General features: G+C 69.8%; 52 protein-coding genes, 3 tRNA genes and 1 pseudogene. 31 read left to right on the forward strand and 25 right to left on the reverse strand.

Annotated elements, in window-relative coordinates:
* Window positions 1-232: 232 nt before the first annotated feature.
* Window positions 233-631: a RidA family protein gene (locus tag ACTJI8_RS18680; protein WP_440734943.1), complete on the reverse strand. Its 399-nt coding sequence runs from the start codon at window positions 629-631 to the stop codon at window positions 233-235.
* A 111-nt stretch (window positions 632-742) separates the two neighbouring features.
* Here ACTJI8_RS18680 and ACTJI8_RS18685 point away from each other — a divergent pair, with 111 nt between their 5' ends.
* From ACTJI8_RS18685 to ACTJI8_RS18730, 10 genes are all read left to right on the forward strand, one after another.
* Entirely contained in the window at window positions 743-934 is a 192-nt protein-coding gene (locus tag ACTJI8_RS18685) for a hypothetical protein (RefSeq protein ID WP_440734944.1), read from the forward strand.
* A gap of 102 nt (window positions 935-1,036) precedes the next feature.
* Window positions 1,037-2,248, forward strand: a complete 1,212-nt coding sequence (locus ACTJI8_RS18690; RefSeq protein ID WP_440734945.1) for a sensor histidine kinase — start codon at window positions 1,037-1,039, stop codon at window positions 2,246-2,248.
* On the forward strand, window positions 2,245-2,907 hold the full coding sequence (locus tag ACTJI8_RS18695; RefSeq protein ID WP_440734946.1) for a response regulator transcription factor: 663 nt from the start codon (window positions 2,245-2,247) through the stop codon (window positions 2,905-2,907). Before ACTJI8_RS18690 ends, ACTJI8_RS18695 begins: the two co-directional genes overlap by 4 nt.
* 286 nt (window positions 2,908-3,193) lie before the next feature.
* Window positions 3,194-3,526: a hypothetical protein gene (locus tag ACTJI8_RS18700; RefSeq protein ID WP_440734947.1), complete on the forward strand. Its 333-nt coding sequence runs from the start codon at window positions 3,194-3,196 to the stop codon at window positions 3,524-3,526.
* A 130-nt stretch (window positions 3,527-3,656) separates the two neighbouring features.
* The gene (locus ACTJI8_RS18705) at window positions 3,657-4,397 is read left to right on the forward strand and encodes a GntR family transcriptional regulator (protein WP_440734948.1); all 741 of its coding nucleotides are present in this window, start codon (window positions 3,657-3,659) and stop codon (window positions 4,395-4,397) included.
* Between the two features lie 292 nt (window positions 4,398-4,689).
* Window positions 4,690-6,876 carry an alkaline phosphatase family protein gene (locus ACTJI8_RS18710; protein WP_440734949.1) on the forward strand — a complete coding sequence of 729 codons (2,187 nt, stop codon included), beginning with the start codon at window positions 4,690-4,692 and terminating at the stop codon, window positions 6,874-6,876.
* A gap of 70 nt (window positions 6,877-6,946) precedes the next feature.
* Window positions 6,947-10,828 carry a LamG-like jellyroll fold domain-containing protein gene (locus tag ACTJI8_RS18715; protein ID WP_440734950.1) on the forward strand — a complete coding sequence of 1,294 codons (3,882 nt, stop codon included), beginning with the start codon at window positions 6,947-6,949 and terminating at the stop codon, window positions 10,826-10,828.
* 68 nt (window positions 10,829-10,896) lie between these two features.
* Window positions 10,897-11,367, forward strand: a complete 471-nt coding sequence (locus ACTJI8_RS18720; RefSeq protein WP_440734951.1) for a hypothetical protein — start codon at window positions 10,897-10,899, stop codon at window positions 11,365-11,367.
* A complete protein-coding gene (locus ACTJI8_RS18725) occupies window positions 11,364-11,807 on the forward strand; it encodes a hypothetical protein (RefSeq protein WP_440734952.1) in 444 nt (147 codons plus the stop codon). Before ACTJI8_RS18720 ends, ACTJI8_RS18725 begins: the two co-directional genes overlap by 4 nt.
* A gap of 168 nt (window positions 11,808-11,975) precedes the next feature.
* Entirely contained in the window at window positions 11,976-13,895 is a 1,920-nt protein-coding gene (locus ACTJI8_RS18730; RefSeq protein WP_440734953.1) for a S53 family peptidase, read from the forward strand.
* Between the two features lie 57 nt (window positions 13,896-13,952).
* Here the strand turns inward: ACTJI8_RS18730 and ACTJI8_RS18735 are convergent, their stop codons facing one another.
* The 16 genes from ACTJI8_RS18735 to ACTJI8_RS18810 all read right to left on the reverse strand — a co-directional run bounded on the left by ACTJI8_RS18735 (window position 13,953) and on the right by ACTJI8_RS18810 (window position 33,190).
* Window positions 13,953-15,740, reverse strand: coding sequence for a DUF5605 domain-containing protein (locus ACTJI8_RS18735; protein WP_440734954.1), 1,788 nt, complete (start codon window positions 15,738-15,740; stop codon window positions 13,953-13,955).
* Between the two features lie 34 nt (window positions 15,741-15,774).
* Window positions 15,775-16,953, reverse strand: coding sequence for a serine hydrolase domain-containing protein (locus tag ACTJI8_RS18740; RefSeq protein WP_440734955.1), 1,179 nt, complete (start codon window positions 16,951-16,953; stop codon window positions 15,775-15,777).
* A 75-nt stretch (window positions 16,954-17,028) separates the two neighbouring features.
* Entirely contained in the window at window positions 17,029-17,874 is an 846-nt protein-coding gene (locus tag ACTJI8_RS18745; RefSeq protein ID WP_440734956.1) for an ATP-binding cassette domain-containing protein, read from the reverse strand.
* The gene (locus ACTJI8_RS18750; RefSeq protein WP_440734957.1) at window positions 17,871-19,757 is read right to left on the reverse strand and encodes a dipeptide/oligopeptide/nickel ABC transporter permease/ATP-binding protein; all 1,887 of its coding nucleotides are present in this window, start codon (window positions 19,755-19,757) and stop codon (window positions 17,871-17,873) included. Before ACTJI8_RS18750 ends, ACTJI8_RS18745 begins: the two co-directional genes overlap by 4 nt.
* Window positions 19,754-20,695, reverse strand: coding sequence for an ABC transporter permease (locus ACTJI8_RS18755; protein ID WP_440734958.1), 942 nt, complete (start codon window positions 20,693-20,695; stop codon window positions 19,754-19,756). The genes ACTJI8_RS18750 and ACTJI8_RS18755 overlap by 4 nt, the downstream gene beginning before the upstream one ends.
* Window positions 20,696-20,765: 70 nt before the next feature.
* On the reverse strand, window positions 20,766-22,280 hold the full coding sequence (locus tag ACTJI8_RS18760; RefSeq protein ID WP_440734959.1) for an ABC transporter substrate-binding protein: 1,515 nt from the start codon (window positions 22,278-22,280) through the stop codon (window positions 20,766-20,768).
* Between the two features lie 176 nt (window positions 22,281-22,456).
* Window positions 22,457-24,175 (reverse strand): hypothetical protein, encoded by a 1,719-nt coding sequence (locus ACTJI8_RS18765; protein WP_440734960.1) that lies wholly within the window; start codon window positions 24,173-24,175, stop codon window positions 22,457-22,459.
* Window positions 24,176-24,190: 15 nt separating this feature from the next.
* The gene (locus tag ACTJI8_RS18770) at window positions 24,191-24,946 is read right to left on the reverse strand and encodes an SDR family NAD(P)-dependent oxidoreductase (RefSeq protein ID WP_440734961.1); all 756 of its coding nucleotides are present in this window, start codon (window positions 24,944-24,946) and stop codon (window positions 24,191-24,193) included.
* Window positions 24,947-24,954: 8 nt separating this feature from the next.
* Window positions 24,955-25,818: a phosphogluconate dehydrogenase C-terminal domain-containing protein gene (locus ACTJI8_RS18775; protein WP_440734962.1), complete on the reverse strand. Its 864-nt coding sequence runs from the start codon at window positions 25,816-25,818 to the stop codon at window positions 24,955-24,957.
* On the reverse strand, window positions 25,815-26,609 hold the full coding sequence (locus ACTJI8_RS18780; protein ID WP_440734963.1) for a sugar phosphate isomerase/epimerase family protein: 795 nt from the start codon (window positions 26,607-26,609) through the stop codon (window positions 25,815-25,817). The genes ACTJI8_RS18775 and ACTJI8_RS18780 overlap by 4 nt, the downstream gene beginning before the upstream one ends.
* A complete protein-coding gene (locus ACTJI8_RS18785) occupies window positions 26,606-27,388 on the reverse strand; it encodes a triose-phosphate isomerase family protein (RefSeq protein WP_440734964.1) in 783 nt (260 codons plus the stop codon). The genes ACTJI8_RS18780 and ACTJI8_RS18785 overlap by 4 nt, the downstream gene beginning before the upstream one ends.
* Before the next feature lie 26 nt (window positions 27,389-27,414).
* Entirely contained in the window at window positions 27,415-27,885 is a 471-nt protein-coding gene (locus tag ACTJI8_RS18790) for a ribose-5-phosphate isomerase (protein WP_440734965.1), read from the reverse strand.
* 25 nt (window positions 27,886-27,910) lie between these two features.
* Window positions 27,911-29,656, reverse strand: coding sequence for a dihydroxyacetone kinase family protein (locus ACTJI8_RS18795; protein ID WP_440734966.1), 1,746 nt, complete (start codon window positions 29,654-29,656; stop codon window positions 27,911-27,913).
* A gap of 285 nt (window positions 29,657-29,941) precedes the next feature.
* Window positions 29,942-30,676: a FadR/GntR family transcriptional regulator gene (locus ACTJI8_RS18800; protein ID WP_440734967.1), complete on the reverse strand. Its 735-nt coding sequence runs from the start codon at window positions 30,674-30,676 to the stop codon at window positions 29,942-29,944.
* Window positions 30,677-30,725: 49 nt separating this feature from the next.
* Window positions 30,726-31,454 carry a response regulator gene (locus ACTJI8_RS18805; RefSeq protein ID WP_440734968.1) on the reverse strand — a complete coding sequence of 243 codons (729 nt, stop codon included), beginning with the start codon at window positions 31,452-31,454 and terminating at the stop codon, window positions 30,726-30,728.
* Complete coding sequence (locus ACTJI8_RS18810) at window positions 31,451-33,190, reverse strand: ATP-binding protein (protein WP_440734969.1); 1,740 nt, start codon at window positions 33,188-33,190, stop codon at window positions 31,451-31,453. Before ACTJI8_RS18810 ends, ACTJI8_RS18805 begins: the two co-directional genes overlap by 4 nt.
* A 187-nt stretch (window positions 33,191-33,377) precedes the next feature.
* Here ACTJI8_RS18810 and ACTJI8_RS18815 point away from each other — a divergent pair, with 187 nt between their 5' ends.
* The 12 genes and pseudogenes from ACTJI8_RS18815 to ACTJI8_RS18870 all read left to right on the forward strand — a co-directional run bounded on the left by ACTJI8_RS18815 (window position 33,378) and on the right by ACTJI8_RS18870 (window position 42,362).
* A complete protein-coding gene (locus ACTJI8_RS18815; protein ID WP_440734970.1) occupies window positions 33,378-34,235 on the forward strand; it encodes an ABC transporter ATP-binding protein in 858 nt (285 codons plus the stop codon).
* Window positions 34,232-35,146, forward strand: coding sequence for an ABC transporter permease (locus ACTJI8_RS18820; RefSeq protein WP_440734971.1), 915 nt, complete (start codon window positions 34,232-34,234; stop codon window positions 35,144-35,146). The genes ACTJI8_RS18815 and ACTJI8_RS18820 overlap by 4 nt, the downstream gene beginning before the upstream one ends.
* 68 nt (window positions 35,147-35,214) lie before the next feature.
* Window positions 35,215-36,315 carry an ABC transporter substrate-binding protein gene (locus tag ACTJI8_RS18825; RefSeq protein ID WP_440734972.1) on the forward strand — a complete coding sequence of 367 codons (1,101 nt, stop codon included), beginning with the start codon at window positions 35,215-35,217 and terminating at the stop codon, window positions 36,313-36,315.
* A 239-nt stretch (window positions 36,316-36,554) separates the two neighbouring features.
* Entirely contained in the window at window positions 36,555-37,646 is a 1,092-nt protein-coding gene (locus tag ACTJI8_RS18830) for a metallophosphoesterase family protein (RefSeq protein ID WP_440734973.1), read from the forward strand.
* 129 nt (window positions 37,647-37,775) lie between these two features.
* A complete protein-coding gene (locus tag ACTJI8_RS18835; protein WP_440734974.1) occupies window positions 37,776-38,402 on the forward strand; it encodes a dihydrofolate reductase family protein in 627 nt (208 codons plus the stop codon).
* Complete coding sequence (locus ACTJI8_RS18840; RefSeq protein ID WP_440734975.1) at window positions 38,399-39,313, forward strand: NAD-dependent epimerase/dehydratase family protein; 915 nt, start codon at window positions 38,399-38,401, stop codon at window positions 39,311-39,313. Before ACTJI8_RS18835 ends, ACTJI8_RS18840 begins: the two co-directional genes overlap by 4 nt.
* Before the next feature lie 53 nt (window positions 39,314-39,366).
* On the forward strand, window positions 39,367-39,963 hold the full coding sequence (locus tag ACTJI8_RS18845) for a TetR/AcrR family transcriptional regulator (RefSeq protein ID WP_440734976.1): 597 nt from the start codon (window positions 39,367-39,369) through the stop codon (window positions 39,961-39,963).
* Between the two features lie 2 nt (window positions 39,964-39,965).
* Window positions 39,966-40,388 carry a hypothetical protein gene (locus ACTJI8_RS18850; RefSeq protein ID WP_440734977.1) on the forward strand — a complete coding sequence of 141 codons (423 nt, stop codon included), beginning with the start codon at window positions 39,966-39,968 and terminating at the stop codon, window positions 40,386-40,388.
* Window positions 40,389-40,394: 6 nt separating this feature from the next.
* Window positions 40,395-41,237, forward strand: coding sequence for a DUF6597 domain-containing transcriptional factor (locus ACTJI8_RS18855; RefSeq protein ID WP_440734978.1), 843 nt, complete (start codon window positions 40,395-40,397; stop codon window positions 41,235-41,237).
* 44 nt (window positions 41,238-41,281) lie between these two features.
* Entirely contained in the window at window positions 41,282-41,638 is a 357-nt protein-coding gene (locus tag ACTJI8_RS18860) for a metalloregulator ArsR/SmtB family transcription factor (protein WP_440734979.1), read from the forward strand.
* Window positions 41,639-41,652: 14 nt separating this feature from the next.
* Window positions 41,653-42,063 (forward strand): annotated as a pseudogene (locus tag ACTJI8_RS18865) (DUF2071 domain-containing protein); the annotation flags it as partial.
* Between the two features lie 35 nt (window positions 42,064-42,098).
* The gene (locus tag ACTJI8_RS18870; RefSeq protein WP_440735083.1) at window positions 42,099-42,362 is read left to right on the forward strand and encodes a hypothetical protein; all 264 of its coding nucleotides are present in this window, start codon (window positions 42,099-42,101) and stop codon (window positions 42,360-42,362) included.
* A gap of 86 nt (window positions 42,363-42,448) precedes the next feature.
* Here ACTJI8_RS18870 and ACTJI8_RS18875 read toward each other — a convergent pair whose 3' ends face one another.
* Window positions 42,449-43,819, reverse strand: coding sequence for an MFS transporter (locus ACTJI8_RS18875; RefSeq protein WP_440734980.1), 1,371 nt, complete (start codon window positions 43,817-43,819; stop codon window positions 42,449-42,451).
* A gap of 413 nt (window positions 43,820-44,232) precedes the next feature.
* On the opposite strand from ACTJI8_RS18875, the gene ACTJI8_RS18880 reads away from it, so the two are divergent.
* Window positions 44,233-45,051, forward strand: a complete 819-nt coding sequence (locus tag ACTJI8_RS18880; protein WP_440734981.1) for a hypothetical protein — start codon at window positions 44,233-44,235, stop codon at window positions 45,049-45,051.
* Between the two features lie 84 nt (window positions 45,052-45,135).
* Here the strand turns inward: ACTJI8_RS18880 and ACTJI8_RS18885 are convergent, their stop codons facing one another.
* Window positions 45,136-46,062: a DMT family transporter gene (locus tag ACTJI8_RS18885; protein ID WP_440734982.1), complete on the reverse strand. Its 927-nt coding sequence runs from the start codon at window positions 46,060-46,062 to the stop codon at window positions 45,136-45,138.
* 39 nt (window positions 46,063-46,101) lie between these two features.
* On the opposite strand from ACTJI8_RS18885, the gene ACTJI8_RS18890 reads away from it, so the two are divergent.
* Window positions 46,102-46,605, forward strand: a complete 504-nt coding sequence (locus ACTJI8_RS18890) for a MarR family winged helix-turn-helix transcriptional regulator (RefSeq protein WP_440734983.1) — start codon at window positions 46,102-46,104, stop codon at window positions 46,603-46,605.
* Between the two features lie 382 nt (window positions 46,606-46,987).
* Here the strand turns inward: ACTJI8_RS18890 and ACTJI8_RS18895 are convergent, their stop codons facing one another.
* The gene (locus tag ACTJI8_RS18895; protein ID WP_440734984.1) at window positions 46,988-48,121 is read right to left on the reverse strand and encodes a sensor histidine kinase; all 1,134 of its coding nucleotides are present in this window, start codon (window positions 48,119-48,121) and stop codon (window positions 46,988-46,990) included.
* A 358-nt stretch (window positions 48,122-48,479) separates the two neighbouring features.
* On the opposite strand from ACTJI8_RS18895, the gene ACTJI8_RS18900 reads away from it, so the two are divergent.
* From ACTJI8_RS18900 to ACTJI8_RS18915, 4 genes are all read left to right on the forward strand, one after another.
* Complete coding sequence (locus tag ACTJI8_RS18900; RefSeq protein ID WP_375905465.1) at window positions 48,480-49,136, forward strand: response regulator; 657 nt, start codon at window positions 48,480-48,482, stop codon at window positions 49,134-49,136.
* Between the two features lie 194 nt (window positions 49,137-49,330).
* On the forward strand, window positions 49,331-49,570 hold the full coding sequence (locus ACTJI8_RS18905; RefSeq protein WP_440734985.1) for a hypothetical protein: 240 nt from the start codon (window positions 49,331-49,333) through the stop codon (window positions 49,568-49,570).
* Complete coding sequence (locus tag ACTJI8_RS18910) at window positions 49,567-49,851, forward strand: hypothetical protein (protein WP_440734986.1); 285 nt, start codon at window positions 49,567-49,569, stop codon at window positions 49,849-49,851. The genes ACTJI8_RS18905 and ACTJI8_RS18910 overlap by 4 nt, the downstream gene beginning before the upstream one ends.
* Before the next feature lie 246 nt (window positions 49,852-50,097).
* A complete protein-coding gene (locus ACTJI8_RS18915; protein WP_440734987.1) occupies window positions 50,098-51,267 on the forward strand; it encodes a Cmx/CmrA family chloramphenicol efflux MFS transporter in 1,170 nt (389 codons plus the stop codon).
* Between the two features lie 184 nt (window positions 51,268-51,451).
* Here the strand turns inward: ACTJI8_RS18915 and ACTJI8_RS18920 are convergent.
* The 3 genes from ACTJI8_RS18920 to ACTJI8_RS18930 all read right to left on the reverse strand — a co-directional run bounded on the left by ACTJI8_RS18920 (window position 51,452) and on the right by ACTJI8_RS18930 (window position 51,776).
* Window positions 51,452-51,524 (reverse strand) — tRNA-Phe (locus ACTJI8_RS18920).
* A 78-nt stretch (window positions 51,525-51,602) separates the two neighbouring features.
* Window positions 51,603-51,676 (reverse strand) — tRNA-Asp (locus tag ACTJI8_RS18925).
* 27 nt (window positions 51,677-51,703) lie between these two features.
* Window positions 51,704-51,776 (reverse strand) — tRNA-Glu (locus ACTJI8_RS18930).
* Window positions 51,777-52,032: 256 nt separating this feature from the next.
* On the opposite strand from ACTJI8_RS18930, the gene ACTJI8_RS18935 reads away from it, so the two are divergent.
* On the forward strand, window positions 52,033-53,403 hold the full coding sequence (locus ACTJI8_RS18935; RefSeq protein WP_440734988.1) for a M23 family metallopeptidase: 1,371 nt from the start codon (window positions 52,033-52,035) through the stop codon (window positions 53,401-53,403).
* A 101-nt stretch (window positions 53,404-53,504) separates the two neighbouring features.
* Here the strand turns inward: ACTJI8_RS18935 and ppa are convergent, their stop codons facing one another.
* Entirely contained in the window at window positions 53,505-53,996 is a 492-nt protein-coding gene (gene ppa / locus ACTJI8_RS18940; RefSeq protein WP_440734989.1) for an inorganic diphosphatase, read from the reverse strand.
* Between the two features lie 161 nt (window positions 53,997-54,157).
* Between ppa and tilS the strand changes: the two genes are divergently transcribed.
* Window positions 54,158-55,147, forward strand: a complete 990-nt coding sequence (gene tilS / locus ACTJI8_RS18945; RefSeq protein ID WP_440734990.1) for a tRNA lysidine(34) synthetase TilS — start codon at window positions 54,158-54,160, stop codon at window positions 55,145-55,147.
* Between the two features lie 66 nt (window positions 55,148-55,213).
* On the opposite strand, the gene ACTJI8_RS18950 is transcribed toward tilS, so the two are convergent.
* Window positions 55,214-55,819 (reverse strand): DUF937 domain-containing protein, encoded by a 606-nt coding sequence (locus ACTJI8_RS18950; protein ID WP_440734991.1) that lies wholly within the window; start codon window positions 55,817-55,819, stop codon window positions 55,214-55,216.
* Between the two features lie 120 nt (window positions 55,820-55,939).
* Here ACTJI8_RS18950 and hpt point away from each other — a divergent pair, with 120 nt between their 5' ends.
* Window positions 55,940-56,491, forward strand: a complete 552-nt coding sequence (hpt, locus tag ACTJI8_RS18955) for a hypoxanthine phosphoribosyltransferase (RefSeq protein ID WP_440734992.1) — start codon at window positions 55,940-55,942, stop codon at window positions 56,489-56,491.
* Window positions 56,492-56,551 lie beyond the last annotated feature (60 nt).

Raw genomic sequence — 56,551 nt, forward strand, 5'->3', positions numbered from 1 at the left:
GAACCGTGCTGGTCGAGCTCGTCATACCCCCATTCAACCCGGGGCCACCGACATTCCAGGCTCGAAAAGAGCCAGATCAGATCCCGAAAAGATCACAAACAGGTCACAAGATCCCAGTCGCCGCTGGCCTCTGTCGCAGAGCCCCTCGAAGCGCCCGACCCGCGGGCCTTTCGTCTCGCCTTCGACTCGTCCCCGGCCCGGGCAGCCACCAGAGTTCGCCGGATCCAGCGGCTCAGGGCGCGAGTGCCGCGACGGCGCCGATCTCGACAAGTGCTCCGGGCACGCCGAGTCCTGCCACGCGGGCCGCGGTGACGAGCGGCGGTGCTCCTTCGCGCGCGAGCTTCGGGCCCACCGCGCCGTAGGCCGCGCGCAGATCCGCGTCCTGGTGGATCAGCACGGTCCAGCTCACGACATCGGCGAGGGTGGCTCCGGCGGCGGCCAGCGCGGCGGCGGCATTGTCGAGGGCGCGCGCGGACTGCACGGCGACGTCGTCCGAGACGACTGCGCCGGTCTCGTCGACGCCGTTCTGGCCGCCGACGTGGATCGTCGTGGATCCCGGCGGGATCACGGCGACGTGGCTGAACGCGGGGCTGTTCACGAGCCCCGGGACGTGCGGGTAGGAGATGCTCATGCCCGCGAGCGTAGTCACGGCATCCGACATCGCGTCAGGCTCATCCGGAGACGGGTCGAGGCCGCCTGGCGCGGCGCGATAGACTCGAGAGGCTCAACAGGAGGTTGCCCGGTGATCCTTCACTACATCGTGTTCGGAATTCTGTTCCTCGGCGGATTCGCGCTGCTGGGCATCGCCCCCGGCCTGCCCGCCTGGCAGGGCCCGGTCTTCGTCGCGGGCATCCTTGCGATCAGCCTCGCCCTTGCGTACATGATGCGCGAGCCGGGCGGCGCCACCAAGCGCTCGCGCTCCTGGGAGAGCTGAGCTCCGCTCCCGCTCGGCTTCGCGGCACTACTCCCTCGGGAGTACTCCGGAAGCACACCGCCGACGGATCCGCCGCGCGAGAGGCGCGATTAGCATCGGAGGATGCCGGATCAGCCGCTCGATGACACCTCGACGGCGTCGGCGGCGTGGTTCGGACCCGACACCGGACGGATCCCGGCCGGACCGCCGCCGCGGGTCCGCCTGATCGCGCCGGTCGCGCTGTGCCTGCTCGTGCAGGTGCCGGCCTCGCTCTGGGTCGCCGCGCACGCCGACCACGGCCTGCATTGGCGGATCCTGCTGCATCTCGCGCTCGCGGTGGCAGGGCCGCTCGCCCTTCTCGCCGCGCGGCGATTCCCCGGCCCGACCGTCGCCGTCGTCTCCGGGCTCGCCCTGCTCGACGTGCTCACGACGCCCGTCTACGGACCGCCCTACCTCGCCCTGGCGTTCGCGATCGCGCTCGCCGTGGCCCGCGGAGCCGCCGTCTGGGCGGCCGCCTCGGTCGCGACGGCGTGGGTCGCCGCGATCCTCGTCGGAGTCATGATCGGCCGGATCTGGCATCCGGGGCTCATCGTCGCGGCCACGCTCGCGCTCGCCGCCAGCTTCGCCGTCGGCGCCTTCGTGCGCACCCGCGGCGCCAGGATGGCCGCGTTGCACGCCGACGCGCAGCGCCATCGCCGCAGCGCAGAGGAGCGCGAGCGGGTGCGCATCGCGCGTGAGCTGCACGACGTGCTCGGGCATGCGCTGTCGCAGATGAACGTGCAGGCGAGCGTCGGACTGCACCTGTTCGAGCGCGATCCGGAGCAGGCGCGCACCGCGCTGCAGAACGTGAAGGACACCTCCAAGCTGGCACTGGAAGAGGTGCGTGGTGTGCTGGGCGTGCTCCGCGACGGTGAAGTGCCGCTCGTCCCGCAGGCCGAGCTCGCCGAGCTCCCCCGGCTCATCGCGGGCCTCACCGCGCCCGGTCTGGACATCGCGCTCGACGACCGCCTCGGCGACCACGCGCCCAGTCGAGCCGTGCAGTTCGCGGCGTACCGCATCGTGCAGGAAGCACTCACCAACGCCGTGCGGCACGCGCACGCCGCGCACGTGCGGGTGGTGCTCGAGCGGCGAGAGGATCCGGATCCCCGCCTCGTCGTCGCGATCGAGGACGACGGCCGCGGCTTCGGAGACGCCGACCCGACCGCAACGGGGCGCGGCGGCGTGCTGGGCATGCAGGAGCGGGCGGCGCTGCTCGGCGGCCGCATCGAGCTCGGCTCCGCGGACGGCGGAGGGGCGCGCATCGTCGCGACCCTGCCCTGGGGGCGGGCGTCATGATCCGGGTCGCGCTCGCGGACGACCAGTTGCTCGTGCGTGCGGGATTCCGCGCTCTGCTCGATGCCGAGGACGACATCGAGGTGCTCGTCGAGGCCGCGGGTGGCGAGGAGCTGCTGCGTCGGATCCGCGAGACGCCGGTCGACGTCGTGCTGATGGACATCCGGATGCCGGAGGGCGACGGGCTGTGGGCGACCGAGGAGATCGCCGCGGATCCGCGTCTTGCCGGAGTGCACGTCGTGATCGTGACCACGTTCGAGCTCGACGACTACGTGGCGCGCGCGGTGCGGGCCGGCGCTGCCGGATTCCTGGTGAAGGACACCGAGCCGGCGGATCTCGTGCGGGCCGTGCGGGTGGTCGCGGCGGGGGATGCGCTGCTCTCGCCCGGCGTGACCCGGCGACTGCTCGAGCGGCTCGCGGTGGGCCTGCGCGAGGCGCCGACGACCGCGGCGCTCGACGGGATCACCGAGCGCGAGCGGGAGGTGCTGCGCCTCGTCGGATTGGGGCTGACCAACGACGAGATCGCCGAGCGTCTGTTCCTCAGCCCGCTCACCGCGAAGACCCACGTCTCCCGGATCATGGCGAAGCTGCACGCCCGCGACCGGGTGCACCTCGTCGTGATCGCCTACGAGACCGGCCTCGTGGCTCCCGGCTGGCAGTAGCGGTCCCGGATCCGCACGGTCCCGGGTGACGCGGACCCCGCAGCCCTCTTCCGCTCGGGTCGCACTTCTTCGGCTCGGGTCGCACTTTCGGCTGTTGCGGCCAGGGAGTTGCAGCAGTTTCTGCGACCTGAGTTCGGGCAGCGGCCGGTTTCCGGTGTGGATCCGGATCCCTACTCCCTGGGGAGCAGGCGGAATCACTCCCCGGGCCGGATTCGCCGGAGGGTGCGGATCGCGAGGCTGGATGCATCGGTCGAGATGCGGCCGATCCGATCGAAGGAAGGGCATCATGCTCGCAACCGTCGCGGCCGTCGCCGCGCATCCCGGCCACATGGGGTTCCACCCGTTCTGGCCCGTCTTCATCATCGGCCCGCTGATGTTCCTGATCATCGTGGGCCTGCTCGTCGCCCTCCTCGTGCGCCGGCGCCGCTGGGGCGGACCGGGTCCGTGGGGCTGGCAGGGTGCTCAGGGAGCAGCCGGCGGGCAGGCCCCGTGGGCGGCCAAGCCGCAGAGCAGCGGCGCGGAGCAGGTGCTCGCGAGCCGCTTCGCGAACGGCGACATCGATGAGACCGAGTACCGCGCGCGGCTCGAGGTGCTGCGCGCGAACCGCCCGGAGGCCTGAGTCGACGACCGGGACGTGAGTCCGATCGGTGGCCCGCCGTGCCTGCGCATGGCGGGCCACCGGCGTGCGTGAGCGAGAATGGGGGCATGCTCCGGCCGCCGATCCCTTCTCCTGCATGCGGGGGCGGGAAGTGACGGAGGCCGCTCGCGAGAACTCGCGCACGGCGCAGATCTCGGCAGATCTGCGCCGGCGGATCTCTGAGGGAGGGTTCGCCGCCGGCACCCGCCTGCCCAGCGAGGCGGCGCTGAGCGCCGAATACGGCACGACGCGCAGCGTGATCCGCGGGGCGCTCGCCCGCCTGGCCCGGCTGTCGCTCGTCGTCTCCCGGCCGCGCGGCGGATGGATCGTCCAGGCCGCGCATCAGACCCAGGGCTTCGCGCGGATGCAGTCGTTCACGGAATGGGCGAGCGAGGGCGGGCGCGTCCCCGGCGGCACGATCACCTCCCGCACGGTGGGGCCGGCGGATGCACGGGAGGCGCAGCAGTTCCGCATCAGGCTCGGTGAGCCCCTGCACCGGTTCGTGCGGCTGCGCACGCTGGACGGGCTGCCCGTCATGATCGAGCGCTCGGTCTGGGCGCCGTGGGTGGCGGAGGTCATCACACGGGTGCCGGACGACGTGCGCTCGACCACGGTCGCGCTGGCCGAGGCCGGGATCCGCGTCGCATCGACGAACCACCGGATCGAGGCGGCTGCCGCGACCACCGAGGATGCGGCACTGCTCGGCGTGCGCCGCTCCAGCCCGCTGCTGCAGGTCGGGCGCACGACGACGACCCGCGAGGGGCGGCTCGTGGAGCTCGGGGTGGACCGTTACCGTGCCGGTGCGATCGCGTTCGAGATCGAAGCGGGGCAGACGGTCCGCACCGCGCTCTGAGCGGCGGATGAGCGGGGTCGTTGAGCGAGCCCCGAGCGCAGCGAGGAGCGAGACGAAACGCGGTTCCGACGGGCGGCGGCGTTTCGTCTCGGTCGGCTTCGCCGTCCTCGCTCAACGACCCTGGGGTGGGAACGGCGGAAACGGCCCAGTGTGCACGCTCGGCGGCCGGATCCACGGGTGACGGGGCCGATGCCACCGGCTCGTCCTCCGGCGTTCACCCGCTGTTCCCCTCGGCTTGCTCTCCTCGAGGTCGGCGCCCGCTCCGGGGTGCCCCGTCGTCCCGAGGAGCGTCATGTCCAGCGAGCCCGTCCCGTTCAGCCCGGATCCGTACGAGCGCCCGCGAACCGTCCCCGACGAGGTGCTGCACAGCGGCATGACCCGTCGCGGCATGCTACGCGCTCTCGGCCTGCTGGGCGGTGCCGCCGCCGTGGGCGCCGGATTCGGCGCAGGGGCGGCCGCCCCGTCGGCATCGGCCGCCGAGGGCGCGGGTGCCGTTGCCGCGGGCGCCTCGCGCGTCTACGCGCTGCCGGAGGGGTTCTCCGGCGACATCACCGACATCAAGCACGTGGTGATCCTCATGCAGGAGAACCGCTCTTTCGACCACTACTACGGCGCGCTGCCCGGTGTGCGCGGCTTCGACGACAAGCAGGCCCTGCGCTTCCAGAACGGCACCGACGTCTTCTCCCAGCCGCAGGGCTCGTCCTTCGTCAAGCCCAGCCGGGTGACCACGGTCGCCGGCACCACCACGGGTCTGGACCACTCGTACTCGGGCGGCACGTCGGCGTGGGCCGGCGGACGCTACAACAACTGGATCGGGGCCAAGGGCGCCAACACGATGCACTACGTCTCCGGCGAGGAGATCCCCTGGCAGTACTCGCTCGCGAGCGCGTACACGATCTGCGACAACTGGCACTGCTCGGTCATGGGCCCGACCACGCCGAACCGGCTCTATGCCTGGACCGGCACCTCGGGCGGCGTGGTCGACAACGGCGGCGAGTCCAACGGCAACCGCACCTGGCAGACCTACCCCGAGGCGCTGCAGGCCGCGGGTGTCTCCTGGCGGATCTACGTCGACAATTCGAACAACGGATCCAGCTGGGTCGGCGACTACACCGACAACCCGATCCGCGGCTTCAACGCCTTCACGACGTCGGGCTCGTCCGCGCAGGACATCGCGAACCGCAACGACGCCGCCAAGAACGCCCCCGGCACGGGCCTGGTCTGGCGGGCCGGGTCCGCGCCCTACGCCTCCACCGGCGTGACCAACAACGACAGCGACGCCAACCTCAACGGCGTGCTGAAGGACTTCATCGCGGCCTGCAAGCCGGGGGCGCAGTATCCGCTGCCGCAGGTCTCCTGGATCGTCGCCCCGTACAGCTGGTCCGAGCACCCCTCGGCCAACCCCGAGCACGGCGCGCACTTCTCGAACCGGGTGATCCAGACGCTGCAGAGCAACCCCGACATCTGGAAGAGCACGCTGCTCATCATGACGTTCGACGAGAACGACGGATACTTCGACCACGTCCTGCCGCCGTTCGCCGAGCCGGGCACCCCGGGCGAGTACAACGGATCCACCCCGATCGGATACGGCGCCCGCATCCCCACGATCCTCGTCTCGCCGTGGACGCGCGGCGGCTGGGTCGGCACCGAGACCTTCGACCACACCTCGCTGATCCGCTTCCTCGAGACGTGGACCACCGCGATCGGCACCCCGGCGCTGTCGACCACGATCACCGCCTGGCGCCGCGGGATCAGCGGAGACCTCACGAGCGCGATGGATTTCGCCCACCCCGTGATCGACGTCCCGTCGCTGCCCGACACGGACGCCCTGGTGCAGATCGCCCGCGCGGGCGGCACGATCGGCACCCAGGTGCCGCCGGCCGACAAGTGGTCGAGCACGCCGCTCAAGCACCGGCCACTGTCGTACCACCCGCACGGCGTCTTCGTGGAGGACCGCAAGACGGGCACCGTCAGCGTGCAGCTCAGCCTGGTCGGAGGCCCGCAAGGCAAGGCGCTGAGCCTGCAGGCCTTCCCGGACAAGTACCTGCTGTTCGCGAACACCCCCTACACGGTCACCGGCGCGAAGCCGGCGGCGCACGTCTGGGACGCGACCGCGCAGGACGGCCGTTACGCGTTCTCGGTGTACGGACCTGACGGGTTCGTCCGCGCGCACGCCGGCACGGTCCTGCCGGCGGGCCAGAACGGCAGCGCCGTGCCCCGCATCGATGTCGACCTCGTCGCCGGCGAGACGCCGACCGTCGAGATCGCGCTGCACAACGACGGCCGCCAGAGCGTGCACTACGCCCTCACGCCCAACGACCACGCCGGCACCGCGCAGCGCATCTGGGTCAAGCCCGGTGCGACCCAGAAGGTGACCTGGCCCACCTCCGAGGGCTACTACGACGTCGTCGTCACCGCCGACACGAACAGCGGCTGGCGGCACCGCTACGCCGGGCGCGTGGCCCAGCTGCCGGCCTGACCCCCGAGCGCCCGACGCCGCCGCACCCGATCCGATGACGCAGCCCGCACCCGATCCGATGGAGCCCCGCATGCACCTCCCGTACCGGCGTCTGCGCCGCCTCGCCCTCGCCACCCTCGTGGGCGCCGCCGTCGTCGTCTCGACGTTCGCGGCGACGCCCGCGGCGGTCGCGGATCCGACCCCCGCGCCCTCGTCGACGGCAGCCCCGACCCCGGCGCCCACCCCGCCGCCGTCGTCGTCACCGACCGCCGATCCGGCGCCGACCACGACGCCGGCACCCGGCCCGACTCCGACTCCGGCCGAGCCCGCGCCGACGACGCCGGCCCTGCGCGCCGCCGTGCCGGGGGCGATCTCGCCGGTGGCGGCGTACACCTTCGACGCCGACGGCGGTTCGACCGTGAAGGACGTGTCGGGCAACGGGAACGACGCCACCTGGGTCGGATCCCCGGGCTACCGCCCCGGCGTCTCGGGATCCGCGGCGACGATCGGCCTCGGCACGAACTACGTGAAGCTGCCGCTGATCGCCGGGAAGACCGACGGATCGGCAAGCTTCTCCTACGAGTTCTGGATGTCGGAGCAGAACCGCACGTCGTACGGCACGCTGATGAGCAACCAGGACTTCGCGTCGTGCAACAACGCGGGTCTGACGCTCTACAACCAGACCACGCAGGGCGTGCTGCAAGCGTGCTGGGGCACCACGGCAGGCGGGACGAAGCGCTACCTCAACGGCGCTTCTCCGAACATCGCCGGATCCTGGCATCATGTCGCCGTCACGGTCGACCGCACCGCGAACGTCATCATCGTCTACACCGACGGAGTCGAGACCAAGCGCTCCGCGGCCGGCGAGGTGACGGCGTCCACCAACCTGAAGAGCGGATTCGCGTTCAACATCGGCGGCTTCAGCGGCAGCGAGAAGGACGTGAGTGACGGCTACGTGAACGCCGCGATCGACGACCTGCGCTTCTACAACGCCGTGCTGCCCTCGGCACAGGTCGCCGACGACTACGCCGCACTCAAGCCGGACAGCGGCAGCTACACGGTCGCCTTCGACGGAAACGGCGCGAGCTCGGGCGCCATGACGGCGCAGACGTTCACGATCGGCACGGCCTCGACGCTCGCGGCCAACGCCTTCGTCCGTCCCGGCTACCAGTTCCAGGGCTGGGCGCTGAGCGCGAAGGGTCAGGTCGTCTACGCCGACGGGCAGTCGGTCGCCGACCTCACGGTTCGCGCGAACACCGCGGTCACCCTCTCCGCGATCTGGAGCCGGCTGCGCGCGCCGGGCGACGCGGTCGCCCCGTTCGCCTCCTACGACTTCGAGACCGGAGACGGCACAGCGATCCCGGACTCCTCGGGACGCGGCAACGACGCGATCTGGTCGGGATCCCCCTCATACGTCGCGGGCACCGCAGGCAAGGCGGCCTCCGTCAACGCGCCGGAGGGCAGCACCCGCGGCGTGAACTTCTTCTCCCTGCCCCTCGTGCCGGGCCACACCGACGGCTCCGGCAGCTTCTCGTACACGTTCTGGCTCAAGGAGGCCTCGTCGAGCTCCGACTCGCCGATCGTCTCGAACCAGGACTTCCGGCACTGCTACAACCGCGGCGCGACGCTCTACAACACCGCGGGCAGCCCCGGCATCCTGCGCGGCTGCTTCGGTCAGAACGGCACCTCGACGACGCAGAACTACGTCGCGGATGCGAGCCGCACGTCCGTGATCGGATCCTGGCACCACGTCGCCGTGGTGGTCGACCGCTCCGCGAGCACGATGACCACGTTCGTCGACGGCGAGCAGACCGCGCAGAGCACCAGCCTCGGCTCCGGCTTCTCCCTGGTCAGCGGCTATCCGTTCCGCGTCGGGGCGGAGGGATCGCTGCTCGACGACGGCGACGGCTTCGTGAACGCGACGATCGACACGTTCGACTTCTACGACCGGGCGATCTCGGCCGCGCAGATCCAGAACGACTACATGGCGACGCACTCCGGTGACGTCGTGACGGACGGATCCACACTCGCGCGCGGTTTCGTGTCCGGCGTGCTGCGCGCGCCCTCGGTGCGCACGGGCGGCGCGGTCTCGCAGCCCGTCGCCGGGCTGTGGAACGGCGGATCCGTGACGTCGTACACGAAGGTCGAGGGCGACGCCTGGCTGAACGTCGACACGCAGGGCGTCGTGACCGGGACCGCTCCCGCGAGTGCGCCCGCGGATCCCGGCTACCTCACGGTCGAGGCGACGGACGGCACGACCACGGCCCGTATCGAGGTCGAGGTCCCCGTGCTCGCGGCCGATGCCGCCGCGCCCTTCGACGCGGTGACCTGGAATCTCTGGGATGCCGGCGGGCACGTCAACGACGCCGCGCTGAAGAACCTCGCCGTGATCGCCGAGAACGGCTTCGACGTGATCGGCGTGCAGCAGGACGGCGGCACCGCCGCGACCGCCCTCGCGAAGGCCCTCGGCTGGAACGCGCTCGAGGGACCAGGCGGGGTCGGACTGATCTCGCCGCACCCGCTCAGCGCGCGCACTGTCGTCGGCGAGCAGCCCGGCCTGGGCGCGACTGTGGACGTGCTCGGGCGCAAGCTGCGGGTGTGGACCATGGGCCTGGACCGCACCGGCTACGGCCCGGAGTCCGCGTGCCTGGCCGGCATGACGGATCCGGCGGCGCTCGTCGCGGCGGAGCACGGCAGCACCCGCTACGCCCAGGTCGATGCGCTCGCCACGGCGATCGCGACGGAGACGGCCGCGGCGACCCCCGTCGTGGTCCTCTCCGACCTGGAGTCGCCCTCGGGTGCGGACTGGACGGCGGCCACCGCCGACGCGCACTGCGGCGTGGGCGCGGTGGACTGGCCCGTGCCCGCCCGCCTGCAGCAGGCCGGGCTCGCCGACGCCTATCGCACCGCGAACCCCGACGCGGCCGCCGACCCCGGCGACACCTGGTCGCCGCTCGTGGTGAAGACGCCGTCGGGCGCCGATGAGCCGCAGGACCGCATCGACGCCGTGCACTACGCCGGCTCGGCGCTGCGCGTGCTCGGCGCGAACACGGTGGTCGCAGGCTGGCCCTCGCCGACCGCGGTGCTGCGCAACGCCTGGGCGAGCAACCACCGTGCCGTGGTGGCCTCGTTCGCGCTCGGCAAGGCCGCTCCGGATCCGTCGTCGCTGCCCGCGGTGGTCGTGAGCGCGGCGGGGCGCACGGTCACGCTGCACACGGTCCCGGCGGCGTCGGCCGGCGGCATCGAGTACCGCGTCGACGGCGGCGCCTGGCAGGCGTATTCCACGCCGTTCGCCGTGCCGGGCACGGCCGCCGCGCTCGTCGAGTACCGGGCGACCGATCAGGGCGTGAACGGGCCGATCTCGGGTCTCACGCTCGCGGCGACCGGCGCCGACGCCGGGCAGGACGTGCAGCCCCTGGGCGCCGCGAAGACCGTCCTGCGTGGCGAGGCCATCACCGGTTTCGGTGCGAAGGTGGTCGACGCGTCCGGCAACGGCGTCTCCGGCGCCGACGTGGTGTTCACGATCTCGGGCGCCGCGTTCGCCGGGGGAGCGAGCACGGCGACCGTCTCGAGCAACGCCGCCGGCATCGCCGTCGCACCGGGTGCGACCGCCGCGACGGCCGGAACCGTGACGATCACCGCCGCGTTCCGCGACCGCACGACGACGCTGCCTCAGATCACGGTGGTGGATCCGGTCGCGACGCTGACGGCCGATGTGAAGGTCACGCCGGCCGTGGTCTCGGGCAAGGTCGTGCTCACGGTCGCGGTGACGAACACCGGGTCCACGGCGACCGACGTCAAGATCGCCACGAAGTACGGCACCAGGACCTACCCGGCGGTCGCGCCCGGCGCGACGGTGTCGTACGGGTTCAGCACGATGCTGGCCTCGATCCCCGCGGGTACCGCGACGGTCACCCTGACGAGCGGATCCGGCATGGCCACGATCCCGACGCCCTACCCGGCCGCGCGATGAGCACCGGCACCGGATCCCGCCCGCGGCGCACCCGACACCGCGGAGACACCCACGCAGGAGGCAGCACCATGACGACGCAGATCACGACGACGCCCGGAGGCGAGGGCATGGGGGGCGACCGCGGCTGGACCCGGCGACGCACCCTCGTCGCCGGCGCCTGGTCGGTGCCGGTCATCGCGGCGGCGGTCGCGCTGCCGCAGGCCTCGGCCTCGGCCGCGATCACGATCGACCTCCTCGGCGCCGTGGACGACGCGCAGACCTACCCGTTCTCGGCCGCGGGCGACACCGCGCCGCTGATCTTCCAGGTCGCGGGCTCCGGCCCGATCCCGGCGGACGGCACGGCGGAGCTCGTGAACGCCGGCGGGATCGCGTCGTGGGACGAGTCCGTCCTCCTGCAGGGCGCTCTGGCCTCCGCCCCGATCGACACCGACGGCACCCTGATCCTGCCGATCGTGGCGCTCGCCGCGGGCACCTTCCCAGTGCTGGTGCACGTGGGGTCGGTGAGCCGCACTTTCATGGTCACGCTGGAGCAGGCGTGATCCGCACCCGTGCCCGCCGGGCAGAGGCGACCGGGCTCGCGCTGCTGGCGGGGCTCCTTCCGGCGCTGCTGACCGGATGCACCGCGAGCGGTCCTGGCGCGGCGAACCCCTCGTCCTCGTCCTCCGCCGAGGCCGCGGCCGAACAGCACGGCCCGGCGATCCGGCTCGTCTCCCCGGACGGTGCGGTGCACCTCGGCGACGAGGTGCGGGTGGTCATCCGCGCGACCGACGACGGTGCGCCCGTCACGGGCCGCGATGCGACTTTCGAGGTGATCTCGGGTCCCGCGACGTATCCCGGCGGCTTCGAGACCTCGGCCACGGATTCCGATGGCGTGGCGAGCTCGCTCGGCCTGCACACGGAGAGCGTGGGGCGGGTGACGATCAGGATCGCCGTCGGAGAGATCAGCGGTGATCTGACGATCGACGTCGCCGGGTCCTGAACCGAACTTCGAACGGCGGGAATGCGCCGGCTGGGAGAACCCGATGCGTGCGCTGTGAGGCTGGCTCCGACGGGCCAGGGCCTCTCGCGTCGGTCGGTCGCGCGGGAATAGCATCGCCCTCGGTCAGCGGCGACCGCCACTGGCCGAATCAGAGTCTGGAGATCCCGGATGCGTAGAAAAGTCCTCGGCGTCACCCTCGCGGTCGTCGCCACCGTCGCCGCCACTTTTGCCGGAGCAGGCGCCGCGAGCGCTGCGCCTCCGCCGCCGAGTCCGATCCCGAACTCGACACCGGGCTGGCTCGGCCACGCGACCAAGGGCGGACCGGCGAACGGCGCGGTGAGCGCCCGGGTGTACCTGGCCCCGGCGGGCGGCATGGATTCGCTCTCGGCGCTCGCGACCGCGGTCTCGACGCCCGGATCTGCGCAGTACCGGAAGTTCCTCTCGGCAGCCCAGTACCACGCGACCTTCGACGCTCCTCAGGCGACGGTCGATGCGGTCACCTCCTGGCTGCAAGGGGCGGGGCTGAAGACGACGGTCGATCCGAGCCACCGCTACGTGGACGTCAAGGGCGGTGTGGGCAACGCGAACAAGGCCTTCGGCGTGACGATCTCGAACTACACGCACGACGGGCTCACCGTGCAATCCCCCGACGGCCCTGCGAGCGCCCCCGCGGCCCTCGCGGGCGCGGTCATCGCCGTGGACGGCCTGGACACGACCCCGTCGCTCGTCGAGCCGAAGACGCAGAAGCCAGCCCCGCCGGACGGCGGATTCCGCAACTCGCCGATCTGCGGCACGACCTACGGATCCGCGAACCCCGGCAACCTCGCGACGCCGGACGGCACGGTGCTCCCGGCCTTCGACGGCAAGATGCTGCCGTACTCGCCGTGCGGTTACACCGGTCCGCAGCTGCGCAACGCCTACGAAGCCGGCCTCACCGGCGGATACGACGGCACCGGCGTGACGGTCGCGATCACCGACGCCTACGCGTCGCCCACGGTCGAGGCCGACGCGAACAAGTACGCGACCGACACGGGCGACAAGCCGTTCGCCGCGGGGCAGTTCTCGCAGAACGTGCCGAACGCGTACACGAACGTGAACAGCAACAAGTCCAACCACCAGTGCGGCATGGCCGGCTGGTACGGCGAGGAGACGCTCGACGTCGAGGCCGTGCACGCCATGGCTCCGGGTGCGAACATCCGCTACTACGCAGGCAAGAGCTGCATGGATCCGGATCTGCTCGACACGTTCACGCGCATCAACGATGAGAACGTCGCGAACATCGTGACCAACTCGTGGGGCGGGACGGGCGATGTCGTGAAGCCGTCGCTGCTGCTCGCCTACCAGACGGCGTTCCTGCAGGGGGCCGCTCAGGGCATCAGCTACCTGTTCTCCTCCGGTGACGACGGCGACAACGTCGCCAAGATCGGATCCGCGCAGACCGACTACCCGGCGTCCGACCCGTACGTCACGGCCGTCGGCGGCACCTCCACGGCGATCACCGACGCGGGCATCACCGGCGAGACCGGCTGGCAGACGTCCAAGTACGTGCTGAAGGACGGCGCCTGGTCGCAGAGCACCGACTTCCTGTACGGCGGAGGCGGCGGCTACTCGTCGAACATCGCCGAGCCGCAGTACCAGAAGGACGCCGGCATCGTCAGCCCCAACGGCGGACGCGCCGTGCCGGACGTCTCGATGGACGGCGACCCCACCACGGGAATGCTCGTGGGCCAGACGCAGACCTTCACCGGAGCGGCCGCGTACGACACGTACCGCATCGGCGGCACGAGCCTCGCGTCCCCGCTGTTCGCCGGCATCACCGCGCTGAAGATCCAGGCGAACGGCGGCACCGGCCTCGGACTGCTGAACCCGACGATCTACGGCACGCATGGCCAGGGCTTCCACGACGTCACCGGAGCGGGCATCGACGAGGGCGCGATCCGCGTCGACTACGCCAACGGCCTCGACGCCACGGGCGGCTACGTCTACTCCGTGCGCACGTTCAACGGCGCCACCTCCACCCAGACCGTCGGCACGGGCTGGGACACCGAGACCGGCTGGGGCAGCGCCCGCGCCGGCTGGGTGCAGTAACCCCTCGCACCAGAACGCGCCCGTCCGGGAATCCCGGACGGGCGCGTTTCTCGCGGGTCAGTCTCCGACCCGGATGGCGCGCAGGGCCATGAACTGGCGCCCGGGCAAGTCCACCCGCGTGGTGCCGTGGTGCGTGCCGGGGAGGCGTTCCACGGTCATGTTCCACGTGTCGATCACGTCGATCGTCCATTCGCCGTCGGCGAGCATGATGTTGCGGAACTGCGGTCGGTTGAAGCCGAAGTACCCGACGCGGTGCGTGTCGGTGCCGCCCCAGGGGAGGTCCCAGTCGCCGGTCTGCGGATCCCAGACGCCGTCCGGTGCCTCGGCGAGCAGTTGATCCAGGAAGCGGATCCGGTCAGGTGAGGAACCGTGCAGGGCCCCGCCCTTCGACCACCAGAGCACCTCGGGGTCGTCGCCGACGGTGCGGGACATGTCTGTCGCGCCTCCTGACGACGCAGGGAGATACGTCTCGCCGTGGCCGACGTATCCGCCGCGGACGGCGCCCTCCCAGAAGCGACGAGTCATCTCCTCGCCTGTGATGTTGCCCCAGCCCTGGTCGATGTCGCCCTCGTAGGCGCACTCATCGATGACCACGGGCTTGCCCCAGCGCGCACGCCACTCATCCGTGTTCTCCGCCGTCCGGTACACGTCGACACGTTGGATGCTCACGTGCGTGATCCAGGGCTGGGAGTAATCGTAGAACGGCCGGCAGTTGTGGATCGAGTTCAGGTGTTCGACAGGGTCCTCTGCGCCGACGATCGCGGCGAGGCGTTCCCAATCCGACTCGTCCTTCGACCAGAGCAGGTCGTACTCGTTGGCCATCGACCACCACACGTTCGCGAAGGCGGACAGACGACGCACCACGTAACGCAGATAGCGGTCGTCGACGGCTGGGCCGAGATCGGCGAAGCCCCAGCGGTCATAGGCGTGGAACAGGATCAGATCGGCTTCGATCCCCAGCGCGCCGAGCTGGGCGATCCGCTGCTCGAGGCGGCGGAAATGCACGGGGTCGAAGCGCGTGAGGTCGAAGCCGTCCGCGAGCGATCCATGGAACGGGAAGTCGGCAGGCTCATTCGCGTTGTAGAGGTACGACTTAGGGAACACGCACATGCGCAGTTTCGTGAACGGAGAGTCGGCGAGGGTCGCGAGGGTCTGCTCCTGCAGCGGCTCGGGCTGATGGGTCCATGCGTAGGCGGTGCTTCCGAGCGGACGGTGTCGGGTGCCGTCGGCATGACGGAAATGGAAGCCGTCGACGCGCACCGGCCCGTGCGCGCCCTCGGCGGGGCCGATCACGACCGCATTCCCCAGCACACCGTCGAGCGAGCGTGCGGTCGCCTGGGTCGTGAAGCTCCAGGCTCCCTCGGCGTCGGCGAGCGTGCGCACGACGTACATGCCGTCTCCGTCGTAGAAGCCGCCCGTGCGCACGGTGGTGCCGTCGGGCCGGGTCCAGACCGCGCTCAGTTCGACGTCGACGAACGGGTTGCCGTGCGTGGGGCCGGCGAGACGCACCTCGAGCACGCCCCACAGCGGCGTCTCGGGAACCGGGGCGAGCCCGGCGGACCCCCGCGGCACGTCCTCGCCCTCGTACTCGGGATCGGGGTCGATCGCGGGTGCGTACGGCGGACGCTCCACACCATCGCCCACGTCGGCCAAGGCGGACCACAGCTCCTCGCGCGCCGCGGGATCCTCCAGGCTCGGCGCGAGCGCGATGAGCGAGCCGAGCCGCCCGTCGCGGAACTGGCTCGCCATCGGCGAGGCGGCGATGCCAGGGAGGAAGCGCTCCAGGATGGCGCGGGCGGCGGGGTTGTCGAGGGCTTCGCCGAAGGTGGAGCGGCGGTCGAACATCGGGATCTCCGTAACGTTTCTGGGGCGTGCAGGATCAGTCGGCGAACAGACGGCCGAGATCGGAGGCGACGGCGACGGCGCGGGGATCGGCGCCGCCCGGCCAAGGTCCGCGCGCGATCGTATAGCCGAAAGCGATGCCCGAATCCGGATCGACGCAGGCGAGCGCACCCGCCGCCCCGTCGTGCCCGAACGCGCGCGGGCCGCCGAAGGCGAGCTGCTGGGAAGGCTTCTGGAACACGATCGCGTGCGCCCGCCCGTCCTGTCCCAGCACCTGGTCGTGCCCGCGCACCTGCTGCAGACCGATCTGCTCGACCGTGTCGGCACTGAGGAACGGATTCTCGCCGTCGACGCCGGTGACCGCGCTCGCGAACATCCGGGCGAGCCCGCGCGCGGTCACCGTGCCGGATCCGGCGGGATGACCGAACCGCCAGCTGGCCTCATCGTTCGCGAGATCCACGGCGGGGCCCGCCGTGCCCATGGCCACGCCGATCAGTCCCGACCAGCCCGGCACGAGGGTGTCGGAGACCGGACGGATCATCGGCAGGACCGGTACCCGTCGATGATCCATCGCGCGGGGGAGTCCGAGATGGACGTCGAGGTCGTGCGGTGCCCGGATGTCCTCTTCGAACACCTCGTGCAGAGTGCGCCCGGTCGCACGGAAGACGAGCTCGGACCCGAGGTTCCCGATCGTCACGGCGTGGTACCCGAAGCCGCTCCCCGGCTGCCAGAACGGACGGGATGCGGCTAGACGCTCCGCGGCGGCGTGATGGTCGAGCAGCTCGGTCCAGGTCAGGGAGGGCGTCGCCTGGGGCAGTCCCGCCTGGTGCGAGAGGAGCATTCGCACGGTGACCGAACCCTTGCCCTTCGCCGCGAACTCGGGCCAGTACTCGGCGACCGGTGCGTCGAGGTCGAGCTGGCCGCGTTCGACGAGCAGCCCGACCGTGAGACCGATCGTGTTCTTCGTGACCGAGTACGGCACCATCAGCGAGTCCTCGCTCAGATGAGGTCCGCCCCACACGTCGAGCACGGGCCGGCCGCCGTGGTAGGCCGCGGCCTGGAACGAGAGATCCGGATCCGCTGCGAGGAAGTCCTCGAGACGGTCGACGATCTCGCCGAGACGCGCGTCGGCGGAGCCCTTCAAGCGCCCGTTCAGAGCGGTCCCGATCTGTGCCGGGACGCTCGCGGCTCGGATGGAGGTGTCAGTGATGGCCATACGCAGGATCCTTCTGAATCGGACGGGAGAACATCGGGAGTGCATGGAGGCCGGCGCGGACGAGGACGGGGCCGGTCATGCGGCCAGCTCTGAGCTCTGGGCCGCGAGTAGGGTGCGGCGAGCGGCACGTCTCTTGGCCTGCTCGTCGGGGTCCGGGACCGGGGCGGCCAGGAAGAGCCGCTGCGTGTAGGGATGCGCAGGGCGGGCCGTGACCTGGTCGCCATCACCGGTCTCGACGAGTTCGCCCTGATACATCACCGCGACGCGGTGGCTGATATGGCGTACGACGGCGAGATCGTGCGAAATGAACAGGTAGGCGACGCCTGTACGCTCCTGGATCTCGATGAACAGGTCGAGCACGCGAGCCTGGGTCGACAGATCCAGCGCTGAGACCGGCTCGTCGCAGACGATGAGGCGCGGGTCGAGCGCGAGGGCACGGGCGATGGCGATGCGCTGGCGCTGCCCGCCGGAGAACTCGCGCGGAAGTCGCGTGGCGACTCCGGACGGGAGGCCGACACCGTCGAGCAGGTCCTGAACGCGGCCCTTCGCATCCTTCGCGGCGGTGCCGCGGGCGGTGAGTGGCTCGGTGAGGATCTGCTCGATCGTCAAGGAGGGGTTCAGCGACGAGTACGGATCCTGGAAGACGACCTGGATCTCGTCGGACAGCGCTCGGCGTGCGCGACGCGAGAGGGCGCCGATCTCGCGGCCGTCGTAGCGGATGCTGCCGCGGGTGACCGGGGCGAGCCCGAGCACGGCCCGGCCGAGTGTCGTCTTGCCTGAACCCGACTCTCCCACGAGGCCCATGGTCTCACCCGGGCGGATGTCGAGCGACACGCCCTTGAGTGCACGGAGCGGCTGGGCGCGGAAACCCTTGCCCGGGTATTCGACGACGAGGTCTGTGACCTCGAGGAGCGAGCTCATCGTGCGTCTCCTTCGAAAGTGGCGCCGTCGGCCGGCCGCGCCGTCAGCGGTCCGCGGGCGGGACCCTCGTCGAGGATCGCGTCCAGCAGTGACTGGGTGTAGGGGTGCGAGGGGTGCTTCAGGATGGTGCGTACGGGGCCGGATTCGACGAACAGGCCCTGCTGCATCACGGTGACCCGATCGCACAGGTCGGCGACGACGCCGAAGTTGTGCGTGACGAGCAGCATGGCCATGCCACGCTCGCGCTGCAGATCGCGTAGCAGATCGAGGACCTCGGCCTGCACGGTGACGTCGAGCGCGGTGGTCGGCTCGTCGGCGATGATCAAGTCAGGGTCGGTCGAGACCGCGCCGGCGATGAGCACGCGCTGCGCCATGCCGCCGGAGACCTCGAACGGATAGGCGTCGAAGGTGCGCTTCGGGTTCGGGATGCCGACCCGTTCGAGAAGGGTCAGCGACTTCTCGGTCGCCTCCCTCGCGGTGAGCCCGAGCTTCAGGCGCAGCGGCTCAGTGAGCTGGCTGCCGATCGTGAACGACGGATCGAGGTTGGACATGGGCTCCTGAGGGATGTAGCCGATGCGTTTTCCGCGCACGCCCGCGTAGACCCGGTCGGAGGCGTCGTGTAGGGAGATGCCGTCGAACTCGATGGCGCCACCGGTGACTCGCCCGCCTCGAGGCAGCAGGCCGAGCGCCGCGAAAGCGGTCTGAGTCTTGCCGGATCCGGACTCCCCGATGAGCCCGTGGACCTCACCCGCGCGCACGTCCAGGCTCACGCCGTGCACGACCTCAAGGGCCGAACGATCGGGCTGGTCGTACCCGACGTGCAGGTCGCGGAGGGAGAGGACCGTCGCGGCGGGAGTCGTGCCCGGCTCGTCGGGATGCGTGATCGTGCCGGCGCCGACCACAGGAATCACCGTGTCATCGAGAGCGGCGGCGTCACCGCCTCCGATCGCGACCGACGTGGTGACCGCGGCGACGGACCCTGTCGCGGTGGCGACCGCACGGCGACGGCGCCGCCGGATGACGACCGTCCGCTCCAGCTCGTCGCGCATCGCGTTGGCCAGCAGCGTCAGCGCGATGCAGGTGAGCGAGATCGCGGCCGAAGGCCACAGCATGTTCCACGGCGCCTTGTACATGTTGATGAAGGCGTCGTTGAGCATCTGGCCCCAGGTGGGGATCGAGGTGTCCCCGAGCCCGAGGAACTCCAGTCCGGACTGGATGGCGATCGCGATGCCCGTGATGATCGCACCCTGGATGATGATCGGTGCTCGCACGACCGACAGGATGTGCCGTCCGATGATCCGCACATCGGACAGGCCGGAGACGCGTGCGGCGTCGACGTACAGCTCATTGCGCACCGTGGTTACGGCGGCGTACACGAGGCGGTAGAACGCGGGGGCGAGCAGGATCCCGAACACGAGCATGGCGAGCCACACCGAGGGGCCGAGCACCGAGCGCGCCGCGAGCAGCACCACCATGCCCGGCATCGCCATCACGAGCGACGTTATCCAGGAGGCGCCGGCGTCGAACCAGCCGCGATAGTACCCGGCGATGAGTCCGGAGATCACGCCGATGACGAGGGCCGTGAGCAGGGCGACGAGGGCGGCTGCGATGCTGACCTGCGTGGCTACGAGCAGACGGGACAGGATGTCGAAGCCGCTGCTGTCGGCGCCGAGCGGGTGGGCGGCGCTGGGCTCGGCGAGCACGAGCTGCAGGGACGCCTTGTTCGCGTCGTACGGTGCGATCCAGCGGCCGGTCAGTGCGACGAGGCCGATGAGGGTCAGGAACGCGAGGGATGCGAACCCGAGCGGGCGCCGGATGAGACGGCGCAGCAGTGGGGCGCGCACCGGGGACGTCGCGATGGTCGGGGCGGCGGCAGCGGTCATGAGAGTCGTACCTTCGGGTTGAGCACGGCCTGCGCGAGATCGATGACGAGGTTGACGATGACGACGATGATGGCGGTGGCGATCACGACGCCCATGACGACGGGGATGTCGCCAGAGGTCGTCGCCTGTACTGTCAGCTGCCCGATCCCGGGGAGGGCGAACACCTGCTCGATGACGACGGCGCCCCCGATCAGGCCGACGAACTGCAGGGCGAGCACCGCGAGAGCCGGACCGCCCGCGTTGCGCAGCACGTGCTTGTAGACGACGCGATTGATGCCGATGCCGCGGGCGCGGAGAGTGCGCACATAATCGCGCGACATCGCATCGACGACGGATCCGCGGATCTGCTGCGACACAGAGGCGATCGCGCCGATCGACAAGGCGATGATCGGCAACGTCACGGAGGACAGCCAGCCGCTGAAGGATCGGGTGATGGGGACGTACCCCACGGCCTTGAACCAGTGCAGGTTGATCGCGAAGGTGAGTACGAGGAAGAGGGCGATGAGGAACCCCGGGATGGCGAAGCCCACCACGGAGACCACCTGTACGAGGCCATCGACCCAGCCTCCGCGGCGCGCGGCCAGCACTCCGAGGACGACGGAGAGGATGGCGGAGATCAGTACGGCGCCGATGACGATTGACAGTGTGACGGCGAGACGACTGGAGACGCTGACCGAGACGAGCTGGCCGGTGGTCCACGCACGGCCCAGGTCGCCGCGGAATGCACGCGTCAGCCAGTCGCCGTACTGCACGAACAACGGCCGATCCAGCCCCAGGTCCTGGGTCTTGCGCGCGACGGTCTCGGCGGTCGCGTTGGTGCCGAGGAGCTTGCGGGCGATGTCGCCGCCGCCCAGATAGAGCAGGGTGAAGGCGATCACCGAGATCGCGAACACCATGATCACGCCGGAGATGACACGGCGCATGATGAAGAGGGGCATGCTGCTGCGCTCCTTTGTCAGAGATGGGGAGGCCGGGCCCGTCACAGGCGGACGGGCCCGGCAGGTCCGGTCAGGACTTCGGAGCGAAGTCGTAGATGGCGGGGAAGGCGTTGGTGGACATCATCGAGACCGACGTGTTTGCATCGGAGGCGACGCTGCCCTGGACGCGGAAGAACGGCGCGAACCAGGCTTGCTCGACCACGTACTTGTTGAGCTCCTTCGCAGCATCCTTGTCACCGTTCTGCATCTTGGCGATGAGGGCGTTCGCGGTGTCGTCCGAGTAGTGGAACGGGTTCCACGTGGCAGTGGGAGCGAGCATGAACTGCGTCAGCTGCCAGTCCGGGTTCTGCTCCAGCGCCATGAATGCGGCCGGGTACTTCGGCGCGAGCATGTCGGTGATGTAGTTCGAACCGGCATCGGTGCCCTTCACCGTGATGCCGACATCGGCCAGTTGCTGCGCGATGAGGTTGAACGTGGCGGCACCGAGCAGCGATGTGGTCGGCATCTCCAGCGTGAAGCCGTTCGGGTAGCCGGCCTCCTTGAGCAGCGCCTTCGCCTTGGCGGGGTCATAAGGGTAGGTGCCGTCGAGCGACGCGTCGAAGGCGGACGAGGTCTTCGGGAAGACCTGCTCCGTGACGGTGCCGTGTCCGCTTCCCACGCTCTTCAGCATCGACTTGCGGTCGAAGGCCATGTTGATCGCCTGGCGCACCCGGACATCCCCGAGCGCTGGGTTCATCGTTCCCGCACGGTCATAGAGCATGATGCCCATGAAGTCGAGCTCGTTCTTGTTGATGGTCCACCCGGCGGCCTCGATCTGCGAGAGGCTGTCGTTGTTGACGAGCTTGACGGCGTTGGCCTCGCCCGCCTTGATCGCGTTGAGCGCCGCGGTCGGATCGGCGTAGACGTTGATCACGAGCTTGTCGTAGTGCTGCAGGCTCTTGTCCCAGTACTTGTCGTTCTTCGTGTACACATACGAGGTGCCGGTGACCGTGTCCTTGGTGTCCAGGATGTACGGGCCTGATCCGACCGGGTTCGTCGCGATGTCGCTCGCCGTGAGCGACTTCTCTCCAGCGATGAGGCCGGCGTCGCGGGTCAGGGCGCTCAGCAGGGCCGGATCAGCGGACTTGAGGGTCAGGACCACGTCGTCGCCGTCGGTCTTGATCTCGCTCACGCTGGAGAGGAGGGAGGCATCGGGGGAGGTGCCCTTCTGGAAGCGGGTCAGGTTCTCCTTGACGACCTCCGCGGTGAGCTTGCTGCCGTCGGTGAAGGCGACGTCAGTGCGGATCGTGAGGGTGAGCTGGGTCTTGTCGTCGTTGTACGCGTACTTCGATGCGAGCATCGGCTCGACCTTGCCGTCGGACGTGATCCGCAGCACCGTGTCGAACACGGCCTGGTAGAAGGGCGACTGATTGCCCCATTGCGACCCCGCAGGGTCGAAAGTCTGCGGTGCGCCGATCGCACCGAGCGTGAGTGTTCCCCCCGAGGAGCCTCCGGTCGAGTCTGTGCCGGCGCTGCCGGAGCACCCGGCAAGTGCGAGCGCGGTGACCGCGAGGACGGCAGCAGCCGTGGCCTTCCAACGGAACATCCTTGGTCCCTTCGTCTGGCAGTGCTCCCATGCACCGCTCTGTTCTGGAAAGCTAACACCGCTCGGTATAACCGGTCAACCGGTTGTACTAAATTGTTACCTCGATGGGCACTCGGAGTCTCGCCGTCACGCCGCGGAGCCGTGCAGTGCCGCCTGTGCAGCCCGACCCCGGAGGATCACGCGGGGAGGCTCAGCCACTCACCCGCGGCGATGCGGACGCGTGTGCTCCCTGCGGTTGTCATCGCGAGGACATCGCGCTCGGCCCGGTCGAGATTCGCGATCAGAACCGTCTCGCGGCCATCGGTGCCGACCGCCCCGACGGCCCAGACCAGCTCGTCCGGGGTTGCGCCCCGCAGCGATGGCCGTCCCGACAGCCCCGTCAGCGCCCGTAGCGCGGACGCGACGGGACGGGCGGATCCGTCGGCTCGGAGGATCCCGCGCGGGCCCCACTCCTCGAAGAACGTGAGGCTCGAGACTCCGGGGGCGGCGAGCGCGGCCGCGCTGGCCACGAGCCAGGCCGCGAGCTCCGGAGCATCCTGGCGCTCGTCGTGGGCGTCCAGCAGGTGGGGGCCGTACCCCTCGCGCAGGTCGCCGTGCACGGGCATCGGCGGCGCGGTGGTGGCGACGTTGTTGAACCGTGGACGCAGGGTCACCGGGCCGATGTGCACGGGAACGCCGCGCGCGATCCGCACCGACTGCGCTGCGGTCAGGCGCTGCATCGCAAGCGACTCCACGAGCTGGTCCGTACCGGGCGCGTGGAACAGTGGGGTGATGCTGAACAGGATGCCGTCGAGGTCATCCGGGAGGCGGTCCTGCTCCCTGTTCAGCTCGGTGAAGTGAGAGCGGGTGCCCCCGACGACGGGGACGTCGATGCCGACAGCGTCGAGCGCGCTGCGCAGAGCGGCAGTCGTGGTCCGGTCCGACACGTGCGCCGACCGACCGGAAGGCGCGAACGCGGCCACACGGGCCACGGCGAGGCCGCGCAGAGCGGCTACTCCCGCGGCGATCGACGCAGGCTCCGCCTCGGACAGCACGAACCGCACGTCCAGAGGAAGTCCAGCCGTGCTCGCCCGGGCCAGTGCGGCGCGCCAGTTCGAGGTGGCGAGGTCGAGTTCGACGAGGACCGCGGATCCGACGGGATCGAACGGCGGAGCCGGGTCCGCCGCGGTGGCCGCCCCCAATCCGACCTCCGGGAAGATGCCGGCGGGGCGGAGTGTGAGCACATTCGGCTCCTGCGGTTCCGGGGTGCCCGTGCGGCGGGCCTGAATCGTGACGGACTGCCGGACGTGTGTCCCGGCCGCGAGAAGGTAGGGGAAAGGCAGCGCGAGCGGGCGGCTGTACGTCTTGAACGACGCATCCGTCCAGTTGCGCTGGTCCTCCATTTCGAAGACGTCGCCGGCGAACTTCACGGAGACGCCGAGACCGGCATGGTCCCAATCGAGTTCTTCGATGTCGAACACCGGCTGATGGGGGCTGATGTCAGCGGGGAAGAGGGACGCCTCATGCCTGCCGTCCGAGTGCCTCACCTGCAGCCGCTCGCCGGCGACCCCCGCAGGGTGCAGCACGACGATCCCTGTGCGGTTGGTCCAGAAGTCCTCATGCGCCTCGAGATCGAGGTGCACGGCGAGCCGTGACCCGTCCGCAATGACGCGAATGGTGCCGACGAGGTGCACGCCGAGGCGCGTGACGCGCACGTGCAGCGTCAATTCGCCGCCATCTCCGGCGATGTCTTCGATCTCGAGCCGAGCGGTTTCCCAGTTCCGGTCCCGCACGACGGCGCGCACCGAGCGGAGCGCGATGGTGCTGCCGAACGCGATGTCGGCGAGCTCGTCGTCGCGCAGTTCGAGGGACCACGCGCCGCTCCGCCATTCGCGCGCCTGCTCGCGCCAGGTCACCGTTTGCGTCGCATGTCAGAGTGACGTCATTCCGCCGTCGACCTGGAACAGCGCGCCCGTGGCGAACGCTCCGTCGTCGCTGGCGAGATAGACCATGATGCCGGCGACATCGTCCGGGGTCCCGGCGCGACCGATCGGGATGCGGCCGATGATCGCGGCGCGGGACGCGGGATCCTCGCTGATCGCGGCGACAAGCGGCGTCTCGGTGTACGCCGGCTGCACCGTGTTCACGCGGATGTTCCGGTCCGCGTACGCGGCGGCGACCGTGCGTCCGAGACCGTGGATGGCCGCCTTCGAGGCGCTGTAGGCGGTGAAGTCCTTGCCCTCGCCGTTGATCCCGGTCGGACTGCCGGTGAGGATGATCGATCCGCCGCCCGACCGCAGCATCGAACGGACCGCGTGCTTGACGGTGAGGAAGGTCCCGGTCAGGTTGATGTCGATCGTGCGCTTCCAGATCTCGAGATCGAGGTCGGCGGCTGGTGCGTCTTGGCCGAAGAGCTGGACGCCGGCGTTGGCCACGACCACATCGGGTGCCCAGCCTTCGGCCGTGACCTCGGCGAAGGCGGCGGCGACGGCGGCTTCGTCGGAGATGTCCATCGTGACCGCGCGGGCGCCGTCGCCGATCGCGGCGGCCGCCTGCGCGGCGCCGTCGCCGTTGCGGTCGGCGAGGATCACGCGTGCACCCTCCCTGGCGAATCGCTGAGCGACCGCGAGTCCGATCCCCAGCGCGGCGCCGGTGACGAGCGCCGTCCTGCCCTCAAGCTGTCCCATGTCTCTCCTCAGCGCTCGATGTGGTCCAGATGCAGCATGCGTGCGAGATTCCTGTCGAGCTCGTCGTCCCGGAAGATCTTCTTCCAGTCATTCTTGATGATGCTCTCGCGACCGTAGTCCATCGCGATGAGGCAGGCGTCGCTGAACGGATTGTCGCCGCGGAGACCGTTGGCGAGAGCGACCTGCGTGTGGCCGTAGAGGATGCTGCGGGCTGCGGGTTCCGGGACGCCCATGGTGTGCACGGTCTCGTGCAGCGCCTCGTTCAGCAGCGCCCCGATCATGCAGGCCACGGTCTCGACGAGGGTCGGCTCGAGCTGAGCGAGCTGTTTGATCGTGACGAAGTGCACGTCGAGCACGGGGGCGTAGATCGCTCTCACGGTCGCTTCGACGATGTCCTTCTTGGCGGGGTCGTCGGACTCGATCGCGGCGATCGCGTCCTGCGGGGCGGCGATCCCTCCGAAGGTATCGGCATACTCCTCCGGGGTGGTGCGCTCGAGGAAGATCGACGGATGGCAGGGGTGCGCAACGGCACGGATCACGTCGTCACGATCGGTGAGCAGGCCTGCGTAGGCGGCCGCCGGGTCGAGCGTCAGGGCGATCGCACCGGGCTTCATCCGAGGCACGAGGTCGGCGGTGACCGCCTGCAGCGCGAGGTCCGGGACGGCGAACACGACGATGTCGGCGTCCGACACCGCCGTGCCGGCGTCCGTGAGCTCGCGGCCCGCATCGATCGTGCGCTGCTGGCCGGTCGGCGAGTTCTCGACATACGCGACGACATGATCCGTCGTCACGAGGTTGTTCGAGACGCGCATGCCCATCTTGCCGCCTGCCCCGATCACGGCGACCCGATACTGGGCGTCGGTGGTGGTCATTTCGTGCTCCTCAGATGTTCCAGAGTGGTGCGGGTCCATTCCCGCTCGGTTCGGATGGTGGTTTCGGCGTCGCCCTGCCAGCTCAGCCAGTGCTCGACGATCTCGTCGATCCCGCGCTCGCGGGGACGCACGGTTCGCAGCAGATACGCGTAGTCGTGCAGTCCTTCGCCCATGCGTGCCCCGCCGTAGTCGAAGCCGACCCAGCCGGGGCGGCGCGTGAAGGCGAAGTCTTTGACGTGGACGTTCTTCACGAGGTGCGCCGCCTGTTCTACGCAGTCGCGGGGCCGCTCGAGACGGGCGACGACGTTGGCCGGATCGAGGCAGATCCCGAGCCGATCGCTGTTGAGACCTTCGACGAGAGCGATGAGATCGGCCGTTGCGACCTGCTCATACGTCTCCAGAGCCAGCGTCACGCCTTGCTCCTCGAAAGCGGGAAGGGCCTGCCGCAGCCAGGTCGCGGCCTCCGAAACCGACGGGCGGGAGTCCGGGCTGAACAGCATGCTGCGCACGAGCCGTGCATCGAACACGTCTGCGACGCCGAGGTAGTGCGAGAGTCGCGCCGGTTCGATCCCCCTCGTGCCCAGCTGGACTGTCAGCCCCAAGTCGCGCGCTGCGTCGGCGGTATCGCGGAGCTCCTGCCGGTCCATCCCGTCCAGCGGCGTGTAGTCGCAGATCTGGAACACGTCGACGTCGAGAGCTCGGGTGGCTTCGAAGGCGCCGATGAGCGACAGCGGGTCGGGCGCGAGCTCGGAGTGCTGCCAGAGGAAGGCGTAGGTGCCGAGGCCGATCATCTCTCGGCCTCCCGCATCGGAGGGGGCGTGAGGCGTGCCCGACGCGCAGCGGCCAGGGCGACGGCCTCGTCCAGCACGGCCGCGAATCCGGCGGGTTCGTGCGCAAAGCGGCCCAGGAAGAGTCCGTCGACGCCGTCGCCGAGCGCGGTCAGCAGGCCGGGACCTGCGGCGCCTCCATAGATGACCAGACTTCCGGACCGAGCGGGGTCGGCCTCGAGCGCAGCGATCAGCGCGCGGGTCACGACTGCGACGTGCTCGACGGGCGCCGGCGCGGTCGCGCCGATGGCCCAGACCGGCTCATAGGCGACGATGACGGCCCCTTGCGGCGCTCCCGTGAGGTCCGCGTGGAGTTGGGCCAGAACGGAAGCAGCGGCCTGCGACGGATCCTGCGATTCCTCCTCCCCGAGGCAGAGCACAGGGACCAGACCCGCCCGCAGACTGGCGGCGGCCTTGGCGGCGACGAGCTGGTGCGACTCGCTGAGCAGGCGTCGTCGCTCGGCATGGCCGATCTCGGCGAACGACGCACCGGATTCCATGAGCTCGTCCGCTGAGATCTCGCCCGTGTAGGGCCCGGGGCCGAAGGGGGAGACGTCCTGAGCGCCCAGCGCGATGCCCATGCCTGACAGCCCGGCTGCAGCATCGTCGAACTGAAGGTAGGAGGGGATCACGAACACGTCGACGTGCGGATCTCGCAGCGCTGCGTGATCCCGTAGCTGCTCGGAGACCTGCGCGAACCACGCTCGGGCCTGCGCACGCCCGAAGTACGCCTTGAGACTCACCCCTACCGCCACTCGTCGCATGGGTGTCAGCAGCTCCCTGTCGACTCGTACTCGCCGATGACCGCGACCTTCGCGGCCGAGGCGGAGGACGCATCGAACCGGTAGGTGAGCCACTCTCGCACCAGGCGACGAGCGAGCTCCAGCCCGATCACGCGCTGTCCCATGGTGAGCACTTGCGCGTCATTGGAGAGCACCCCGCGCTCGACTGAGAAGCTGTCGTGCGCGGTCACCGCGCGGATGCCCGGGACTTTGTTCGCGGCGATCGCGACGCCGAGGCCGGTCCCGCAGAACAGCAGTGCACGGTCGGCCTCACCACGGGCGACCCTTTCCGCCGCCTCGATCGCGACCTTCGGGTACGCGGTGTGGCCGTCGCCGTCCACGCCGACGTCGATGACGCCGGCCACCTCGGCGCTCGCCTCGAGGTCGCGCTTGAGTGCTTCCTTGTATTCGTATCCGGCGTCGTCGGATCCGATGATGATACGCAACGGTTTGGTCATGATGTCTCCCTGGGTGGTCTTCGCGTCAGGCGCGGGAGCCGTCGGCGAGCAGCTCGCCGACGGCCGTCACGATGAGGGCAAGCGAGTGCGCGCCGGGGTCGGGCGTGCCGAGGCTGTGCAGGCCGTGAGTGCGTGCGCGGCCCATGCGTGGCAGCAGGTCCGCGGTGGCTGCTGCCGCAGAGGTGGCTGCTGCGGCGGCCGTGCTCCAGGCGTCGGCGAGGGATGCCCCGGCTTCCGTCTCCGAGTTCAGTACGTCGGCGAACGGCACAAGGGCATCCACGAGCGTCTTGTCGCCGATCTCGGCCTTGCCGTAGGCCCTCACCCCGGCGGATCCCGCGGCGACGCCGGCCGCGACCGTCGCGGCATCCGGGAACCCCTCGTCGCCGAGCCGGCTCGCGATCGCGGTGAGGATGACGCCCCAGAGCGCGCCGGATGTGCCGCCGGCGCGATCGGACCAGGCATCCGCGGCGCGGGCCAGCGTGGTGCCGGCGCCGGCAGCGGCGCGGATGGCGGCGGTGCCGGCGACGAATGCCGCGTGCGATCCCCGCTGCATCCCGATGCCGTGGTCGCCGTCGCCCGCAACGGCGTCGATCCGGCCGAGCTCGTCGACGTGCGCGTCGATGGTCGTCACGATCACCTCGAGAACGGCGCCGACACGCTCCGCAGCGGAACGCGATGCCGGGTCGGACGTCGGGGCCTCTTCTGCGACGACATCAGCAGATCCGTCGTGTCCCGAGTCGTGCGGCAGCGCCAGCGCGGCCGGGTCTACGGCTCCGCGGCGATACGCGGGCGTTTCGACGGGCGTCTCCCAGAGCGCGGCGAGCTCCTCGTCCGGCCAGAACAGCGTGAGCGAGGTCCCTGCCATGTCGAAGCTCGTGCAGTACTCCCCGACGTGCGGATCCACGATCTCGACCCCGGCGCTCGAGAGCAGCTGCGCGATCCGGCGGTAGACGACGAACATCTCCTCGTACTTCAGGGATCCGAGCCCGTTCAGAATCGGGATCGCCCGTGCGCCCCGGGCCTCGACGTCGTCAGGGAGCTCCTCCAGGAGGCGGGAAACCAGCAGCGTCGCAAGTTCGTCGGCCGTCGGCACATCGACCTCGTCGGTGCCGGGTTCGCCGTGGATGCCGAGACCGACCGCCATCCGTCCTTCCGGAACGGAGAACAGGGGAGCTTCCGCACCCGGCAGCGTGCAGCCGCTGAAGGCGACGCCGAACGACCGCGTGCGGTCATTCGCGAGGCGCGCGATCCGCACGACGCCGGCGAGATCGTAGCCGGCCTCGGCGGCCGCGGCCGCACTGCGGAAGACGGTGAGGTCGCCGGCGATGCCACGGCGCCGGTGGCGCTCCGTGGCTGGGGCGCTCGAGATGTCGTCAGTGACGGTCACGGTGTCGCACGAGATGCCTTCGGCGCGCAGACGCTCCTGCGCGGCGTCGAAGTTCAGCACGTCGCCGGCGTAGTTGCCGTAGGCGAGCAGGATCCCGCCCCCTGCGTGCGCGGTCTTCGCGACCGCGTGCACCTGCTGGGCGGAGGGCGAGGCGAAGAGGTTTCCCATCGCGGCGCCGTGTGCGAGGCCGGGGCCGACCAGCCCTCCGAAGGCGGGGTAGTGACCGGATCCGCCGCCCACCACGACCGCGACCTGACCGGCGGGGACTGCAGTGCTGCGCGCGACCCCGCCCGGAATGCGCCGGACGCTGCGCCGATTCGCGGCGACGAACCCGTCGATCATCTCGTCCGCGAAATCGGCGGGATCGTTCCAGAGGCGGGTCATCGCAGGACTCCGTCCGCGGAGGCCGGCGAGAGGGGGGATGAGGTGGGGAGGTCCACGGTGGCTCCGAATCGATCGACGATGACTCCGCTGTCCATTGTGTCCAACCGGTTGACCAATTGCAAGTCCCGATCTCGGGATCGCGAGACGTGATAGGCGGCGGAAGCAGGTGCGGAAGTCTCGGCGGGCCGCCCCGGGCCTGCATTCCGTCCGCCCTGCAGGCGCGACGAGATCGGCGACCCGGCAGTGCGGGTCGCCGCTCTCGTCGCGGCGAGATCGGGGCGGAGGTCAGTCTCCGGCAGCCGCGATGCGCCTGCTCGCGGTCGTCATGTGCACTGCCATCGCCGAGGCCGCCGCGTCGTCGTCGCCACTTCGGATCGCCGCGTGGATGGCCTCGTGCTCGGCTTGGGCGATGAGGGCGTCCTCGGTGGTCTGGACGGCGCGATTCGCGTAGACCTGCAACAGGCTGCGCACGACGTCGAGCTGATCCACGAGCAGGCCGTTGCCGGCGGCCGCGGCGAGTCTGTCGTGGAAGTCGCGGTCGGCCTTGGCGAAGGCCTTCAGATCGTCCGTGGACGCACGCATCTGGTCGAGCGCCTTCTCGACCCTCTCGAGTTCGCGTTCGTTCTGCCGCAGTGCGGCGAGACGAGCGACGTAGATCTCCAGTCCTGCGCGCACCTCCAGAAGCTCCCCGGTCCGCTCCCGTCCGATGAGCAGACCCCAGCTGAGTGTGTTCGGCAGCAGGTCACTGGCGAGGCCGCGCAGATAAGTGCCGGACCCGGGCCTCACGCTCACGATGCCGAGGATCTCCAACGCGGCAAGGGCTTCGCGCACTGCCGAACGGCCGACTCCGAGGTTCGTCGCGATCTGCCGCTCCGGTGGCAGGCGCGTGCCAGGCTCGATCGATCCGCTCGTGAACAGGTCGAGTAGGCGGCGGGTGACCTCTGACACGGGGGAGTTGCTGTCGATCGTTCCGAGCGCGGCGGCGATGCCGTCCGACTGGTCGGTGGGGTACGCAGGCATGGCCTCAGGGTACGACAGAAGTCAACCGGTTGGCTGTCCCGGCCTCGGCTCAGCGGGGACGCGACGTCCGCACCACATAGCGGTGCTCCGGGCGGCCGGTGCTGCCGTAGCGCAGCTCGAGGCGCACGAGGCCGGACTGCTCGAGCTGCGTGAGTGCGCGCTGCGCCGTCGTGCGACTGATGCCGATCGCCGTCGCGATCTCCTGCGCAGACACGTCGGTGCGCCGCGCGGCCACCGCGTCGAGCACCGCCTGGAGGGTGGGGGCGAGCCGGCGGCCCTCCTCGGGCGCCGCCGCGGGTGCAGGCGCCGGGCGCAGCAGGTCGAAGAGCCGGTTCACGTCGTCCTGGGTGGCCTCATCGCCGAGCGCGGCGATCCGCTCCTGAGCATGCCGGAACGCGGTGAGGCGCTCGGCCAGCTCGGCGAACCCGAACGGCTTCACGAGGTAGTGCAGTGCGCCGAGCTGCACGGCCCGCCGCACGGTGGCGAGGTCGTTCGCGGCGGAGATCACGATCACCGCGGGCGCGGTCCCTGAGCCCGTCGAAGGATCCGGATCCGCGAGCAGCTGCCGCACGACGTCGAGTCCGTCGCCGTCGGGGAGGTAGACGTCCATCAGCACCAGGTCGGGACGCAGCTCCCGCGCCTGCCGCAATGCCTCGGCGGCGGATCCGGCCTGTCCCACCACGCGGAAGCCGGGCACGGCTTCGACGAAACCGACGTGCACGCTCGCGACGCGGAAGTCATCGTCGACGACCAGGACAGTGGACTCAGAGGCGGTCATCGCGACCCTCCGGACTCGGTCGTTGAGCGAGCGATGGTCGTTGAGCGAGCCGTAGGCGAGTCGAAACGCAGAGACGAAACGCGGTGATCTCGGGGAGGCGACGTTTCGTCTCGGTCGCCTTCGGCGTCCTCGCTCAACGACCCCGAGGCGGACTCGGCGGGGCGGGGGATCACCACGGTGAACGCGGCGCCGCCATCGCTCGTCACCGACACCGTGCCGCCCAGCCGGGAGGCGGTCGTGTGCACCAGCGACAGGCCCAGCCCGCCGTGCCGGGCCAGCGAGCCGCGCTTGGTCGTGTAGCCGCTCTCGAAGATGCGCGGCACGGAGCCATCCGGCACACCGGGCCCGTTGTCGGCGACGCGCACGGTCAAGGCCTCGGGGGTCTCCACGATCGTGACGGTCACGCGGCGCGGGGCGGGGGAGTCGGCCAGAGCGTCGAACGCGTTGTCGATGAGGTTGCCCAGGATGGTGACGAGCGCCGGCAGCCGATCGGACGCGGATCCGAGATCCGTCTCGGGCGCGATCGTCAGGTCGATGCCGCGCTCGTTCGCCTCGGCGGCCTTGCCGAGCAGCAGGCCCACGATCATGGGCGCGCCCACGTGCGTGCGCAGGGTGCGGTCGAGATCGGCCGAGGTGCCGCGGATCTCGTTGAGATACTGCAGCGCCTCCTCGGTGCGCCCCAGCTCGAGCAGCCCTGCCACCGCGTGCATGCGGTTCGAGAACTCGTGCTGCTGGGCGCGGATCGACTCGGCGAAGCTGCGCTCGCCGTCGAGCTCCTGGGTGAGCCCGGTCACCTCGGTGCGGTCCTGCAGGGTGAGCACGGCGCCGTGCGGCCGGCCGGCGAGCGTGACCGGCATGCGGTTGAGCACGAGCACGCCAGCGTCGGTCACGGCGATCGCGTCCTTGACCTCGGTCGTGCCGGTGAGCGCCTCGCGGATCGGGCTCTGCACGAGCACGTCGTCCAGGCGGCGCCCGCGGGCTCCCTCGGGCAGGCGCAGCAGGCGCTGGGCCTCGTCGTTCACGACCGTGATCCGCCCGGCGGGATCGATCGCGATCACGCCTTCCCGGATGCCGTGCAGCGTCGCCTCGCGCTCCTGCAGCAGCCGGGCGATCTCGTCGAGCTCGAGCCCGAACGTGCGGCGCTTCAGCAGCGCCGCGAGCCCGAACGACACCGCCGTGCCGATCGCGAACGCCAGCACGATCCAGGTCGCGTATATCGGCAGCTGTCCGAGCAGCTCCGCTGCGACGCTCGACTCCCTGATGCCGACCGACACCTCGCCGATGACCGTGCGCGTGGAGCCCTCGAACACCGGCACGCGCGCGTTCGCGGTCGTGCCGGTCGCGCCGACGTCGGTGCTGCGGTGCACCGCGCCGTCGCGCGCCACGACGTCCTCCGACACCTTCTGCCCCACGAGGTCGGGGTTCGGGTGCGAGTGCCGCACGCGATCCATGTCGATGACCACCACGTAGGCGGCACCCGTGCGCTGCTCGGTCGCGGTGGCGAGCTGCTGCACGTCGCCGTCGCACGTGGAGCCTCCGGAGGAGAGGCAGTGCTGCACGGCCGTCATCTCGGCGAAGGTCTGCGCGATGTCCGCGGCGCGGTCCTGGTAGTCGCTGGTGAGGTTGGCGCGCGCGGTGACGGCGAACAGCACGAACCCGATCAGCAGGGAGGCGCTGAGGATCGCGACCTGAGCCAGCAGGATCAGGCTCGACAGTCTTCGGATCCGTCGTCGCATCACACCGGATTCTCTCACCGCAGCCTCGGCGCCGGCCGTGCGCAGAACGCCCAAAAGGTGCGGCAACGCCCGAAACGTCGGGCAACGCGCGCAAGCGCGACAGCGAGGTGGACCGGCGGCGAGCATCGATCCATCGCCCGGCGTCGTCGCCGCGGCGAGCAGACACAGACAGAGAGGTCTTCGTGCCATGAGCGACACACGTTCCCCAGGCGCCGGCCGCACCCTCGATGCCGGCGGACCCGCCGCCGGCATCGAGATCGTCGGCCTCACCAAGCGCTTCCTCACTCCGAAGGGCGACACCTTCACCGCGATCCGCGACGTGACCCTGACGGTCGAACCGGGGCAGTTCTGCGCGATCGTCGGACCGACCGGCTGCGGCAAGTCGACCACGCTCGCGCAGGTCTCCGGCCTCGAGAAGCCGTCGGCCGGATCCGTCAGCGTCGGCGGCCGCATCGTCGACGGCATCACGCAGGGCGTCAGCTACATGTTCCAGGCGGACTCGCTGTTCCCCTGGAAGACCGTGCTGAACAACGTCATGGTTGGTCCGGTGCTCACCGGCATGCCGAAGAAGGCGGCCACGGTGCTGGCCCTCGATTGGCTGCGCCGCGTCGGGCTCGCCGGCTTCGAGGACCGCTACCCGCACCAGCTCTCCGGCGGCATGCGCAAGCGCGTCGCGATGGCGGCGGCGCTCATCAACCGGCCGCGGATCCTGCTCATGGACGAGCCGTTCGGCGCGCTCGACGTGCAGACCAAGGCGATCATGCAGACCGAGCTGCTGCAGCTGTGGGAAGAGCTGCGGCCGTCGGTGCTGTTCATCACGCACGACCTGGACGAGGCCGTCGCGCTCGCCGACCGCGTCGTCATCATGACCTCGAGCCCCGGCACCGTGAAGAACGTCTTCGACATCGACCTGCCCCGCCCCCGCGGCGACGTGCAGCAGATCCGCCACGAGGGTCGTTTCCTCGAGCTGCAGGGCCAGATCTGGGAGTCCCTGCGCGAAGAGGTCGACCGGGCGTACGCGCAGACTGCGGCGGTGGCAGCATGACCGCCGCGACCGTGCGGGTGTCCGCCGCGGACGCCGCCGGACGTCCCTACACGAACCCGCTGAGCGCACCCGAGCAGAGCGAGGCCGAACTGCAGGCCGCGGGACGTCGTGCCCGCCGCCGCCACACCGTCTGGGTGTGGGTCGGCCGGATCGGGCTCGCCGTCGTCGTCATCGGCGGCTGGCAGCTGTTCACGGCCATGGGCTGGGTGGACAAGTTCTTCTTCGGCCAGCCCTCCGCGGTGTGGGACAGCCTGGTGCACCTGTTCACCGTGGGTACGGCTTTCGGATCCATCTGGGAGAACCTCTGGGTCACGGTGCAGGAGGCGCTGCTGGGCTTCGCGGTCGGCACGCTCGCCGGAATGATCGCCGGCATCCTGCTCGGCAGCAACCGGTATCTGGCAGAGGTGTGCGGTCCGTACATCAAGATCATCAACGCGATCCCGCGCATCGTGCTCGGCTCGATCTTCATCGTCGCGTTCGGTCTCGGAATGCCCGCCAAGGTGCTCCTGGCCGCGGTGCTGGTGTTCTTCGCCGTCTTCTTCAACGCCTTCCAGGGCGTGCGGGAAGTGGATCCGAACCTCGTCTCGAACGTGCGGGTGCTCGGGGCATCGCCCCTGCAGGTCGCCCGTCACGTCACGATCCCCTCCGCGATGACGTGGATCATCGCGAGCCTGCACACCGCGTTCGGCTTCGCCATCATCGGCGCGCTGGTGGCAGAGGTGCTCGGCGCGCAGCGCGGCATCGGCCTCATCATCAGCCAGGCCCAGGGATCCTTCGACCCGAACACGGTGTTCGCCTGCATGGTCATCATCGCCGTCTTCACCCTCGTCGCCGAGTACCTGATCTCGCTGCTCGAGAAGCGGGTGCTGCGCTGGCGCCCGCCGACGCGGTCCGAAGCCTCGTCGATCTGAACTCCCTCCCTCGCAATCCCTCCTCACCAGGAACGCCGGCCCGATCGGCGCAACGAAAGGAAACCCACATGAACAAGCGCGGCATCGTCGCCGTCGCGGCGGCCGGAGCACTGATGCTCGGTCTCGCAGGCTGCAGTGGCAGCACATCCGGATCCTCCGGATCCAGCACCACGGCGGCCGGCAACGGCGCCCCTGAGACCGTGAAGATCATGGTCGGCGGCATCGACAAGCAGATCTATCTGCCGTACAAGCTCGCCGACCAGCTCGGCTTCTACAAGAAGTTCGGCGTGAACGTCGAGCTCTCCACGGAGCAGAACGGCGGCGTCGGCGCCGAGGACGCGATGATCTCCGGCCAGGTCGACTTCGCGGGCGCCTGGTACAACCACACGATCGAGCTGCAGCCGAAGGGCAAGGAGGTCATCGACGTCGTGCAGCTCTCCGGCGCCCCCGGCGAGCGCCTGATGTGCACCGACAAGAGCGGCGTGAAGAGCGCGTCCGACATCAAGGGCAAGAACATGGGCGTCACCGACCTGGGCTCGGGCACCGACAAGCTGACCCAGTTCATCGCGCACAAGGGCGGGGTGTCCACGAGCGACTACCAGACCGTCGCCGTGCACGCCGGTGCGACGGCGATCGCCGCGCTCAAGCAGGGCTCCGCGGACTGCGCGATGACCACGCAGCCGACCGTGACGGCGCTCACCTCGCAGAACGTCGCGCACTCCGTCGTCGACCTCGCCAGCACCGAGGGCGCGCAGAAGGCGCTCGGCGGGGCGTGGCCCGCGGCCGGCCTCATCGGCAACGCGTCCTACGTGAACAAGCACAAGGACGCCACGCAGCGGGTCGTCAACGCCCTGGTCGCCACGATGCACTGGATCGACGAGCACTCCGCGGCGGACATCGCGAACAAGCTGCCCGCCGAGTACGTCAACAACTCCACGATCACCAAGGACCAGTACATCGCCGGTCTCACCACCGACAAGGGCCAGTTCCTGCCCGACGGCATCATGCCCGCCGGCGGCCCGAAGACGGTGCTCGACATGGAGAAGCAGCTCGGCCTGGACACCTCCAAGATCGACCTGAGCAAGACGTTCACGAACGAGTACGCGCAGAAGGCCAACAAGGACGCCGGCACGAAGGTGACCACCAAGGCGGCCGGTTCCGACGGCTGAGCCGGATCCGACTCCTCCACACGGTTGAACAAGGATGCCGGGCGCTCCCCAAGGGGCGCCCGGCATCCTTGCGTGGATCGCGGGTCCTCGCGGGATCCGGCCCAGTGCGCACACTCGGCGCGGCGATTCGACTGAACCGGCAGATCGAGGCCGTGATGTCGCCGTCCGTTCACGCGCTGTTCGGGTGTCTTTGCTGATCTCGAAAGCGACAGCCGATCCTCGGACAGCAAAGGACCATCGTGATCTCTCGACGCTCACTCATCACCTCCGGCGCCGCGGCCGGAGCGCTCCTCGCCGTGGAGTCGGCCGCATCGGCCTCGGCGCGGCTGCTGCCCGCCGGTAACGGCAACGGCACGGGGCCGGGCAACGGCAACGGACAGGGCAACAACGGAAACGGAAACGGCAACGGTGGCGGATCCGTCACCACCTTCAACGTCATCAGCGACATCCAGGGCGACCTCGCCGACTTCGCGGTGGCGCTGCAGGACATCGCGCAGATCAACCCGGGCGGCAAGGGCATCGCGATCGCCGGAGACATCACCCCGCGCGGCTACGACTTCGAATACGCGCAGGTGAGCAAGGTGCTCGCCGCGAACCCCGCGCCGAAGTCGCTCGCGTGGGCGATCGGCAACCACGAGTTCTACGTGCCGAAGTACTCCGACCCGAACACGCTGGCCCAGGCCACCTGGCCGAACGGCACCACGGAGGACTCGCTCTTCAAGAGCTTCTACAACTTCGCCGGTCGCAGCACGATCTACAACGAGCAGGTCTTCGGCGACGTGCCCGTGCTGATGATCGGCACCGAGAAGTACATGCACTACCACGACGCCACCCTCTGGGATGAGGTGTGGATGAGCGATGCGCAGTTCGCCTGGCTCGAGGACAGGCTCTGGTACTGGCGCGACCGCAAGCGCCCCGTCATGGTGATCAGCCACCACCCGCTGCCGAACACGGTCTCGGGCTCGCGGAACAAGCTCTACATGTCCGACTACCTGCAGACCGACCGTGTGCTTGATCTGCTGGGTCGCCACCCCGACGTGTTCCTGTTCACCGGGCACACGCACTGGGATCTGGCGCTCTCCGACTGGTACGCGCGCCGGATCGTCGCGGGCACGGGCAACCTCGACGGCTTCAACGTGGTGAACACCGGTGCCGTCCAGACCGGCTGGACCGACAACGGCTCGGGCGGCGAGTCCGTCGTGCCCGGCGGGTTCAACCAGGGCCTCCAGGTCGAGGTCGGCGCCGCCTCCGTGACGATCAAGGCGCGCGACTTCCAGCGCAAGGAGTGGATGAAGCAGATCCGGATCCCGCTGTCCACGCAGTGGTCCTGACCCACAGCTGACGAAGGGCCGGATGATCCCCGAGCGGATCTCCGGCCCTTCGTCATGCGCGTTCTGTTCAATCGCCTGCCCGGTGGTCCTTTCTATCGTCGGAGTCATCCACGAGCAGGAGGTTCGATCATGAGCAAGGTCATCTGCGGTCTGTCCGTCTCCGTCGACGGATTCATCACGGGCCGCGATCCGCGACCAGGGCACGGACTCGGCGACGGCGGGGTGCTGTTCGACTGGTACGGCAGCGGCGACGTGCCGAGCACCGTGTTCGCCGGGTTCCGGCTGTCCGCTCCGAGCGCGCGAGTGTTCGATGCACTCGCGTCGCGCGTCGGCGCGAGCCTGGCCGGGCGCACCACCTACTCCGACTCCGATGACTTCGCCGGCGGGGCGCCGCATCCCACTGCTCCGCTCGTCGTGCTGTCGCATGAGGCGTTCCCGCCGGCGAACGCGCGTCAGACCATCGTGAGCACGGGGCTCACCGATGCCGTGGGCACGGCGAAGGCCCTCGCCGACGGCAAGGACGTGGGGCTCATGGGTGGTGTGCTCGCCACGGAGGCGCTCAAGGCCGGGCTGGTCGACGAGCTCATCCTGCACCAGGTGCCCGTGCTGCTGGGCGCCGGCCGTCGCTTCTTTTACGAGCTTCCGCAGCACATCGCGCTGCGGATCCACGAGGTGGTGGCCGCACCCGACGTCACGCACTTGCACTATCTCGTCGAGCACGCCGGACGTGCCGCGGTGGGGGAGGACGCGCGATGATTCTCGTCACCGGTGGGCTCGGGATGATCGGCGCCCACACGGCGGCCGCCCTGGCCGACCTCGGCGAGGAGGTGGTGATCACCGCGCATCGGCGCTCCGACGTGCCCTCGTTCCTCGCTGGCCGGGTCATCGTCGAGACCGTGGACGTGGCCGACCGCGATGCGTTCCTCGCGCTCGGCGACCGGTACGACATCGGCGGCATCGTCCACCTCGCCGGCAGCATTCCGGAACCGGATCCGATCCCGTATTTCCGGCGCGATTCAGCGGCCTTGTTCACCGCGCTCGAGGCGGCGCGGACCTGGGGCGTCGACCGCTTCGCCGTCGCCGGCAGCATCAGCTCCTACGAGGGCCGAGGCGAGCGACCATGGACGGAGGACCTCGCGTTGCCGCTCGCCGTTCCACCGCATCCGATCGCGGCCTTCAAGAAGGCGGTCGAGCCGCTGACGCTGTTCTCCCTGTCCGGAACCGGAGTCGATCCGGTGCTGCTGCGGATCGGCAGCACGTGGGGGCCGCTGATGGATCCGGAATCGCCGTTCAACCCGGTGCCGTCGACCGTGAGCGCCGTGCTGCGCGGCGAGCGTCCACGCCCGCTGCCCGCCGGCGCCGGGGACTTCGGCTACGCGCCGGATTCTGGTCGCGCGATCGCGCTGCTCATGACGGCGCCCTCGCTCGCGCACACCGCGTACAACGTGTCGAGCGGCGTTCCGTTCACCGCTCGCCAGCTCGTCGACGCGCTGAACGCCGCGCTGCCCGGAGCGGGGATCGAGTCGACCGCACCGGCGGCGACAGTGGAGGACGCGCCGTACCTCGACGTCACCCGGATGCGCACGGAGACCGGCTTCGAGCCTGCGTTCGATCTATTTGGCGCGGTCGCGCACTACGTCGAGTGGCGGCGCGGGAACGCCCGCTGACCGGGGATCCATTGATCCTTGCTTAAATTACTCAATTGAGTAATTATGGATTCATGACACCGACGCGCACTTACCGCACGACGCAGGAGCGCCGCGCCGAGATCATCGAGGCGACGATGCGGGTGCTCGCGGAGCAGGGGTTCGCGGCCGCGTCGTTCGCCCGGATCCGGGAGGTCGCCGAGCTCAGCAGCACTCGCATGATCTCGTATCACTTCGCCGACAAGGCCGCGCTCATGGGCGCGCTCGTCGAGCACATCGTGCAGCAGGCTGCCGCCGTCATGGTCCCCGCGATGGAGGCGGAGCCGACGTGGGCGGGCAAGCTCGCGGCGTACCTCAGGTCCAACCTGCGCTTCCTCGCCGACAACCGGCTGGCCGCGCGCGCCGTGATCGAGGTCATCCGCAACGCCCCGCGGGCGGACAACGGCCTTCGTGAGGACACGTCGGCGCTGCTGCTCTCGCTGCTTCTCGCGCAGGGGCAGGAGGCGGGCGAGTTCCGCGTCTTCGACACGCTGGTGATGGCGCGCTCCATCCGCGCCACCATCGACGCATTCGCGATGACCATGCCGTCGGGGGAGGCGGCGACCGCGGCGGCGATCGACGAGATCGTCGCCCTGTATCACCGGGCCACTCGCCCGGAAGGAGGAGCTTGATCATGACTCTCACCGTCGACCGCCTCGCTGCGGTCCGCCCGACCCTCGACACCGTGCGCCGGCTGTGGTGGCTGTGCGCCGCGGTGTCGGTGATCGCTCTGGCCGCCGCAGCGGTCCTTGCGATCGTCGACCCCGCCGAGGTGAACTGGGTGGTGTGGCTGCGCGGATCGGTCGTCGCGGTGGCGAGCCTCGTGTTCGTCGTCGTGACGAGGGCGGCGGCGCGCGGCAGCCGTCGGGCCTTCACGCGGATGCGGTGGATCTCGATCATCGCGCCGATCGGGATCGGCCTGATCATCGTCTCGCCGGACTCGGGGTACCCGATCTGGATGAAGATCGAGCAGGGGCTCATCGGGATCCTGATCGTCGCGATCGCCGTTCTGCTGAACCGCCGCCAGACGCGAGCGGCGTTCCCCAAGGAGAACTGAAGCGCGATGGCCGACACCTACCGCGAGCGGGCGCCGAGTGCGGCGCTCGCCGGGGTGGTGCGCACGATCTGGGTGCAGTACGTCGGCGACGCGCCCGCCGTCCACCGTCATCTGCCCACCGGTGGGGTGGAGATCCACGTGGCGGTCGGCGGGCCGGCGCGGCTGCTCGGCCCGCTCACGGGGCATCGGCTCGAGGTCATCCCGCCGGGCACCACGATCCTCGGCGTGCGGTTCCGCCCGGGCGGTGCACCGCCGCTGCCGATGCCGTTCGAGGAGCTCGTCGACCAGAGCGTGCCCCTTGTGGAGGTGTGGGGCGACCTTGCCGAACGTCTGCTCGACGATGTCGCCGCGTCCGGCGCCGTCGACCGAGGGATCGCTCTGCTCGAGGCGTTCCTGCTGCAGCGATTCCGGGTCGGCAGGGCGGCTGATCCTCTGCTGCGCGCCGCGGTCGAGGCGCTGATGCCCTGGCGTCCGGTCGAGGTCGGCGCGGTCGCCGCAGACGTGGGGCTGTCGGAGAGTCAGCTGCGGCGGCGATCGCTGAGCGTGGTCGGGCTCAGCCCCAAGGTGCTGCAGCGCACCCTTCGGTTCCAGGGGTTCCTCGCCCTCGCCCAGGCGGGTGCGACGCCCAGCGGACGCGTCGGCGTCGACGGCATCGCCGGCCTGGCGGTGGACGCCGGGTATGCGGACCAGGCGCATTTGAGCCGAGAGTGCTTTCGCCTCACCGGGCAGACGCCCCGCGAGCTGCTGCACGGCGACGTCGAACGCTGCGCCTGCGGACACGACCACTCCGCGTCGTACCGTCCGTTCCTCGCCGGGCGGTTCGGCGGTGTCCGTGCGGTGGATGCGTGAGCAGTGCATTGTTCGCTATTTAGCTCAGGTGCTAGATTGCGCTCATGAGCGAAGCGGAGAACAGCGCGTTCGAGGCACTGGCCCATCCGACCCGGCGGCAGATCCTGCAGGATCTGAAGGATGGGGAGCAGGCGGCAGGGGAGATCGCGGCGCGGTTCGCGGTGAGCGGACCGACGATCTCCCGGCATCTGCGGATCCTCCGGGGTGCCGGCCTGATCGTCGAACGGCGTGACGCGAACCGGATCCTCTACTCCCTCGCCGGCGACCGGCTCGCCCTGTCGATCGGCGACTTCCTGTCCACGGTCTGCCCCGAACAGATCGTGCTGCGGGAGGTGCGAAAGCGGCGCCCATCCGAGGGCGAGCCCGGCGGCACCCGTGAGCACCCGGCGGTGACAGCGTGAGCGTCGTGCCCGGAGTGAAGGCGCACCTGCGCCGCCGCCTGCTCGTGAGCTACCGGCTCGATCCCGACATCGCACGGACGCTCGTGCCCGCACCGCTGCGCCCGCAGCTGATCGACGGACAAGCGCTCGGGGGCTTCTGCGTGCTCGGGCTCGACGCGATCCGGCCGCGCTGGTTCTCGGCACGTCTCGGTCTGCGTTCCGAGAACGCTGCGCATCGGATCGCGGTGGAGTGGGATGAGGGCGACACCGTGCGCACGGGCGTGTTCATCCTGGAGCGCCACAGTTCGGCCTGGCATCCGGTGCTGTTCGGAGGCCGGCTGTTCCCCGGGGTGCACCGCCGCGCGCGATTCGCCGTCGACGAGCACGGTGGCCGCTACGCCATGGGCATGGACGCCTCGGGGAGCATCTCGATGCGGACGTCGAGGTCGGCGGTGCCTGGACGACCTCCTTCTTCGGCTCGGTGGACGAGGCATCGGCGTTCTACCGCTCCGGGCGGATCGGCTGGTCGCTCGGTCACGACGGTCGCACCCTGGAGGCGGTCGCGCTCGCCGCGGAGGAATGGGCGGTGGAGGCGGCCCAGGCGCACAGCGTGCACTCGTCGTTCTTCGATGCGCTGCCGCGAGGGTCGGCCGTGCTCGATCACGTCGTGGTCATGCGCGATCTCGACATCACGATGGAGGCTCCGGCGACCGCCGTCGGAGCGTCGCAGCCGCTCGCGGTCTGAGCCGCTCCCTCCGGACGTCGCGCGCGGGGACGCTCATGCGAAAGGCCGCCGGCATCGCAGCGCCGGCGGCCTTTCGCGTTTTGCTCTCAGTGTCGTGAGACTGCGGGATCCACGGATCTGGTCTGCTGTGCCAGGCGCGAGCGGTCGTCCGCGTCGAGGGCGCGCAGATCCGCCCCCTTCGTCTCGCGGGCGGCGGCCACGGCGACCAGCGTGATCGCGCAGGCGATCGCCACGTAGATCGCGACCGGCACGCTCGACTTGTACTGCGCGAGCAGGCTCGTTGCGATGATCGGCGCCAGCGAACCGGCGAAGATCGACGTGACCTGGTAGCCGAGGCTGACGCCGGAGTACCGCATCCGGGTGGGGAACATCTCCGCCATGATCGCGGGCTGACCCGCGTACATCGCGGCGTGGAAGACGAGGCCGAGAGCGATGGCCGCCCAGATGACGATCGGGTTGGCGGTGGCCATCATCGGGAAGGCGAAGAAGCCCCAGGCGGCTCCGAGCACGGCGCCTGCCGCGTACACCGGCTTGCGGCCCCAGCGGTCGGAAAGCCGCCCGAACAGCGGGATCACGAGGAAATGAACGACGTGCGCTCCGGCCAGGATGAGCAGCGTCGCCGACGTCGCCTCCTTGACGGTCTGCGTGAGGTAGACGATCGAGAAGGTGACCACCACGTAGTAGAGGATGTTCTCCGCGACGCGCAGTCCCATCGCCACGAGCACGCCGCGGGGGTAGCGGCGCACGACCTCGAGGGGCCCGAAGCTCTGGGAGGCCTCCTGCTCCTGCGCCGCCTTCATCTCCAGGAAGATGGGGGCCTCGGTGACCTTGGTACGGATGTACCAGCCGATGAGCACGATCACGGCCGAGAGCCAGAACGCGATGCGCCAACCCCAGCCGAGGAATGCGTCCTGCGGCAGCGTCGCGGACAGTGCGAAGAGCACGAGCGTGGCGAGCAGGTTGCCGACCGGCACCGCGGCCTGCGGCCAGCTCGCCCAGAAACCGCGCCGCTCGCGCGGGCTGTGCTCGGCGACGAGCAGCACGGCGCCGCCCCATTCGCCGCCGATCGCGAAGCCCTGCGCGAATCGGAGCAGCACCAGCAGGACCGGTGCGAGGTACCCGACCTGGGCGAAGCCCGGCAGGCAGCCGATGAGGAACGTCGCGGCGCCGATGATCAGGATGCTGGCCTGCAGCAGCTTCTTGCGCCCGTACTTGTCGCCGAGGTGGCCGAACACGATGCCGCCGAGCGGCCGTGCGATGAAGCCGATCGCGTAAGTGACGAACGCCGCGATGATGCCGCTGAACGGGTCGTCCGACGGCGGGAAGAAGACGGTGCCCAGCACGAGGGTCGACGCCGAGGCGTAGAGGAAGAACTCGTACCATTCGACGACCGTGCCCGCCATGGAGGCGGCCACGACCCGGCGCAGGCCGGTGGGGGATGCGGTCTCGTACGCCATGTGTGCTCCTTTGCACGATCAGAGAGGTCTGTCGGTTCTCCAGCCTGAGACGACTTCGCCATTGCGACAATGCCCATATGCGGCGGACGGAGTGTGCACGAATGCACACTCCGTCCTCAGGGGTGCATGGTCGGACTGGCGGGATCCAGCTGCCGCTGATGGCGGAGGGGCGGGGCGTCGTGCCCGGCGTGGTCATAGGCAACGCCCCGACACTGGGGTGCGCGGCGGCCAGGGGTCGCGTGCCCGGCGGACCCCGGGTGGCTGTGGGAGGGATCCTGATGCTGAGAGCGCGGAGGGGAGGCATGTCACCCGGTGCGGGTGCGGACGTCCTCCTCGAGGATGTCGCGTGGCATCAGCGTGCGGCCCGTCGCGCGGTCGGATGGGCGTGCGCAGGCCTGCTCGTGGGGAGCCCGATGATCGGCCGCCTTCTGATCGGGCTGCAGGCTGCTCGGGACGAAGTGGATCCCTGGGGCCCTCTCGACGCTCTCATCATCCTCGCCGGACTGGCGTGCTGGGGTGGCGCAGTCTGGCTGCTCGTGCGTACCGACGTGCACGGACGCACGGCGGTGGAGATCGCGCGATGGCAGATCCGGGATGCGGACGGGAGCCGGGTGACTTCGATCGAGTTGCGAGGCCGCGCGCGGGGCACACGGGGGATGCGCACGTGGATCGCCCAACGGAACGCCACTGTGGTCCCGATCGCCGCGCTCGCGCCGCGCGATCGACGCGCGCAACTCCTGATCGCCGCGCGCGGCCGACCCGGCACCGAACAGGAGCGGCGGGCGAGCTTCGGTGAGGGGATCGCGACGGGCTATGCGCAGGGCGTTCTCCGCGCGCGACGCACCGCCGCAGTCCTGGGCGGTGCGGAACTGATCGTGGGCGGCGTCGCGGTTGCCGGATTTGTGTGGGGAGGCGGCTCTGCGGCCCTCTTCCGGAGCAGCGCGGTCGCGTTCGTCGTCCTCGTCGTGTCATCGCCGATCATCGGGCGCGCGGAGCGAAGAGGCCCGAACGGAGTCCGCGCCCTCGCCGCAAGGCTGCTGCCGAGCTTGCGGAGCAGGGACGCGCGGCTGGACGTCAACCAGGTCGCCGCGATGATCCGGAAGCCTCGTCTTTATGACCTCTGGGCGGAGCTGCATCCCTTTCCTCGCGCGGCGCTCGGATCTCAAAAAGGCTCCGCCTCCGGCAGGGATCTTGGCGCGAGTCGCGCCAAGATGCCCCGCTGCCGGACGTGACAGACATGTGATCCGGTGAGCACGAGGACAGCCCCGCCTGACGTTGTGCGGGGCGCGGGACCGGTTGTGGCGCGGACCGCTCGTTCAGGTCGTGCAGGGGACGGGAGTCGCTTCGGTCTTGGGGTGGCCGGCACGGCGGTCGCGCGCTCGCCGTCGTCGGGCCGCGAACCCGTCCAGCACGAGCGGCGCGGCGATGCCGAGGAGGACCAGCGCCAGTCCGGTCAGCTGCCGCCCCTCGAGCACCTCGCCGGCTACGAGCACGCCCAGGAGCACGCCGGTGACGGGGTTCAGGAGCCCGACAAGACCGACGGTGCCGGAGGGCAGGTGCTTGAGCGCTGCGAACCATGCAACGTTGGCGACGGCGGTCGCGACCAGAGTCAGGTAGCCGTATGCGGCCAGACCCGCGCCGTCGACGACGGGCGGCGGACCCTCGACCACGGCCGCGACCGGGATGAGTGCGAGGCCGCCGAAGACCAGCTGCCAGGCCGTGGAGGGGAGGATCCCGACTTCGCCGTTCCAGCGCTTGGCGAGGATGAATCCGACCGATGACATGGCCATCGCGGCGATCGAGGCGATCACGCCCCGCGGGTCGACGGAGCTCGTGGTGCCGAGCAGCATCAGCGCGACGCCGCCGATGCCGACGAGCGCGCCCAGCAGGCGCAGGATCCCCGGACGCTCCCGCAGGATCGCCCACGCGGCGACGGCGATCGCGACCGAGGAGGTGGCCATGATCGTCGACGCGATGCTCGTCGGCAGCAGCTGCGCCGCGGCGTAGACGAGCACGAAGAAGGCTCCGACGTTGAGGGTGCCCAGCACGGCGGATTTCCACCACCAGGAGCCGCGGGGGAGGCGGCGGACCAGTGTCAGGAGCAGCAGTCCCGCGGGCAGTGCGCGGATCGTGGCACCCCAGATCGGGGAGTCGGGGAGCCACTCCCGCGTGACGAAGTAGGTGCTGCCCCAGGCGATAGGAGCGATCATCGCGACGACGAACCACCGCCAATTAGTTTCCATGGAAGACACTATAGCTTCCTTGGAAGATATAGTGAAGGGGTGACGGAGATCGATGATCAGGTGACGCGGATCCAGCAGGCATGGCGGCGGGAGCGGCCCGATCTCGATGTGACCCCGATCGGCACGATCGGGCGCCTGCATCGACTGGCTCTGGCGCTGACCGAGGAGCTCCTCGTGGTCTATCGCAGGCACGGGCTGTCGGAGGGTGACTTCGATGTGATGGCGGCACTGCGCCGTTCGGGCGAGCCGTATGAGGCGAGCCCCACGGATCTCGCCGCCTCGACGATGATCACGAGTGGCGGGATGTCGAAGCGTCTCGACCGTTTGGAGGGCGCCGGTCTCGTCACGCGGCGTGCCGGATCCGGAGACGGACGCGGCCGGGTCGTGGCGCTGACGGCCAAGGGCAGGGAGCTGATCGACGCCGCCTTCGCCGATCATGTCGCGAACGAGCAGCGCCTGCTGGCGATGGTGCCCGCGTCGGAGCGGGCGGCGCTGGAGACGACGCTGGCGGGGTGGCTCGCGCACTTCGAAGCGCGCGACTGACTGGCCCGGCCTTCGGGGCGCTGCGGCTCAGGCGGCGCACTTGGGACTGCTCGGGAGGCGCGTGGATGCGGGGAGGAGCCTGACGCTCCTCCCCGCATGCCCTCCAGTCGGTCCAGGCCGTCCTTCGTGTCGTCCGCAATGGGGTGACGGCGAGCACGAAGTCCGGGCGGGGACTCGATGAGCGTGAGACCTGGGACGACGGCTGCGTTACCCCCGAAGCCGCCTGGAAGTCTGGCGTGAAGCCCTCCGCTCATCGACCCGCCCAGGATGTCAAGGCGCCGCGCCCGCCGGAATGGCCAAAGGTCTAGAGATCGCCTTACTTCTGGCCGAGACTTGCCGTCGCGCGGAGCACCGTCCCAGCCCGTCGGTCCCACTCCGGTTCTCAGACGAGGGGGAACTGCACCTCGAGGATCCAGGCGTGGTGTTCGGAACGGACGGTGAGCTCGCCCCCGAGCTGCTGCGCCCGGGCCGTCATCCGCATGATGCCGTAGCCGCCGGACGGGAGCGCTTCTCGCGAGCCCTTCGCCGCCAGGGGGCTCCGCACGGACATCCGCACCGTGCCGGACGAGACTCGCACGGCGATCTCGACGGCCCCGCGGCCGCCGTGCTTGAGCACGTTGGTGATCGACTCGCGGGCGATGCGCGCGAGTGCCGCGTCGATGACGCGGGGGATGCGGGGGTCCGTAGGGTCCCCGTCCAGGACGAGCGCGGACCCTACGCCGTGCAACTCCGACCTCGCGTTCTCAAGTGCGCCGGCCAGGCTCTCGCGAGGCGGGTCGGCGAGGACCGCAGGACCTTTCGCCTGCTCGACCACCCGGCGCAGATCGCCGAGTGCCTTGTTCGCAGCGTCGCGGATCGTCTGCTGGGACTGTTCGCGGAGCTCTTCGTCGATGGGCTGTTCCAGGACCCGGGTGTACATCGCGATGACGGTGAGATCGTGGGCGATGACGTCGTGCAGTTCGTCCGCGATCCTCTGGCGCTCGGCGAAGGCCGCTTCCTGCTCGGCCTGCTCCTGCGCCCGGAGACTCTCCTGGAGTCGTTGCTCGCGGGCGGATCCCACGGTGAGGAGATACCCGACCGCTCCGGAGACCGTGGCGACGACGAGTGCTGCGGCGACGTTGGTCAGCGTGAGCCCTGGTACCGCGAAGGTCGCAGCCGCCGCGGCGGAAAGCAGGAAGCCGCCGACGAAGGTCACCAGCAGCGGCCTGGTCCCGGTTCGAACCACACAGCCCATGGCGACGGCGAGCGCGACGATCGTCGCGCCCTCGTTGGCGACGGCGAAGGAGACGCACATCGCCGACAGCAGCATGATGACCGCCAGGAGCGGTGACCACACGAAGAGGGCGAACACCGCCGTGAGAGCGAGCTGGAAGACGGAGGAGACGAGATCGTCCGCGGGGGAAACGATCACGAGGACGACGCTGATGGCGACTCCCGCAGCCGTCAGCGCGAGCAGCGTGAGGCGTTCGGCTTTCACCAGCGGCGACGATGCCCACGTGCGGAGCAATCTCCTCATCCGGTTGACCGGAGGCGACGGCTCGGAAGACATGGCCCTCATTATCGTGGGTCGCCCTCTCCGGGCCGTGAAGGTCGCAGGCGAGGTGAGGCGCTGCCCCACCTCGCCTGCGACGCCACCACTAGCTGCAGATGCCGAACGTCTTGCAGAGCCAGTCCCAGATTCCGGAATAGGTCGCAACGATGAACATGGCGCACTTCCTTCGCAGATTGAGCCGGGCGTCGGGTCGCTCGGTCGGGTGTCTGCATGCTGGATCCGTGCGGGAGTGCGCGCATTGGACCATCGGCCAGCGCTGCCAGGACTTCTGTCCAGTCCTTTTCTGACCTTCGGCGAGTACGCGCGCGCGTAGTCTCGGAGGATGACCTCGACGACCGCGTTGATCGCCGATGACGACCCGCTGGTGCGGCGCGCCCTCGCGGTGTTCCTGACCACCGCGGGCATCGACGTCGTGGAGGAATCCCCGGACGGCGCGCACGCGATCGCGGCCGCGCGCCGCCTCCGTCCCGACGTCGCTCTGGTCGACGTGCAGATGCCGGGTGTTGACGGCATCGCGGCCACCGCAGGGATCATCGAGCACTCGCCGGACACGAAGGTGCTGGCGATCACGACGTTCGGGTCGATCGAGTCGATCATGCCCATGCTCCGGGCGGGAGCCGCCGGTTACCTGCTCAAGGACACCGATCCCGAGGACATCGTCGCGGCCGTGCACGGAGTGCTCGCAGGCAACGGCGTCCTGTCTCCGCGGGTCACGACCCGACTGATCGCCTCGATCCGCGAAGCCGCAACGCCGGCGATCGAGCCGCTCGAGGAGTTCGAGGCGCTCTCGGACCGGGAGATCGAGGTGGTCCGCCTTCTCGCTGCGGGTCTTTCCAACGCGGAGATCGCCCTGGAGATGCACGTCTCAGAGGGGACCGTCAAGGCGCATCTCGGCAACATCATCGCGAAGTGGGGCGTCCGCGATCGTGTCCAGGTGCTGATCCGCGCCGCGCGGTCGGGGCTCGTCTCGTTCACCTGAGCGCTCGGCCCTCTGCAACGCCGAGTTGGACCTTCGTCCATCGATATCTGAACCTTCGTCCTATCGCCGAGAACCGCGCGCTCGAGACGATGGATGCAGGCGCGTTCCCGTTCGCGCCATGTCTGCACGCCTCGACGGGGCCGGTTCCTGGATCCGGTTTCCGCGGCGGATGTGACGCCATGAGGAGATGACAGATGCCCGACTCTCGCCATCAGCTGAAGGTGGTGACGTTCGCCGCGATCGGTCTCACGGCCGTGCTCGTCCTCGCGGGGACGGCCATGACCGCATATGCGCTCGTCGGCATGGAGCGCGACTCCACATTCTTCGCCGCGACCCTCCTGTGGGCACAGGTGTTCCTCATGGCAGGCGTCGTCATCGGCGTGGGGGCCGTCTTCCTGAAACTGATGTGGCCGACGGCGAGTCCCGCGGCATGATGACCGCTCTGAGAAGGGTGCGACTGGCCTGCGGGCTGATCGCGGCCGGAGGCTTCGCGGCCATCGGAGCGAGCCGCCTCGCGGCGCTGCTCACGCACGTGCCGGGCAACGGCTTCCTGGGCGGGGCGGAGCCGGCGGTGTTCATCGTCGCATGCACGCTGCTCGTGGCCGCGGTGGTCTCGATCCCCTACCTCCGCGAGACGGCGCACCCCGGTGTGGCCCCGGGATCCGCGACGAAGGAGAGCCCCGTGGCTCGGATCAGCGAGGACAGCCGGCGATGAAGCGGGCCGGAGCGCCTGAGGCCGTCGAACCGTGCGTCCACATCCGCGCACGGCATACGCGATAGGGTTTGAGGCGTGTCGAGTCCCGAGTCAGACAGGTCAGGGGTTGACGGTCCCACCGCCAGCCCCCTGAGCCACTGATCACGACGCCCACGATCTGCGTGGGTGGATGTCTGGGCGTGCCCGGAGAGCCGGCCGTGGTGACAAGAAAGAACCCCTTCTTGATCACTCACCTCGGAGTACTGGATGCCTTTTGCTCTCTATCTGCTTGCCCTGGCGGTCTTCGTCATGGGAACTTCGGAATTCATGCTCGCGGGACTGCTTCCCGCGATCGCAACCGAACTCGACGTCTCGGTCGGCACCGCGGGCCTGCTGAACTCTGCGTTCGCAGTGGGCATGGTCGTGGGTGCGCCCGTCATGGCGGCCTCCGCTCGCCGCTGGCCGCCTCGGCTCACGCTGATCGTCTGCCTTCTCGTGTTCGCCGGAAGCCACGTCATCGGTGCGTTGACACCCGTGTTCTCGCTTCTCCTCATCACCCGGGTGCTCAGCGCTCTCGGGAACGCGGGCTTCCTCGCCGTCGCTCTGAGCACCGCGACCACGCTCGTGCCGGGGGACCAGAAGGGACGCGCCCTGTCGATCCTGCTGTCAGGCACGACGATCGCGACCGTCGCCGGCGTCCCCGCAGGGGCTCTGCTCGGCACCGTGCTCGGCTGGCGAGCGACGTTCTGGTCGATCGTCATCCTGTGCATCCCGGCGGTCTTCGGGGTCCTCCGCGGCATCCCGGGCAAGTCCATAACCCCGGGGGCCGCGCCGCGGCTCCGGACAGAGCTCAGCATGTTGACGAATCCGCGGCTCGTCCTGGCCATGACATTGGGCGCGCTGATCAACGGCGGGACGTTTGCGGCCTTCACCTTCTTCGCGCCCGTCGTGACCGAGACGGCCGGGCTGGCCGAAGGGTGGGTTTCCGTCGCGCTGGTGATGTTCGGCGTCGGATCCTTCCTCGGCGTCACGATCGCGGGGCGACTGTCGGATCGACGACCCGGTCTCGTGCTCGCCGTCGCCGGGCCGCTGCTGCTCACAGGCTGGATCGCTCTGGCATCGGTCGCATCGCATCCCGTCATGCTTTTCGTGCTGCTCCTCGTCCAGGGGCTCTTGTCGTTCGGCGTCGGCAGCACCGTGATCACGGGTGTGCTGTACGCGGCATCGGGGGCGCCGACCTTGGGCGGTTCGTATGCGACCGCGGCCTTGAACGCCGGCGCCGCCGCGGGGCCGGTGCTCGGTGCGCTCGGGCTCGCGACGGGGCTCGGGCCGTCCGCCCCGATATGGATCGCCGCGGCGCTGACCGCGGGCGCTCTCGTGATCATGTGCCTCACCAGGCGGGTGTTCATGAAACCCATGGCGGAGGCGATGGGCTGACCCGTCCGATGGGGGGAGGCGTTTCGTCTCGCTTCGCTCGCTCAACGACCGGAAGCCGCGCTCGCTCGACGACCGGAGTCGGAGCAAGGGAGCGGCGGAACCGCGCGTGACCAGGAAAAGACGAAACCCCCGCGATGTAGAAGCTACGCGAGGGTTTCTGGGGTGATTGTAACGATCACCCTTGTGGCTCCGACCGGCATCGATCCGGTGACCTTTCGATTTTCAGTCGAACGCTCTACCAACTGAGCTACAGAGCCGCACAAGCCTGAAGGTGGAAGCTTCTGACCTGCGCCCTAGACGACAGGCCTTTCCGAGGAAAGGCCTGTCGCTTGGAGCGACCCTGACGGGACTTGAACCCGCGACCTCCGCCGTGACAGGGCGGCACGCTAACCAACTGCGCTACAGGGCCAGAACTATGAAATTGTACCGGAAAGAGTGACCCCAACGGGATTCGAACCCGTGCTACCGCCGTGAAAGGGCGGCGTCCTAGGCCGCTAAACGATGGGGCCGGAGGCGAACCTCGGGGGTTCCCTTGCCGACGCTCAAGCATAAGGGGTTCTTGAGGGAAAACACCAATCGAGAGCGCGTCGCTCTGGATCCCGGGCGTGTCAAGGCGCACAATGGGAGTTGGTCCCGTCCCGTCCCCGAACGCTCGACCATCAGCCGTCTACCCGAAGAATTCCCGATCCCGAGCGGGATTCGAAGGTTGCGATTGAGGCTGATGTTGTTAGTGTGACATGAGTGAAACCGGCGAAAGGGAGCCGCGTGAACCATCCGAACATCGAAGACGCCCGCCGACCCGGACAGGCGTCGCTCGTTCGGCGTGCCCGCGCGGCGCGCCTCGGACGCCGCCGCGGCGGCGTCGCGCTGAGCATCGCCACTGTCGGTGCGCTGATCCTCGGCCTTCTCATGGGCGCTCCGGCCGCCTACGCCGACGACTACCCCAGCTGGGACGACGTGCAGGCGGCGAAGGCCAACGAGGACGCGACCGCGAACGAGGTCGGCCGGATCCAGGGGCTCATCGCCACCCTCACGCAGAACGTCGCCGACACGAAGGCCGCAGCTGAGGCCGCGGGCAACGAGTACTTCGCCGCGCAGGAAGCGGTCGACGCGCAGGCGCGCCGGCTCGCGGATCTGCAGGCGCAGGCTGACGCGCAGAAGAAGGTCGCCGACGACAGCGCCAGCAAGGCGGGGCAGATCGCTGCGCAGCTCTCCCGTGATGGCGGTGACACCACCGCTCTGCAACTGTTCTTCTCCAAGTCCACGGCGAACAAAGACCAGCTGCTGCAGCGCCTCGGTCAGATGGACCGCGTGCTCGTCGGCACTCAGGCCATCTATGACAAGGCGCTCGAGGCGAAGAACACTGCGCAGTCGCTGACTGATCAGGCCACTGCGGCGAAAACCGAACGCGACCGGCTCGCCAAGATCGCCGAGGACAAGATGCAGAAGGCGCAGGCTGCGGCGGAGGCTGCCGCTGCCGCGCTCGCCAATCAGCAGGCGAACCTCGGTCAACTACAGGCCCAGCTCGCCGCGCTGCAGGACACCACAGCCAAAACCGTTGCCGGCTACCAGGCGGGCGAAGCTGCTCGTGCCGCCGCGGAAGCCGCACGTCAGGCTCAGCTCGCCGCCGAGCGGCAGGCTGCGATCGATGCCGCCAAGAACAACGGCGGCGGCGGTGGCGGAGGCGGGAGCCCATCGGCCGGCAGCGGCGGCTGGGTCCGTCCGTTCGGCGGCTACCAGTCGTCCGGCTACGGCCCGCGCGTGCCAGACTGCGATGCATCGGGGTGCTCCTCCAGCTTCCACCGCGGTGTCGACCTCGCCGACGGCAGCTGCGGATCCCCGATCTACGCGGCGCACTCCGGAAACGTGGTCTACGCCGGCTGGAACGGCGGCTACGGCAACTACATCAAGATCGACAACAGCGACGGCAGCGGACTCGCGACCGGCTACGGTCACATCCTCAACGGCGGCTTCAACGTCTGGTCAGGTCAATGGGTGAATGCCGGAGACGTGATCGCCTTCGCGGGCAACACGGGCGGATCCTTCGGCTGCCACCTGCACTTCGAGGTCTACCAGTGGGGCGACACGATCAACCCGATCAACTTCATGGAGGGCCAGGGCGTCTACATGGGCTGATCCTCGGATCCCCACGCAGAAGACCCCCGGGCCGCTGAGCGGCGCCGGGGGTCTTCTGCGTATCTGGCGTCAGGTCCTTGAGAACCTCAGGACCGAACGGGTCAGTGGCCTTCGTTGGCGAAGCGCTCGATGGCCTCGTCGAGGATCCGCTGCGCCTCGGAGGCGTCGCCCCAGGCGTCGACCTTGACCCACTTGTTGGGCTCGAGGTCCTTGTAGTGCTCGAAGAAGTGCGAGATCTCCTTCTTCGTGTACTCGGCCAGGTCGTCGACGTCCTGGATGTGCGACCAGCGCGGGTCCTTGCTCAGCACGGCAACGAGCTTGTCGTCGCCACCGGCCTCGTCGCTCATCTTCAGCACCGCGACGGGGCGCACGTTCACGACCACACCGGGGAAGATGGCCTGGTCGAGCAGCACAAGCACGTCCAGCGGGTCGCCGTCCTCGCCGAGGGTGTTGTCGAAGTAGCCGTAGTCGGCCGGGTAGCCGAAGGTCGTGTAGAGCACGCGGTCGAGGTGCACTCGTCCGGTCTCGTGGTCGACCTCGTACTTCACGCGGCTGCCGCGCGGGATCTCGATGACGGCGTCGTGTGCGCCCATGCGTGTGCTCCTCAGAAAAGACGGTTGGATGCCGCGCACAAGCCTACTTCGCGTAAGGATCCTCGCGCGTGGGCCCCGCGCTCACCGGCGTCGCGCGCACCGGTGCGCGCCCGTCGCCCGTGCAGAGGGCGGCCGAGAACCAGTCCGGGTAGCGTGAGAGCGTGCCCTCCCTCTCTCCCGCCGTCGCCGAGATTCGCCGTGCCGTGCGTGCCGCGCTGGCCGCGCTGCCCGAACGGCCCAACACCGTGATCGTGGCGCTCTCCGGGGGCGCCGACTCCCTGGCGCTCGCCGCGGCGACCGCGTTCGAGGCGCGCGCCGCGGAGATCGGCGTGCGGAGCGTGACGGTCGATCACGGTCTGCAGGACGGATCCGACCGCGTCGCGGCCGAGGCGGCGGCGAAGGCGGCGGCGCTCGGCATCGAGGCGCTGGTGGAGCGCGTCGTCGTGGCGGAGGCGGGGGAGGGGCCGGAGGCCGACGCGCGGACCGCTCGTTACGCCGCGCTGCGCCGGATCGCGCAGCGCGAGGAGGGGCCCGTGCTGCTCGGGCACACGCTCGACGACCAGGCGGAGACGGTGCTGCTCGGCCTGGCGAGGGGATCCGGCGCCGGCAGTCTGCAGGGCATGGCTCCCGTACGCGTCGATGAGGACGACACCACGTGGATCCGCCCGCTGCTCGCCGTGCGCCGTGAGACGACGCGGACCGCCTGCGCAGCGGAGGGGCTCGAGCCCTGGGATGATCCGCACAACGCCGACCCCCGCTATCTGCGCGTGCGGGCCCGCGAACGCGTACTGCCGGTGCTCGAAGCCGAGCTGGGGCCGGGCATCGCCGAGGCGCTCGCCCGCACCGCCGAACAACTGCGTGAGGACGCGGAGGCGTTCGACGAGATGATCCACGAGACCATCGAGGACATCGTGGAGCACGCTGAAGCAGGGATCTCCGTCAGCGCCACGGCCCTCGCCGCGAACCCGGCGGCGCTGCGCAACCGCGTGATCCGCCTCGTCGTGCAGAGCGAGTTCGGTGTCGGCCTGACCCGCACGCAGACCGTCGAGGTCGCGCGCCTGGTGACCGACTGGTCGGGCCAGGGTCCGCTCGACCTGCCCGGTTGCACGGTCGCCCGTGTCGGCGGCCGCATCGTGTTCGCCGCCCGCTAGCGCCGGGGACGACGGAACGCGACGCCCGAAGGACGCCGCGTTCCATGGAACGGTCTTGCCGTCGCGTTACTTCTTGCCGCCGAGAAGGCCGCCGATCAGGCCGCCGATGTCGATGCCGCCCGCGCCGCCGGCCGAGGAACCCTGACCGCCGCCGAACAGGCCGCCGAGGCCGCCGAGGATGCTGCCGAGCCCGCCGCCACCGGCGGAGGAGCCCTGCTGCTGGCCGCCGCCGAGCAGGCCGCCCAGGATGTCGCCGAGACCACCGCCGCTGCCGCCCGCCGAGGAGCCCTTCTGGCTGTTCGCGATGAGCCCCATCACGATCGGGGCGAGGATCGGGAGCAGCTTGCCGAAGTCGATGCCGGCCGTCTTCTGATCGTTCGTCAGGGTCTGCGCGACCTGGTCGGCGTTGTCGCCGAAAACGTGCGAGACGATCTTCTGACCGTCGGCCTCGTCGATGTCGTCCACCGATGCCGCGCCGGAGAAGCCGTCGTGCTTGGCGAGGGCCGCTTCGATCGCGGAGGAGCCTTCCGGGGTCTCGGCGTTCTTGGCAAGGCCTCCGAGCAGAGCGGCGCCGCCTTCTTGCACCGCCTGCCGCGCGACGTCCTCGCTGACGCCGAGCTTCTGCGCGATGTCGCCGATCGGCACCTGGTTGAGGATCTCGTCGATGTCCATGGGACTCCTTCCGTCCGCGACGGGGGCTCGGTTCCCCCAAGCGCAACCCCGCCTCTCCGCTCACAGTAGCGGGCGCGGCACTCCTGCGGGAGAACGGATCCGGTCCCGTAAAATCGATGCATGCGCGCTGCGGACATCCCCGACGACCTGACCGACATCCTCGTCACAGAGGAGGAGATCCGCGCCAAGCTCGATGAGCTCGCGGCGCGAGTCGCCGAAGACTACGCGGGCAAGGATCTGCTGCTGATCGGAGTGCTCAAGGGCGCCGTCATGGTCATGGCCGACTTCGCCCGGGCGCTGCCGTTCTCGGCGCCGATGGACTGGATGGCGGTGTCGAGCTACGGTGCGAGCACGCGCTCGAGCGGTGTCGTGCAGATCCGCAAGGACCTCGACACCGACCTGCACGGCAAGCACGTGCTCATCGTCGAGGACGTCATCGACTCCGGCCTGACCCTGAGCTGGCTGCTGGAGAACTTCGCCTCCCGCGGCGCCGCGTCGATCGAGGTGCTCGCGCTGCTGCGCAAGCCCGAGGCGGCCAAGGTCGTGATCGACTGCAAGTACGTCGGCTTCGACATCCCGCCGGAGTTCGTGGTCGGCTACGGCCTCGACTACGCCGAGCGCTACCGCAACCTGCGCGACGTCGCGGTGCTGGCGCCGCACGTGTACGCGTAAGGTCCTGCCGGTCGCTGAGCCCGTCGAAGCGCCCTCTCGCGGGATATCCCTTCGACAGGG

The organism is Microbacterium sp. 22303 (genome assembly GCF_052045265.1).
In the GTDB taxonomy this organism is placed as follows: Bacteria; Actinomycetota; Actinomycetes; order Actinomycetales; family Microbacteriaceae; genus Microbacterium.

Coding starts and splice junctions, on each gene's coding strand:
- ACTJI8_RS18680 (WP_440734943.1), bottom strand. CDS start 631: ATGAGCATCTCCTACCCGCACGTCCCGGGGCTCGTGAACAGCCCCGCG.
- ACTJI8_RS18690 (WP_440734945.1), top strand. CDS start 1,037: ATGCCGGATCAGCCGCTCGATGACACCTCGACGGCGTCGGCGGCGTGG.
- ACTJI8_RS18695 (WP_440734946.1), top strand. CDS start 2,245: ATGATCCGGGTCGCGCTCGCGGACGACCAGTTGCTCGTGCGTGCGGGA.
- ACTJI8_RS18700 (WP_440734947.1), top strand. CDS start 3,194: ATGCTCGCAACCGTCGCGGCCGTCGCCGCGCATCCCGGCCACATGGGG.
- ACTJI8_RS18710 (WP_440734949.1), top strand. CDS start 4,690: ATGTCCAGCGAGCCCGTCCCGTTCAGCCCGGATCCGTACGAGCGCCCG.
- ACTJI8_RS18715 (WP_440734950.1), top strand. CDS start 6,947: ATGCACCTCCCGTACCGGCGTCTGCGCCGCCTCGCCCTCGCCACCCTC.
- ACTJI8_RS18720 (WP_440734951.1), top strand. CDS start 10,897: ATGACGACGCAGATCACGACGACGCCCGGAGGCGAGGGCATGGGGGGC.
- ACTJI8_RS18730 (WP_440734953.1), top strand. CDS start 11,976: ATGCGTAGAAAAGTCCTCGGCGTCACCCTCGCGGTCGTCGCCACCGTC.
- ACTJI8_RS18735 (WP_440734954.1), bottom strand. CDS start 15,740: ATGTTCGACCGCCGCTCCACCTTCGGCGAAGCCCTCGACAACCCCGCC.
- ACTJI8_RS18740 (WP_440734955.1), bottom strand. CDS start 16,953: ATGGCCATCACTGACACCTCCATCCGAGCCGCGAGCGTCCCGGCACAG.
- ACTJI8_RS18745 (WP_440734956.1), bottom strand. CDS start 17,874: ATGAGCTCGCTCCTCGAGGTCACAGACCTCGTCGTCGAATACCCGGGC.
- ACTJI8_RS18750 (WP_440734957.1), bottom strand. CDS start 19,757: ATGACCGCTGCCGCCGCCCCGACCATCGCGACGTCCCCGGTGCGCGCC.
- ACTJI8_RS18755 (WP_440734958.1), bottom strand. CDS start 20,695: ATGCCCCTCTTCATCATGCGCCGTGTCATCTCCGGCGTGATCATGGTG.
- ACTJI8_RS18760 (WP_440734959.1), bottom strand. CDS start 22,280: ATGTTCCGTTGGAAGGCCACGGCTGCTGCCGTCCTCGCGGTCACCGCG.
- ACTJI8_RS18770 (WP_440734961.1), bottom strand. CDS start 24,946: ATGGGACAGCTTGAGGGCAGGACGGCGCTCGTCACCGGCGCCGCGCTG.
- ACTJI8_RS18775 (WP_440734962.1), bottom strand. CDS start 25,818: ATGACCACCACCGACGCCCAGTATCGGGTCGCCGTGATCGGGGCAGGC.
- ACTJI8_RS18780 (WP_440734963.1), bottom strand. CDS start 26,609: ATGATCGGCCTCGGCACCTACGCCTTCCTCTGGCAGCACTCCGAGCTC.
- ACTJI8_RS18790 (WP_440734965.1), bottom strand. CDS start 27,885: ATGACCAAACCGTTGCGTATCATCATCGGATCCGACGACGCCGGATAC.
- ACTJI8_RS18795 (WP_440734966.1), bottom strand. CDS start 29,656: ATGACCCGCCTCTGGAACGATCCCGCCGATTTCGCGGACGAGATGATC.
- ACTJI8_RS18800 (WP_440734967.1), bottom strand. CDS start 30,676: ATGCCTGCGTACCCCACCGACCAGTCGGACGGCATCGCCGCCGCGCTC.
- ACTJI8_RS18805 (WP_440734968.1), bottom strand. CDS start 31,454: ATGACCGCCTCTGAGTCCACTGTCCTGGTCGTCGACGATGACTTCCGC.
- ACTJI8_RS18810 (WP_440734969.1), bottom strand. CDS start 33,190: ATGCGACGACGGATCCGAAGACTGTCGAGCCTGATCCTGCTGGCTCAG.
- ACTJI8_RS18815 (WP_440734970.1), top strand. CDS start 33,378: ATGAGCGACACACGTTCCCCAGGCGCCGGCCGCACCCTCGATGCCGGC.
- ACTJI8_RS18820 (WP_440734971.1), top strand. CDS start 34,232: ATGACCGCCGCGACCGTGCGGGTGTCCGCCGCGGACGCCGCCGGACGT.
- ACTJI8_RS18825 (WP_440734972.1), top strand. CDS start 35,215: ATGAACAAGCGCGGCATCGTCGCCGTCGCGGCGGCCGGAGCACTGATG.
- ACTJI8_RS18835 (WP_440734974.1), top strand. CDS start 37,776: ATGAGCAAGGTCATCTGCGGTCTGTCCGTCTCCGTCGACGGATTCATC.
- ACTJI8_RS18840 (WP_440734975.1), top strand. CDS start 38,399: ATGATTCTCGTCACCGGTGGGCTCGGGATGATCGGCGCCCACACGGCG.
- ACTJI8_RS18845 (WP_440734976.1), top strand. CDS start 39,367: ATGACACCGACGCGCACTTACCGCACGACGCAGGAGCGCCGCGCCGAG.
- ACTJI8_RS18850 (WP_440734977.1), top strand. CDS start 39,966: ATGACTCTCACCGTCGACCGCCTCGCTGCGGTCCGCCCGACCCTCGAC.
- ACTJI8_RS18855 (WP_440734978.1), top strand. CDS start 40,395: ATGGCCGACACCTACCGCGAGCGGGCGCCGAGTGCGGCGCTCGCCGGG.
- ACTJI8_RS18860 (WP_440734979.1), top strand. CDS start 41,282: ATGAGCGAAGCGGAGAACAGCGCGTTCGAGGCACTGGCCCATCCGACC.
- ACTJI8_RS18875 (WP_440734980.1), bottom strand. CDS start 43,819: ATGGCGTACGAGACCGCATCCCCCACCGGCCTGCGCCGGGTCGTGGCC.
- ACTJI8_RS18880 (WP_440734981.1), top strand. CDS start 44,233: ATGATCGGCCGCCTTCTGATCGGGCTGCAGGCTGCTCGGGACGAAGTG.
- ACTJI8_RS18885 (WP_440734982.1), bottom strand. CDS start 46,062: ATGGAAACTAATTGGCGGTGGTTCGTCGTCGCGATGATCGCTCCTATC.
- ACTJI8_RS18895 (WP_440734984.1), bottom strand. CDS start 48,121: ATGAGGAGATTGCTCCGCACGTGGGCATCGTCGCCGCTGGTGAAAGCC.
- ACTJI8_RS18900 (WP_375905465.1), top strand. CDS start 48,480: ATGACCTCGACGACCGCGTTGATCGCCGATGACGACCCGCTGGTGCGG.
- ACTJI8_RS18905 (WP_440734985.1), top strand. CDS start 49,331: ATGCCCGACTCTCGCCATCAGCTGAAGGTGGTGACGTTCGCCGCGATC.
- ACTJI8_RS18910 (WP_440734986.1), top strand. CDS start 49,567: ATGATGACCGCTCTGAGAAGGGTGCGACTGGCCTGCGGGCTGATCGCG.
- ACTJI8_RS18915 (WP_440734987.1), top strand. CDS start 50,098: ATGCCTTTTGCTCTCTATCTGCTTGCCCTGGCGGTCTTCGTCATGGGA.
- ppa (WP_440734989.1), bottom strand. CDS start 53,996: ATGGGCGCACACGACGCCGTCATCGAGATCCCGCGCGGCAGCCGCGTG.
- ACTJI8_RS18950 (WP_440734991.1), bottom strand. CDS start 55,819: ATGGACATCGACGAGATCCTCAACCAGGTGCCGATCGGCGACATCGCG.
- hpt (WP_440734992.1), top strand. CDS start 55,940: ATGCGCGCTGCGGACATCCCCGACGACCTGACCGACATCCTCGTCACA.